Origin of the sequence: Pseudomonas sp. Irchel s3h17, assembly GCF_900187505.1 — a bacterium.
GTDB lineage: Bacteria > Pseudomonadota > Gammaproteobacteria > Pseudomonadales > Pseudomonadaceae > Aquipseudomonas.
Genome location: NZ_FYDL01000017.1, coordinates 16,564 through 73,059, shown reverse-complemented (window position 1 = coordinate 73,059; position 56,496 = coordinate 16,564). Strand labels below are relative to the sequence as shown.

Genomic DNA, 56,496 nt, shown 5'->3' with positions numbered 1-56,496 from the left:
ATGCCGGACACCGCGCCCATGTTTTTCGGGTAGTCGTTGGCGATGTATTTGAAAACCGAGGCCTTGCCGAACGCGAAGGCGATGCCCATGACGAACAGCAGCACGGTGAACAGCGCGGGGTTGAGGCCGATATGGAAATCCAGCGGGCCGTTGAGGGTTTGCACTTGCAACTGGGTCTGCGGATAGGACAGCAGGAACAGGCAGATCCAGCTCACCCACAGCACCCACCAGGTCACGCTCTGTGCGCCCCAGCGATCCGACATCCAGCCACCGACCGCACGCAGTACCCCGCCCGGCAAGGAAAAGCAGGCGGCCAGCAGCGCGGCGCTTTGCAGGCTGAAACCGTATTCCTTCACGTAGTACTGGGTCATCCACAACGCCAGGGCCACGTAGCCACCGAAGACGATCGAGTAGTACTGGCAATAGCGCCACACCGCCGGGTCTTTCAGCGCGCTCAGTTGCTCACGCAAACTGGCGCCCGAGGCACTGCGATGCTGCTTGTTTTCGGCACTGAGAAACCAGAACAGCAGCGCGGTGATGAACAGAATTGCGCTGAAGACCTTTGGCACCAACTGCCAGCTGCCGGCGGCAATCAGCGCCGGGGCGAGAAATTTGGTCACCGCGGCCCCGGCGTTACCCGCACCGAAGATGCCCATGGCAAAGCCCTGGTTGTCCTGGTCGAACCACTTGGCAACGTAGGCGATGCCGACCGAAAACGACCCCCCGGCCAGGCCGACGAACAGGCCCAGGACCAAAAACTGCCAGTAGGCCGTGGCATGGCTGATCAGGTACAACGGCAACACGCAGGACAGCATCAGCAGGAAAAACACGCTGCGCCCGCCAAAGCGGTCGGTCAAAAGCCCAAGCGGCAAGCGTGCCAGCGAACCGGTCAGGACCGGGGTGGCGGCCAGCAGGCCGAACTGGGTTTCGTTGAGCTGGAGCAACTCCTTGATGGGCACACCGAGCACGGCAAACATCATCCACACCATGAAGCACACGGTGAAGGCCAGCGTACTCATGCCCAGCACCAGGCCCTGTCGTACACGCGGTTGGGTCATCTCGCTCTCCAGTCAATTAGCCATGGCGGCAGACTAGAGAGACCAACCCCGCAAAAACTTGATCAGGATCAACGAAGCCCCGGGGCCCTCAGGCCTATGCTTGTGCTGCCTACCTCCAAGGAGGTAGTCCGTAGAAGCCTGTAAACCCTTTGTTTATCAGCATCTTGCCGCTTCGCCTCAAGGCCATTGCTGACATCGAGCGGTCGACAACTCTTTAGAGGTAGTGCGCCAAGGATCGGCGGCAACACCATCGCCCGTCCCCCCCTGGAGCTCTGCATGGCCGGTTTTCCTGTGTTTGCCCAAGGCCCGCGCCCATGATCCGCTGGTTGCGCAGCTCCCTGCCCGCGCGCGCCGGGCTGGCGGTGATCCTGATTGCCGTGCTCGCCCTCGCCAGTTCCCTGAGCGCCGGCCTGATCGCCTGGTTCAGCCAGGGCGACGCGGCGGCCATCAACACCGCAGGCTCGGTGCGCATGGAGACCTATCACCTGAGCTGGAAACTGGCCTCGGGGGCCAATGCCGAAGAACTCACCCGGATTGCCCAGAGCCTGCAACAGCGTCTCAACAGCCAGTCACTCAAGGCGGTGCTGGAAGACGGTGCCAATCCCGACCTGCAACGCAGCTACCAACAGATCCAGCAAGACTGGAACGAGGCACTGCATCCGGCCCTGGTCCGTGGCGACGGGGCGACGTTCCAGGCCGGCGCCCTGCCCTTCGTCGAACAGCTGAACCGGTTCGTCAGCCTGTTGCAGCGCCAGAGCGAGCACAAGCAAACCTGGCAGCAGGTGATCCAGGGCGTCGCCCTGTTCACCACCATGATCATCCTGCTGATTGGCCTGTACGAACTGCAGTACAGCGTGGTCACTCCGCTGGAGGAGTTGGTGGAGGCAACCCAGCGCTTTCGCCGGGGCGACTTCAAGGCCCGGGTCAACTATCGCTCCCCCGATGAGCTGGGACAGTTGGCCATGAGCTTCAACGCCATGGCCGAAACCATCGAAGAGTCGCACCGCACCCTGGAGACCCAGGTCCTGCAAAAGACCCTGAACCTGCAACAGGCCAATGCCGCCCTGGAGCTGCTGTATCAAAGCAGCCGCAGCCTGGCGACACGCCTGGCCAATGCCGAGGGCCTGGATGAGCTGATCCGGCGCTTCCAGAAGCGCCTGCCCGGGTTGCGCCTGTCGCTGTGCCTGCAAGGCCAGTTGCAGGCCCCTGCCCAGCAACTGCTCGCCCTGCATGGCGCGCGCAACCGCGAGGTCTGCGCCAGCAGTAATTGCGCCTCCTGCCAGAAACACCAGCAGCCCCATCCGATCACCCTCAGCATCAGCAACCAGGGCAGCGAACTGGGCGAGCTCAAGGCCCACTTCATCGATGGACACGCACCACAAGCCTGGGAAACCCAGCTGATCCAGGCCCTGGCCAACCTGATCGGCACTTCGCTCTCGCTCAAGCGGCAACGGGAACAGGATCATCGCCTGTTGTTGCTCGAAGAGCGCACCATCATCGCCCGCGAGCTGCACGACTCGCTGGCCCAGGCGCTGTCGTACATGAAGCTGCAAGTCAGCCGCATGCAAACCCTGATGCGCCGGGGCGAACCGGTCGAGACCCTGGAAACCGTCACCGCCGAACTGCGCGAAGGGCTGAACAATGCCTACCGCCAGTTACGCGAACTGCTGACCACCTTTCGCCTGCAGATTCACGACGCCGGCCTGGTCCAGGAACTCAAGGACACGGCCCAGGAGTTTTCCCGCCGGGGAGAGTTCCAGGTGCACCTGCATGTCGACAGCCTGGCCTTCGAGCTGTCGGCCAGCGAACAGATTCACATCCTGCAGATCACCCGCGAGGCGCTCTCCAATTGCCTGCGCCATGCCCACGCGCACAATGCCTGGCTGCAACTGCGCCAGGACGGCGAGCACGTGCGGCTGTCGATCGAGGACGATGGCCGGGGCTTCAGCGGCAGCTGCGACCAGCGCGAGCACCACGGCCTGAACATCATGAACGAACGTGCCCGCAGCTTGCGTGGCCAGTTGCAGATAGTGTCCCGGGAGCCCCAGGGCACCCTCGTCCAGATGGAATTCCGACCGGAATTTCTCGGACAACCCACAGAAGGTAGCGTCACATGAACCCGTCCCCGCAATACCGAATCCTGCTGGTAGACGACCATCCGATGATGCGTCGCGGCATCCGCCAGATGCTCGAACTTGAAGATGATTTCCAGATCGTCGGCGAAGCCGGCCACGGCGAGGAAGCCCTGGCCATGATCGAGCCCCTGCAACCTGACCTGGTGCTGCTCGACAACAACATGCCGCAAATGAATGGCATCGAAACCCTGCGGCGCTTGCGGGCCATGAACTGCAACGCCAAGGTGCTGCTGTTCACGGTGTCCGATGCGGAGGACGACATTCGCGACGCGTTGCGCCTGGATGCCGATGGCTATCTGCTCAAGGACATGGAACCCGAGCTGCTGATTCAGTACATCCGCGATGCCTTGAACGGTGCCCTGGTGATCAGCCCGGGCCTGACCCGGGTCATGGCCCAGGCGCTGCGCTCGCCTCCGCGCCAGGCCGAGGTCGAACTGACGGAGCGCGAGCGCCAGGTACTCAAGACCATTGCCAGCGGCTTCAGCAACAAGGTGATCGGCCACAAGCTGGGCATCACCGAAGGCACGGTCAAGGTCCATGTGAAGAACCTGCTGCACAAACTGGGGCTGCGCTCGCGCGTCGAGGCGGCCGTGTGGGCCATGGAGCATCTGCGCAACGCCGGCTGAGGGCCATGCCCCTTTGGAGGTAGGCCGGCAGAGGCATAGGCCATGACGGCCGCGCGTTCTACCATGGCCGGCAGCGGAGGTACGCCATGCTGACCCACCCATCCACCGTTTCAGTCTTGCGTCGTCATCACCTGTTCAAGCAACTCCCGGACAAGGTCTTCGAGGAGGTCTGTGGCCTGGCCACGCTCAAGCGCCTGAGTTGTCACAGCACGCTCATGCACCAGGGGGACCCGGCCAAGCGTTTTTTCCTGCTGGTCAGCGGTCAGGTCAAGCTGTACCGGATCACCGGCGACGGCCAGGAGAACCTGGTGGAAATCGTCCAGCCCGGGCAGACCTTTGCCGAGGCCCTGCTGTTCAGCCAGACCCGCTATTACCCGGTGAGCGCCACGGCGCTGAAGGACAGCGTGCTGGTGAGCATCGAGGGCAACCATTACCGCAATGCCCTGGAAGACCAGCCGAAAGTCTGCCTGGCGATCCTGGCGAGCATGAGCATTCACCTGCATCAGCGCCTCAAGGACATCGACACCCTGACCCTGAGTAACGCCAGCCGGCGCGTGATCAATTTTCTGTTGCAGGAGCACGACCCGGACAACGGCCAGGTCGTATTGCAGGTGTCCAAACGCCTGGTGGCCTCGAAGCTGGGCATCCAGCCGGAGACCTTCTCGCGGATATTGCATCGTCTGGTGGAGAGCGGCCTGATCGCCATGGAGCGGCGCACCATCCATATCCTCGCGCAAGACCTGCTGGCCACCCACCACCTCTGATGCGCACGGGCGGACTTGACCATCATCAAGGCGCCCGGCGCACAGCCTTGCACACTGGCGGGGTCCATCAGCGGAGAGCCTTCATGCCCCCATCCACCCTGCCTCTGGTTTACGCCTGCTCAGGCTGTTCCAACGTCGCCCAACTGGCCAACACCCTCGCTGTACGCCTGGATCGCCAGGGGCTTGCCGAAATGTCCTGCATCGCCGGAGTCGGCGGGCATGTCAGCGCCCTGGTCAACAAGGCACGTTCCGCACACCGGATCCTGGCGCTGGACGGCTGCCCCCTGCAATGCGTCGAAAACTGCTTGAAACAACATGGCCTGCACGCCGATGTGCACCTGATTCTCAGCCATTACGGGCTGCGCAAGCGCTATGGCGAGGATTGCACGGGGCTGCAGTGTGATGAGTTGTTTGAAGAGATCAAGGGGTTGATTGCCAGTGATGCCCGGCAGTATTGAAACCCACGGATTGGAGCCTGCTGAAGCGGCCTGACGGGCAAAATAAATCCAATGGAGGCAACTGCCTTTATCACACAGCCCGCTCTCGCCAAGGAGCCGGGATGCCAAACACTGGCCCCCGTGGCGAGCGAGCTTGCTCGCGCTGGGGTGCGAAGCAGCCCAAAAACCGGTAACCGAGGTCTTTCTGACAGACTTCAGTCGCCTTTTTAGGGCCGCTGCGCACCCCAGCGGGAGCAAGCTCCCTCGCCACAAGGGCAGCGTTCACGCTGGCGTGGAAGGCGTACTTCGAAGCAGCGCCGTCGGCTGTCATCACAAAACCCGGGAGGCCAAACCCGTGGCGAGCGAGCTTGCTCGCGCTGGGGTGCATAGCAGCCCCAAAACCGGTAACCGAGGTCTTTCTGCCAAACCTCAATCGCCTTTCCGGGGCCGCTGCGCAGCCCAGCGGGAGCAAGCTCCCTCGCCACGAAGGCCGCGTTCACGCTGGAGCGGGTGGCAAGGGGGTGTACCGCGTTTTGTGGAAGTTGCTCAACCTGCCGCCAACCCCTTCCCCGCCCGTTCCAGGTTGCGCCACAACCAGCCTGGCAAGACCTCCGGATCAAGGCTGTCGATCAGGTTCTTCAGGGTCAGCCCCAATTCGGTATCCCCCTCGATGACCAGGCGCCTGCGAAAAAACAGAGTGTCCGGGTCTTCCTGCCGACTGGCCAGCAGCAGAAACTCGCGCCAGTTGCCGCTGATGGTCACATCGGCCTCGGCCCGCTCGGCGATCTGCAGTCCTGCTCGGGATCGGGTCAGGTACCACGCCAGGCCGAGGTCCGGAATCCGCAGGCACAGCCAGCGCCCGCGCAACAGATCGAACTCGCCCTCGCGCAACGGCTCGGCAAGGCAGCGATTGAGGGCCTGCTGCAACGCCAGGCGCTGCACCACGAAAGGCACCCGCCGGACCAGCGGGAGCACGCGATCGGCACCGTGCAACAGCCATTTCTTTCGATTCAACACAGGCCGGCCTCCTCGACGCGCAACATCCCGGCCTGGCCATGCCAATAGCCGTTGCAGCCTTCGACGAACAACGGTGGCGCCTCACCCAGGCGGACCCGCTGCCAGGCCGCAATCACCTCGGCCATGCCCTGGGCCCGTGGGCTCAAGCGCACGATATCGGCGCCGCTGGCCACCAGCCCCGGATAGTCGGCCAGCAGATTGGTCACCTCGGCGGACATCGTCTGAATACCGTTGAGGGTGAACAGAGCCTGCCCGTCCTGACTGCTGAGCGCCAACCCATCGGGGTAGTTGATGCAACAGAACTGGCAATCATCCTTGGGCCGGTTTTCCGCCCGGGCGGTAAAGCAGCGAGCGGAATAGGCCAGGGGCAAATGCCCATAGGCGAAGACTTCCACTTGCGGCACTTCACGACCCAGCTCACGCACCTGCTCAAGCACCGCGCGGATCAAGGCCGCCGAACACTCCACCGGCGGCACCCAGCGGATCATCCCGCTGTCTTGCAGTTGCGCCAGGGCCTGACCGTTGTACAGATTGAGCGCCGGGCCACCCACGAACGGCAACTTGCGTTCGGCCAGCAACTGCACCGCGCCCATGTCATTGGCCTCCACCAGCAACTCGCCGTTGTCGCACAGGCGGCGCAGGCTCGAGAGCTCCGACGCGGCTTCGATCAGGGTCAGGCTGGAGAGCACCAGTTGCGCCTGGCTGCACGCTTGCAATTCGCGCCCCAGGCCCAGCCATTGATCCAGGGACAATACCCGGCGTTTCGAGCACACGGTTTCCCCCAGGTAAATCACATCCAGGGGCAGGCTCGACATCTCGGCGTAAAAACGCCCCACTTGTTCTTTGTCCCAGTAATACAGGACCGGTCCCAGGCTAAGCTTCATGTTCTGCCCCTCATTGCCATGATCGATGGTAGGCGCCCAGCGTGGTCTGGCTGCCTTCGGACAAACCGGCCAGCACCTGACGCCACTGGTCCTTGACCGTGAAGCTTTTAGGCGCGGCGCGATGGGCATCGAGGGCCGCGCGCCAGACCCGGGTGACTTGCTCGACATACGCCGGGCTGCGCTGGCGGCCTTCGATCTTTACCGCCTCCACCCCGATGGCCGCGAGTTCCGGCAGCAGGTCCAGGGTGTCGAGGCTGGTGGGTTCCTCCAGGGCATGAAAGCGTTTGCCGTCGACCAGGAAGCGCCCCTTGCACAAGGTCGGATAGCCGGCGGCTTCGTCAGGGGTATAGCGGTCGATCAGTACGTCGTTGAGCCGTGCGCTCAAGCCTTCGGCATCTTCGCTCCAGCGCACCGCCTTGGCCGGCGAACAGACGCCGCACAGGTTCGGTGACTCGCCGGTAATGTAGGACGACAGGTGGCAACGCCCTTCGGCCATGATGCACAAACTGCCGAAGCCGAAGACTTCGATGGGCACCGGGCTGCTGGCCGCGACCTGGCGCACCTGGGCCAGCGACAACACCCGTGGCAGTACCGCGCGCCGAATGTCGTAGCGCTGCGCATAGAACGCCAGCGCGGCGGCATGGGTCGCGGAGCCCTGGACCGACAGGTGCAAGGTCAGTTGCGGGTGACGCTGGCTGGCATACGCCAGGACCCCGGGGTCGGCGGCGATCAGCGCGTCCACGCCATGATCGGCGGCACGGTCCACGGCGCGCTGCCAGCGCTCCCAGCCCTTGGGTTGCGGGTAGGTGTTGACCGCGACATAGAGTTTGCGTTGATGCTGGCGAATGTGGGCGACCGCTGCATCGAACTGCTTGTCGTCCATGTTCAATCCGGCGAAATGCCGGGCATTGGTGTCATCGCGAAAACCGACATAAACGGCGTCGGCGCCTTGGCGCACCGCCGCTTTGAGCGCAGGCAGGTTGCCTGCCGGGCAGACCAGTTGCATGGGGAATCCTCATCAAGGAGTGCGTGCGGACCTGCGCGTCGTGCCGGGTGCGGACAGGCCCGCGGTGTCGAGTGCGCCGCCAGTCTAGCGAGACCGGCAGCAACGGCCTTGACGGCAATCAATTGCCATCAGTGCATCAACTCGGCGAAGGACAGGAATTGCACGTTGTCGTGCTTGCGCACCTGCTGCTCGCACTCCACGACCGCCAGGCCATCGGCCCAGCAGGCCGCCGACAACATCGCCGAGTTTTGCTGGGGATGCAGCTCCACACGCAACTGTCCGTCGGCATCGGGGACCAGTCTTGCCCGCAAGTACTGCCGGCGCCGGTTGGCTTGCAGCCAGTCGAAGCCCGCTGGCAGCGCCACGGGCCGCGGCATCACCTGACTCACGCCCTGGGCCCTGAGCAGGAATGGACGCACCACCACCAGGGCGGTGACCAGCGCCGCCGACGGATTACCCGGCATGCCGATCCACGGCTTGCCCGCCACTTCGCCGAACGCCAGTGGCTTGCCTGGCTGGATCGCCAGCCGCCAGAAATCCACACTGCCCAACTCATCGATGGCCCGTTTCAGATGGTCCTCTTCGCCGACCGAGACACCGCCCGAGGTCAACAGCAAATCACACTCCGACGACGCCAGGCTCAAGGCATGCCGGCTGGCCGCCAACTCATCGGCCATGACCCCATAGTCATGCACCTCGACGCCCCAGCCGCGCAACAAGGCCGACAGGCAATACCGATTGCTGTTGTAGATCTGCCCCGGCGCCAGGGACTGGCCCGGCTCGCGCAGCTCGTCGCCACTGCTCAACAGGCAGACTCGCAACGGCCGATAGACCTCGACCTCGGCAATCCCGGCACCGGCCAGCAACCCCAGCTCCTGGGCGCGCAAGCGCTTGCCGGCCATGAGCAACAGATGCCCCTGACGGATCTCCTCGCCTTCCTTGCGCACGTGATCGCCCACCGTTGCCGGGGGCAACCAGACACGATCGCCCTCGACCCGGCAGCTCTCCTGCGGTACCACGGTGTCAGCCCCCGGCGGCAACGGCGCACCGGTAAAGATCCGCACCGCCGCCTGCGCCGGCAAAGGCGAGCCTGCCTGCTGCCCCGCGGCGATACGTCCGGCCAATGGCAGGCTGCCCCCGGTGGCGGGCAGGTCGGCGGCCCTGAAGGCAAAACCGTCCATGGCACTGTTGTCCCAGCAAGGCAGGCTCAGCGGCGAATGGATGTCGCTGGCCAGCACCCGGCCCAAGGCCTGATCCAGGGGAATCGTCTGCACCGAGGGCGGCGGCGGTGCCTGGTCGAGCAGATGGCGGATGGCTTCGTCCACGGGCATCAGCTGACCGCTGTCGCAGACCCGGCCGGTCATGAGCGCACCTCGCACGCCTCGAGCACCTGGTGTGGTTGAGGCTTGAGGTGAGGGGCGAAATTGCACGGGCCGGTGCGGCTGTCCAGCTGTTGCAGCAGAATCTGGTTCCAGGCAGTGCGGCAGGCACCCGGCGAGCCGGGTACGCAGCACACCAGCACGCCGTTACTGATCCCGGCCAAGGCACGGGACTGCAGGCTGGACATGCCGATTTCCGCCAGGGACACCTGGCGGAACAACTCGCCGAAGCCTTCCACATGCTTGTCCAGCAACGGCATCACCGCTTGCGGCGTGTTGTCCCGGGCAGTGAAACCGGTGCCGCCGGTCATCAGCACTACCTGTACCTGAGGGTCCGCGATCCAGTGTGAGACCTTGGCGCGAATCTGATAGATATCGTCCGGCACCAGGTCACGATCGATCAGCACATGCCCGGCCTTTTGCAGCAAGTCGGCCAGGGTCTGCCCCGAGGTGTCGGTGGCAAAGGTGCGCGTATCGCTGATGGTCAGCACGGCAATGTTCAACGGTTGAAACGTGCGTTGCGCCAGATGGGCCATATCCAAGCCTTCCCGTAAATGAGGACTGACCCAAGCCTGAACCGAAACACCGGGCGAACCTATTCCTCCAAGGAGGTACCTCCACGAGGCGCCGCCGTTCAGGGAGCCAGGCGGTTGCGTGCCCACACGCCCTCGTGCAGACGGTAGTCCAGCCGGTCATGCAGGCGGTCGGCGCGCCCCTGCCAGAACTCCATGCGTTGCGGCTGCAGGCAGTAACCGCCCCACTGCTCGGGACGTGGCACGGGCTGGCCGTCGAAGCGCCGGGTTGTTTGCGCCAGCCACCCATCCAACTGCGCCCGATTGGCCAGCGGATGGCTTTGCGGTGATGCCCAGGCACCCAACTGACTGGCCCGGGAGCGCGAATCGAAGTACCCATCCGACAGATCCGGGTCGAGGCGCGATACCTGCCCTTCGACCCGCACCTGGCGCTCCAGCGCCGGCCAGAAGAACGTCATGGCGGCATGGGGGTTGGCGGCCAGCTCCTGGCCCTTGGCGCTCTGGTAGTGACCGAAAAAGGTCAAGCCGGCTTCGCTGTAACCCTTGAGCAGCAACACCCGGCAGTGCGGCCGGCCCTCACGGTCGACCGTGGCCAACAGCATGCTGTTGGCCTCGACCGGTGCCTGTTCGGTATCGCGGGCCTGTTGCAGCCACTGGCCGAACAACCGCCATGGATCGTCCGGCGCGCCCTCCTCCTGCAGGCCATCGAGGGTGTAGTTGCGACGCATCTGAGCCAGGGAAAGGGGCATGACGGTGATCTCCGGTGAGGTTGCGCACAGTCTGCGAGGCCGTGCACAGCAACACCTTGATCATCATCAACAGCGGGCGTTGAATGGGTGATGCATCAGCACACAGTCCTCACTGATCAAGAAGCCCTGACGGTCAACGCACCGGCGTTCAACCGTGCCAATAGAACATCGCCTTGGCCAGGATCACGATCAGCAGCATGTGCCCCAGGATGCTGCGGCGAATCCAGCTGGCCCGGGCCTCTGTCAGCCGTGCGTTGTGCAGCCAGTACGCCAACAGCAGGTAGTGCCCGACGATGCTCAGGGCGAGCACGATTTTCAGGCTCAACAGGCTGGCAAAACGGCTGTCCAGCGGATGGCTCAGGACGCCGCGATGCTGCCAGGCAAGGCCAAGACCTGCGCCATACAACACCAGCACCACGCCATGCAGCACCTTGCGCGAGCGCACGGCAATGGCCTGGTCCGCCGTTGCCCGGGCATCCGCCGCCAATTGCCGACGCGCCGAGTGCCAGATCCATACCTCGAAAAACAGGGTGCCGATGAAGCCGATGGCCGCCAGCAAATGAGTGACCAGTAAAAAGGGATAGATCATCGTCCGCCTCCTGCGCCGTGCGCTTATCCCGGATGCCCGTCGACCCGGGCCCGCAGCAGCATCGGCCCGTAGCGCCAGGCGTACAGCGCAAACGCCAGGGCCCAGCACAGTCCCGCCAGCCACAACGCCGCCACCGGTAGCACCAGCACCAGCACCACCCGGCTGAAGCAGGCCAGGTTGAGCAGAATGAACGCCAGGGTCATGCCCGACGGCGGTTCCAGTGCACGCCCGGTGTGCCCCAGGCTGACCCGCGCGATCATCGCCAGAATCAGCCCGGCCATGGCCCCTATCGTCAGGCAATGCACCGCCAGGCTGGGGTTGAGTGCCACACCGAAATGCCACAGCGCCATGCCCAGGCACGCCAGCGCCAACCAGCCATAGGCCAGGTGCAGCGACCACAGCAACGGCACGCGCCACAGCCCGCGGTCATGCCAGCGCACCAGGCGCACCAGGTGCCCGACCGTCAATGCCGCGAACAGCAGGCCGATCCAGCGATTGGCCGACAGCGCCGGCCCGGCGGCATACAGCAACGCCACCAGCGCCGCCCCTGCCAACAACAGACGATCGAGCCAGGCCCACGGGGCAACGGCCTCGGTCCGGCCCAGGCCACGCTGGGTGAAGAACGGAATGACCCGTCCACCGATCAAGCCCATCATCGCCGCCACCAGCCAGATGCCGGTCAGCACGCCCTGGCGCTGCCAGCCTTCATGACCCTGCGCCAGGCCATATACCGACAAGCCGTCCGCCGCCGCCAACAGCAGCAACACCATGACAATCGGGTAGTTGCGTTGCTGCCTCACGCGCCACAGGGAACGCCCCATCAGCCCCGCCACCACCAACGGAAACGCCAGTTCCAGCAGCGCCACCAGCGGCCATGGCAGATTCACCAGCCAGGCCACCCGCGCGGCCAGCCAGAGCAAGGCCAGTGCCGCCAGCGGCTTGCCGCTGAGACCAGGCTGGCCGGTCCAGGTCTGTACCGCGGTCAACAGGAAGCCGGCGATGATCGCCAGGCCAAAACCGAACAACAGCTCATGCCGATGCCAGGCCAGCCAGCCACCGGCGGGCTGCCAGTCACCAACGCCCCCCTTCAAGGCGATCAGCCAGAGCGGTATCGCCAGCAACGCCAGGCAAACGCCGGCGAGGAACAACGGCCGAAAAGCCAGGCGTAACACTGGCACGATGGCCATCGCCGTGCGGCGGTCAAGTACTTGCATCAAGCCACTCCTTTACCTCGCTGCCGACCTGACACGGGTCCGCTCGCGACGAATTGAATTCCGAGGCAATCATCCGGTAATGACGCGTCACTGCCTTTGTCGCAAATCAAGCTTGCCGGACAACAACGGGGGCAAACTGCCCGCCTGCTGTCACATCAGGACTTGCAAGGGCCGTGCCCTGCTCCCGTGGTGAGACTGCGGTGCCGGCACACAAGGGTCCCGGCAGCCCCTCTCATGGCGGGGACCTTCAAGAAAATGGTCTAAATGACAAGATGATGGTCATTTAGACACATAACACCATAGTCATTTTGACCTCATGGTTTTGAGAAGCCCACTAAATGCTAGGGCGGCGCGCCTGGCCCGAGTCTTGCTCAAGCCATGCCACCTTGATCCCCTTTCACTCCGCCGGAGTCGTCATGAATAACGTTATCCAGCCACTGGCGTGGTTTGTCGTCCTCAGCTCGGTCATCGCCCTGGCCAGTGGCATTTCCCTGGGCCTGGTTTGAAGCCAACGCCGCCGCCAAAAGTGAACGCTGCCGGTGGCGAGCGAGCTTGCTCGCGCTGGGCCGCATGGCGGCCCCAGAACTGGCCTGGGAGTTGTTTCTGAAAGACCGCAACAGCTTTATTGAGGGCTGCTGCGCAGCCCAGCGCGAGCAAGCTCGCTCGCCACGGATAGACCCCCTTAACGCTTACTTTTCCATTCTTCAGGATGAATTCTCATGGTGCTTCACCGCGTCCATCACCAGATTCTGCGCAGCCATCACTTGTTCGAGCCCTTGAATGAAGAACAACTGGATGAGCTGATGGGGTCCAGCCATTTGCTGAGCATCGACAAGGGCGAACCGCTGTTTCGCCAGGGCGAGCCCGCCGATTCGTTTTACTTTGTGATTGCCGGTGCGGTGAAGATCTACCGCCTGACCCCGGACGGGCAGGAGAAAGTGTTCGAAGTCATCGGCCCGCGACAAACCTTCGCCGAGGCGATGATGCTGATGGACACGCCCAACTATGTGGCCTCGGCTGAAGCCGTGGGCCCCACGCAGCTCTATCGCCTGAGCAACAGCACCTACATGCGCCTGCTGCAGAGCAACAGCCGCCTGACCTTCGCCCTGCTCGGCAAACTCAGCATGCGCCTGCATCAACGGATCAACGAGATCGAAACCCTGTCGCTGAAGAACGCCACCCACCGGGTCGTGCGGTACCTGCTCACGCAACTGATGCACCTGCAGCCGGTCGAGCGCCAGTTCGAGTTGCCGATGGCCAAGCAGTTGATTGCCGGCCACCTGTCCATCCAGCCGGAAACCTTCTCGAGGATCATCCGCCGCCTGATCGATGAGAAGATCATCACCCAGGACGGCCGCCAGATTGTCATTCTCGACCGTCCGCGCCTGGAGCACTTCGAGTGAATGCCCTGCCCGCCTGCCTGTATTGCCAGCACCCTCACCCGCCTCGGCAAACTACCTGCAGCCACTGCGGCATGCCCCTGTCAGCGCTGGCGAACGGTGCCCGACAACGCACGCTACGACGCTTCAGGTGGTTCTGCATTGGTCTTTCGATCTTCTGCGTGACGATGTTTTTCTGGCTGCCGCGCGGTTAAGCGCGGCGGCTCGCCGCCAACCGCCGCCCCTCAAGGCTGCAATACTGTTCAGTTAAGGACAGGGGGTTCAATACATCCCCCGTGGCGAGCGAGCTTGCTCGCGCTGGGCTGCACAGCAGCCCCAAAAACTATCGCCGAGTTCGTTCTGAAAGACCGCGGTCGCTTTGTTGGGGGCGCTTCACGCCCCAGCGCGAGCAAGCTCGCTCGCCACGGGGGCTTTTACTCGCTTTAAGCACTTCTTGACTGAACAGCATTACCCTCAAGGCTGGGTCAATTGCCGATACAGCTGCGGCAAGCGCAGGGGCAGTTGTTGCGGTTGGTGGATCAGGGTGTAGCCATGGCCGCCGAACATGTACGGCAGGTACGCACCGGCTTCACGATCGATGGTGATGCAAAACGGCGTCAGCCCCTGGCGCCGGGCCTCCAGCACCGCCTGGCGGGTGTCTTCAACGCCGTAGCGCCCCTCGTACAGATCCAGGTCATTGGGCTTGCCGTCCGTGAGCAACAGCAACAGTTTGCGCCGCCGCTTGCAGCCGCCCAGCAGTTGGGTGGCCTGGCGGATGGCGGCCCCCATGCGCGTGTAGTAACCCGGCTTGAGCCCCTGAATGCGCCCCCGGGTAGTGTCGTCATAACGCTGATCGAACGCCTTGAGTTCCTGCATCCGCACCTGCTGGCGACGCAGCGAGGAAAACCCGTACAGGGCAAAATCGTCGCCGAGCACCGACAGGGTTTCGCCAAACAGCAGCAGGCTGTCGCGGATCACATCGATCACCCGATGTTCAGTGTTCAGGTGGGCATCGGTGGACATCGAGAGATCGGCCAGCAACAGGCACGCCAGATCGCGACGAGTCTGGCGTTGCTCCATGAACAGGCCACGCTCGGCGCACTGCCCATGTGCACGCTCGACGTGAAAGTCCAGCCAGGCCTGCATGTCCAGCTCGCTGCCCTGGGGCTGCTGCCGCAACCATTGCCGGTCATTGCGCAGGTGTTCGAACTGTCGCCGCAAGCGCTGCGCCGAGGGTTTGAGCCGCGCAGGCAGCGGCTGCGCCTGGGAATCACGGGGCACGAGCATTTGCAGGTTGACGAAGTCGTCTCGCAAGCGCGCTTGGCGATAGTCCCATTCCGGCAACTTGATGCCCGCCCCCAGGGGGATGTCATCGACGTCCGCCGGTGGCAAATCCAGGTGCAGCTTGAGACCACCGCCCTTGCGCAGGCGGGTGCGCGACAGGGTCAGTTGGTCCAGGTCATCGGCGACCCTTGCGGCGTCGGGGTCTTCGCGATCATCCGACCAGCGATCCAGGTCCACGTGCTCGGTCCAACTGAACAGGTTCTCCAGGCGCACCACCAGCAGCCCACCCTGGCGCGTGCTGTCGTCGATCCGCGTGGCGCGCTTGCGACCGCCTTGCTGTTCGCCCGGAGGTGTCGCCAGGCACTCATCCGACTCCTCGAGATCCGCCGCTTGCGGGCTGGCCAGATGCAGCGGCGGATACAGCCACAGCGGCACCGGCCAGGCCGCCCGCTCACTGCGCACAAACTCGCTGACACTGCCCGGTTCACGCAGGGCCTGGCACACACTGCGCTCCAGCGCGGCTTCGGCGGGGCTCAGCGACGCCGGATCCGGGCGCAGTTGCAGATGGGCCTCGACCAGACGTCGATAGCGGGCGCGCAACGGCGGATAGCGCTGCAACAGGGTCTGGGTCCAGCGTTGGTTGTCCCGGCCCCAGTGCCGCATCGGCCCGGAATGCGCCGCCAGCAGTGCCAGCCAGCGATAGAGTTCCTCATTCAGGCCGGCGTCGGGAAACACCGCAAGGCTCGCCGGCAGGCGCAGATTCTGTGCGTCACACCAGGCCAACGGCACCTGCCGGCAGGTGCCGGCGATCTGCTGCAACAGGGTACGCCGCAGCAGCAGGTCACGCTCGCTGGCGGCCTCCACGCCCCGGTTGCCGACATCGCCCATGGCCCGCTGCAACAGCGCCAGCGAGCGTTGCCGCGGGGCCAGTTCGACCCGGGCCTCTGGGAAGTCCGGGCTCGCGCGGCGGGTGATGAAGCGATGCCAGACGCTACCGACCCATTCTTCCAATTCAAGGGTGAAGGCCATGGAGCCTCCTGGTTTCATGTGCCAAAAAACGGCCCGGCGTCGCCGCCGGACCGACCCTTTCCAGACCTAACGGCGACTCATGATGGAACCACCGCCGCCGGTGCGCGCAACGCGGCACGAGCGCGCTGGCGGAAGCTCGCCAGATAGCAGAGCAGCCCGACGAAGAACCCCAGCCCACTGACCAGGCGCGCCCAGAACAAGCCTTGCAGATGCTCGACCGTGGCCATGAACGGCAAGGCACTGCCGTCCTCTGCCCAACGTTGCAACAACACCTGCACCACTCCGGCGGCGGTCAGCATCAGGGTGATCAGCACCATCGACAGGGTCATCAACCAGAAGCCCCAGATCTCCAGGGTCTGCGAGCGTTCGTCGGCGGCCTCACCGAGCCCGCGCAGGCGTGGCATGGCGTAGCTGATCAAGGTCATCACGATCATCGCGTAAGCACCGTAGAACGCCAGGTGCCCGTGGGCGGCGGTCAGTTGCGAGCCATGGGTGTAGAAGTTGACCGGGGCCAGGGTGTGCAGGAAACCCCAGACTCCGGCACCGAAGAAGGCGGTCACGGTGGTGCCCTTGGCCCACAGCGTAGCGGCGCGGTTCGGATGCTGCCGGCGGCGGTTCTTCACCATGCTGAAGGCAAAGATCACCATGGCCAGGAAGGGCAGCGGCTCCAGCGCCGAGAAGATCGAGCCCACCCACAGCCAGACCTCGGGCGCGCCGATCCAGAAGAAGTGGTGACCGGTGCCGATGATCCCGGTGATCAGCGCCATGGCGATGATCACGTAGAGCCATTTCTCCACCACTTCCCGGTCCACCCCGGTGATCTTGATCAGCACGAAGGCCAGCATCGAGCCCATGATCAGTTCCCACACACCCTCCACCCACAGATGCACCACCCACCACCAGTAGAACTTGTCGCGGGCCAGGTTGCCGGGGTTGTAGAAGGAGAACAGGAAGAACACCGCCAGGCCGATCAACCCGGTCATCATGACCATGCTGACGGTGGTCTTGCGGCCTTTGAGCAGGGTCATGCCGATGTTGTAGAGAAACCCCAGGCACACCACCACGATGCCCATCTTGGTGATGGTCGGCTGCTCCAGGAACTCCCGGCCCATGGTCGGCAACAGCTCATTGTGGGTCAGCTTCGCCAGGCCCGCATAAGGCACCAACAAGTAACCGAGAATGGTCAGTACACCAGCGGCGGCGAACACCCAGAACAGGATCAGCGCCAGCTTCGGGCTGTGCAGCTCACGGTCGGCCTCCTCCGGAATCAGGTAGTAGGCGGCCCCCATGAAACCGAACAGCAGCCAGACAATCAGCAGGTTGGTGTGCACCATCCGCGCGACGTTGAAGGGAATGACCGGGAACAGGAAGTCCCCTATCACGTACTGCAAGCCCATGATCAAACCGAACAACACTTGGCCCAGGAACAGGATCAGGGCAAATACGAAGTAGGGTTTGGCCACGGCTTGCGAGGCGAACTTCAGATGTGGATTGGCAATGCTCATCACTCAGCCCTCCTTGTTTGGCGGCCAGCCATTGGTATTGATTTTCGAGCTCCACTTGAGGAACTCGGCGATGTCGTCGACTTCCTGCTCACTCAGGTTGAATTGCGGCATCGCCCTACGCCCGGGTACGCCCAGGGGCTGCATCTTCATCCAGGCATGCAGGAAGGGTTTGAACGCCTCCTCGCCGCCGCGGCGCTGAAACACATTGCCCAGTTCAGGCGCGAAGTAAGCGCCCTCGCCCAACAACGTGTGGCAACCGATGCAGTTGTTTTGCTCCCAGACCGTCTTGCCGCGAATCACTGACTCGGTCAATTGCGCTGCATTGCTGCGGTCGGGAAAGGTCTGCTCGGTGTGATAGGTCAAGGCCAGGAATATCAGGAAGAAGAACACGCTTCCCCCGAAATAGATGTTCCTGGCCATGCCTTTGGTGAAGGTCTCTGACATGGTCGCTTCCTCTTTGCTTGGCCCGTCCATGATAGGAAGCGAAGGGTTGAAACCTGCTTGATGGCGATCAAGAAACGCCGATGGTTTCACTCGGGTATTGGCGCCAGGAAGCCAGGCACATACCTGTGGCGAGGGAGCTTGCTCCCGCTCGGCTGCGTAGCGGCCGCATTTGCACCTGCTTTCTATCCGAATATCGCGGTGACTGGTTTTAGGGCCGCTGCGCGCCCCAGCGGGAGCAAGCTCCCTCGCCACAGGTGGGTTAGCTGCCTGACACCAGCATCGACCCCACAACGGCTGCCAACACCAGCGCCCAGCTCACCATCAACCCTCGCCACAATCGTGGGGCGCGGCGCAGTTCCATGAAGCCATCGGTGATCAGCCAGGCCTTGCCTACCGCCACCAGTAAAATGGCCACGGACAGCAACCATGTCGCGCCGGACTGTGCCAGCACCACCGTGCACACGCTTAACGTCGCCAGTGCGGCCCAACAGACGAGCAAAAACCTGGAAACTGACATCAGCCCCCCGTCAATTCAGAACGTAGACCAGCGGAAAAAGTACGACCCAGATCAGATCGACCATGTGCCAATACAACACGCCGGATTCAAATCCGCTGCGGTTGCCGGCGTCGTACAGGCCACGACGGCAACGCTCGGCCAGCCATCCGAGAATGACCATGCCAAGCAATACGTGAAGAAAATGAAACCCGGTGAGGATCCAGTAGAGGGTGAAAAAGGTGTTGTGCTCCATGCCCAGCCCCGAGGCCAGCAAGTGCCGGTACTCAGTGAGCTTCAACACCACGTAGACGCTGGCGGCGAGCAGCGCTGCCAGCAGGTAGACAGCGCCGTGGCGAGGCCATGAGCGCCTGACTTGCTCCTGAGCCAGCGCGGCGAACAGCCCGGCGGTGAGCAGGCTCAGGGTCATCGCCAGGCCGGTAGAGGTATTGAGCAACAGACGGCTTTCGACGAACAACTGCGGTTTGATTGCCTGGGTCACGGCGAACGCCAGAATCAGGATGGCGAACACCGTCAGCTCGGCGAGGATGAAAAACCACATCGCCAGGTCCCCCGGCAAGTGGCGACGCGAGCGCCCGGCGGTGTCAGCCGAAGTAGACATCAACCACGTCCATCAGCGCGGCCACCGTCACCCCGTCATCGCTCAGCGGCTCGGCCAGGCAGGCCAGGCAGGCCTCGCGGGGATTCATGCCGGCACCGATCATGCGCGCGGTAAAAATCAGCAAGCGTGTGGACGCCACTTCTTCCAGGTCATGCTGATCCAGGCGACGCAATGCCTGCCCCAACCCGACCACCTGGTTCGCCAGCGCGGCGTCCACCCGGGCCTCGCGAGCGACGATGCGCGCTTCCTCGGCGGGCGCCGGGTAGTCGAAGCGCATCGCCACGAAACGTTGGCGGGTACTGGGCTTCATGCCCTTGAGCAAGTTCTGGTAACCGGGGTTATAGGACACCACCAACATGAAGGATGGCGGTGCCCGCAGCACTTCGCCGGTGCGCTCCAGGAACAACTCACGACGGTCGTCGGCCAATGGATGCAGGACCACCACGGTGTCCTGGCGGGCCTCGACCACTTCGTCGAGGTAACAGATGCCCCCTTCGCGCACCGCGCGGGTCAGCGGCCCGTCCTGCCACCAGGTGCCCTGGGCGCCGATCAGGTGCCGGCCGATCAGGTCGGCGGCGCTCAAGTCATCGTGGCACGCCACGGTGTGCAACGGCAGGTTCAGGCGGTGGGCCATGTGCTGGACGAAGCGAGTCTTGCCACAGCCCGTGGGGCCCTTGATCAGGACCGGCATGCCGTGTCGCCAGGCTTGCTCGAACAGCGCCTGCTCATTATTCAGCGGTTGGTAGAAGGGTTCGATCGTGTGTTCGCAAGACTGGCTGCGGTCCATGGGGCACCTGATTCAACAGCGGAATTGAGGAACACGCTACGGCCCCCTGCGACAACCTGGCAAGTGGCGTGGCCGACAAACTTGATCCCCGTCAAGCAAGCATTGGCCTGCTCGGGCATAGCCTTGCAGCGCACTAAGAACCTGCGTCTTGTGCGGCCGTTCAAGCACATCGCAAAGGTCTTGCCTGAGGAGAAATGGAATGCTGATCAGCAATAGAAAAACGTTTGCTCTGACTGTCGCCACACTGTGTTCGGCACTGGCCCTTGCGGTGACTCATGCGGCCAGAGCCGATGAACCCGCCGCTGCAGCGGCCAACCCGCCCATGGCCAAAACCGCCGGCGCGCCCGACATGAGCCAGGCCGAGTTCGACGCATCCAAGGAAATCTACTTCCAGCGCTGCGCCGGCTGCCATGGCGTTCTGCGCAAAGGCGCCACCGGGAAACCCCTGACGCCGGACATCACCCAGGCCCGCGGGCAACCCTTCCTGGAGGCGTTGATTACCTATGGATCGCCCGCAGGCATGCCGAATTGGGGGACGTCCAATGCGCTGACCAAGGATCAGATCACGGACATGGCCAAGTTCATTCAGCACACGCCGCCGACGCCACCGGAATGGGGCATGGCCGAAACGCTGAAAACCTGGAAAGTGCTGGTCAAACCCGAGGATCGTCCGACCAGGCAACTGAGCAAACTCAACTTGCCCAACCTGTTTTCGGTAACGTTGCGCGATGACGGCAAGATTGCCCTGATCGACGGTGACAGCAAGCAGATCGTCAAGCTGATCGAGACCGGTTACGCGGTGCACATCTCGCGCATCTCCGCCTCGGGCCGGTACTTGCTGGTGATCGGTCGAGACGCGCGAATCGACATGATCGACCTGTGGCCGGTGGAGCCGACCAAGGTCGCCGAAGTCAAAGTGGGCATCGAGGCACGCTCGGTGGAGACCTCCAAGTTCAAGGGCTACGAAGACAAGTACACCATTGCCGGCTCCTATTGGCCGCCGCAGTTCACCATCATGGACGGCGAAACCCTGGAGCCCAGGCAGATCGTCTCGACCCGCGGCATGACCGTCGACAAGCAGGAATATCACCCTGAGCCGCGAGTCGCGGCGATCATCGCTTCCCACGAATGGCCGGAGTTCATCGTCAACGTCAAGGAAACCGGCAAGGTCATGCTGGTCAATTACCAGGACATCAAAAACCTCACCATCACCTACATCGATGCCGCGCCGTTCCTGCATGACGGCGGTTGGGACAGCACGCATCGCTACTTCATGACCGCCGCCAACAACTCCAACAAAGTCGCCGTGATCGACTCCAGGAAGCGCGAGTTGACCGCCCTGGTGGATGTCGGCAAAACCCCGCACCCGGGCCGTGGCGCCAACTTCGACCACCCGACCTACGGGCCGGTCTGGGCCACCAGCCACCTGGGTGATGAGGGCATCTCGCTGATCGGCACCGACCCGGTCAAACACCCGCAGTACGCCTGGAAACAGGTCACCTCGATCAAGGGCCAGGGCGGCGGCTCGCTGTTCATCAAAACCCACCCCAACTCCCGTCACCTGTATGTCGATACCACCCTCAACCCGGACGCAAAACTCAGTCAGTCAGTGGCGGTGTTCAACATCGACAAGCTCGACGCCGGCTACACCGTGCTGCCTATCGCCGAATACGCGGGCATCAAGCAAGGGGCGATGCGCGTCGTGCAACCGGAATACAACAAGGCCGGCGATGAAGTCTGGTTCTCCGTGTGGAGCGGCCAGGCAGACGAATCGGCGCTGGTAGTGATCGACGACAAAACGCTGAAGCTCAAATCGGTTATCAAGGACAAGCGGCTGATCACACCCACCGGCAAATTCAACGTCTACAACACCCAACACGACATCTATTGAGCTCCATCAATACAAGGAAACACCATGAAAAATACTCTGCTTTCACTGTTCGCCCTGACCGCTGCGCTGTGCGTGCAGCCGGCCATGGCCCAAGACGCGCTGGAGCTGTTCAAGAGCAAACCCTGCGCCGCCTGCCATGCCATCGACACCAAGCTCGTCGGCCCGGCGCTCAAGGAGGTGGCGGCCAAGAACGCGGGAGTGGCCGGGGCCGCGGACACCCTGGCCAACCACATCAAGAACGGCACGCAAGGTAACTGGGGCCCGATGCCGATGCCGGCCAACCCGGTGACGGATGAAGAAGCGAAGACCCTTGCGACTTGGGTCCTGAGCCTGAAATAGCCAATGGGAGGGCGTCATGATGGTGTACCGACACGCTGTATTCCTGGCGGCCCTCCTCCTCATTTGCGCAACCGCGGTTGCGGCGCCGGACGCCAGGCGTCAGGCCCAACTCGAACACCTGCTGGCACAGGATTGTGGCGCCTGCCATGGGCTGCACATGACCGGCGGGCTGGGTCCCGAACTGACTCGCGCAGCGCTGGCGGGCAAGTCCAGGGACAGCCTGATTGCCACCGTCACCCAAGGCCGGCCCGGCACCGCGATGCCCGGCTGGGCGCCATTGCTTGGCCCGGACGACATCCGTTGGCTGGTCGACCTTCTTCTCCAGGGATATCCCGCACCATGATCCGTTCAATCCTGCTCTCAGCGGCGACCGGGCTGTTGTTGTCCGCGTGTGTTCAGCCGCCGTTGCGTGGCACCGGCGATCTCGGCGTGGTGGTGGAGCGCGCCACCGGCAGCCTGCAAATCATCGAAAACGACACGCGCACGGCACTGGCCCGACTCGAGGGGCTGGGCGATCTGTCCCATGCCTCGGTGGTGTTCTCCCGCGACCAGCGCTATGCCTATGTGTTCGGCCGCGACGGAGGGCTGAGCAAGATCGACCTGCTGACCCAACGCATCGACCATCGGGTAATACAGGGCGGCAACAGCATCGGCGGCGCCATCAGCCAGGACGGAAAATTGATCGCTGTGTCGAACTACGTCCCTGGCGGCGTCAAGGTTTTCGATGCGCAAACCCTTCAGCAAGTGGCCGATATTCCGGCCACACCACTGGCCGATGGCACCCAGCGCTCCAGGGTGGTTGGCCTGGTCGACGCGCCCGGCCAGCGCTTTGTGTTCAGCCTGTTCGATACCGGCGAAATCTGGACCGCCGACTTCAGCCACGGCATGTCCCCGCGGATCAGCCGCTTTACTGACATTGGCAAGCAACCCTACGACGCGCTGATTACACCGGACGGTCGCTACTACATGGCCGGGCTGTTCGGCGAAGACGGCATGGCCCAACTCGACCTATGGCATCCCGAGCGCGGGGTACAGCGAGTGCTCGGCGATTACGGACGCGGCCAGGCGAAACTGCCCGTCTACAAGATGCCGCACCTGGAGGGCTGGGCCGTTGCCGACCATCAGGCCTTCGTGCCCGCCGTCGGCCGACACCAGGTGCTGGTGATGGATTCGCGCACCTGGCAGCAGACCGCAGTCATCCCCGTTGCCGGTCAACCCGTGTTCGTCACATCGCGGCCGGATGGTCGGCAACTGTGGGTCAATTTCGCCTACCCGGACAACGATCGGGTTCAGGTCATCGATACCGAAACCCACGCCGTGGTCGCCGATCTGCGACCGGGACCCGCAGTGCTGCACATGGAATTCACCGCGCGCGGCGACCAGCTGTGGCTGTCGTTACGCGATGGCAATCAGGTTCAGGTCTGGGACCCGTACAGCCTGAAGCAGCTGAGTACCCTGCCCGCCACCGCGCCGAGCGGCATCTTCTTCAGCAGTCGCGCGCAAAAAATGGGCTATTGAAATGAACCTCGACCTGCTCAGCCAGCAACTGATCGACCGTTTCCAGCACGGCATGCCGCTGTGCGCGGAACCCTTTCGTGAGATGGCCCATATCCTGGGTTGCACTGAGCCGCAGGTGATGGCCTGCCTGCAACGCCTGGAACTGGCCGGAGCCTTGTCACGCGTTGGCCCGGTGTTCGAACACCGGCGCGCCGGGGCCAGCACCCTCGCCGCCCTCGCCGTACCCGTCGAACGCCTGCATCAGGTTGCCGAACGCGTCAGCCAATACCCCGAGGTCAATCACAACTATGCGCGAGAACACCACTACAACCTGTGGTTTGTATTGACCGGCCCCGACCGCCAGCACATCGAGCGCATTCTCGAAGAACTGGAGAGCGACACCGGTCTCACACCGCTGGACCTGCCGATGTTGACCGCCTACCGCATCGACCTTGGTTTTGCCTTGGGAGAAGGCCCTTGAAAGCGCAATTGAACCCCAAGCAGGCGCTGGCCCTGCGTCGACACCTGGAAGGCGGTTTGCCGCTGGTGGCGCGCCCCTATCAGGCCCTCGCCGAACGGATAAACGCCGACGAAAACCAGGTACTCGCGCAAATGCGCCAGTGGCAGGAGCAAGGGTTGTTCCGTCGGGTCGGCCTGGTACTCAACCATCGCGCGCTGGGTTTTACCGCCAATGCCATGCTGGTGCTGGATGTTCCGGACGCGCTGATCGATGAAGTCGGCCAGCGCCTGGGCCGGGCATCCGGCATCACCCTCTGCTATCAACGGCCGCGACGCTTGCCGCAATGGCGCTACAACCTGTTCTGCATGGTTCACGGGCGTCAACGTGATCGGGTCGAGGCGCAAATCCAGGCGCTGCTGGAAGAACACCTGCTGAGCGACCTGCCCCACCAGCTGCTGTTCAGCACCCACGCCTTCAAACAATGCGGCGGGCGTTTTGCACCCTTGCCAACAGGAGCACCTCCCCGTGGATGACCTCGACCGTCGGCTGATCAATCGCTTGCAACGGGGCCTGCCGCTGGTACGCGATCCCTGGCAGGTAGTGGCCGCCGAACTGGAAAGCAGCAGCGCCGAATTGCTCGATCGCCTCCACCAACTGCTGGAGGACGGTGTGCTCACGCGCTTCGGCCCGATGTTCAACATCGAACGACTGGGAGGGGCCTTCACGCTCGCGGCGCTGGCGGTGCCGGAAGAACGTTTCGAAAACGTCGCCGCGCAACTGCATGAGCTGCCTGAAGTGGCGCACAACTATCGACGCGAACACCGCTGGAACATGTGGTTCGTGCTCGGCTGCGCCAGTGAACAAGACCTGGCCGATGCCCTGCATCGCATCGAATCCCTGACCGGCCTGCCGTTGCTTAACCTGCCTAAAGAGGAGACCTACCATGTCGGTCTGTATTTCCCGGTCTGAAGACACTCTGGCCCACCGCCTGATCGAGCTGACCCAGGCCGGCCTGCCGTTGCTGGACGACCCTTGGGCCTGGCTCGCCGATCAGCTGGGGCTGAGCATTGAATCGACCCTGGACTTGCTCAAGCGATTGCAGGCCGAGGGTGCCATCCGGCGCATCGCCGCCGTCCCCAACCACTACCGCCTGGGCTATTGCTACAACGGCATGACGGTCTGGGATGTGCTCGACACGGACATGCCGCGCCTCGGCGCACTGATCGGTGCGCAACCCTTCGTCAGCCATTGCTATCGACGTCCGCGCCGGGCCGAGTGGCGCTACAACCTGTTTGCCATGGTGCATGGCCGCAGTCGCGAGGAAATCGACAGCTACCGCGAGCACCTGCGCTATTTGCTGGGCGATGCCTGTGCCGCCGACGAGATGCTGATAAGCAGCCGCATCCTGAAAAAAACCGGTTTGCGCCTGCCACCCACTTCGCGCTGAACACGCGCCGACTCAAGGAGAGTTGCATGTTGAGGATCAGCCAATACCTGCGAGCGCTGGCCGGCCAGGCGCCCGCCCCCAGAACCAGCCCACCGGGCAACCACCGGGCGCCAGTGGTGATCTGGAACCTGCTCAGGCGCTGCAACCTGACCTGCAAACACTGTTACGCCACCTCCGCCGACAGTGTCTTTCGAGATGAACTGGATACGCCGACTGCACTCACCGTGATCGACGACCTGCACGACGCAGGCGTAAAGGTCCTGATTCTGTCCGGCGGTGAACCCTTATTGCGCGACGATCTGTTTGTGCTCAGCGCTTACGCCCGCGCCAAGGGTTTCTTTGTGGCCTTGTCCACCAACGGCACGCTGATCAATGAGCAAAACATCCCGCAGATCCGCGCGGCGAATTTCGATTATGTCGGGATCAGCATCGATGGCCTGGAAGCCACCCATGACGCCTTCCGCCAATTGAAGGGCAGTTTTGCCAGTTCCATGCAGGCGATCCGGCTCTGTCGCGAACAGGACATTCGTGTCGGCCTGCGCACCACCCTCACCCAGGAAAACCATGGGCAGCTTCCCCAATTACTGGGGCTGATGCGCGAGTACGACGTGCAGAAGTTTTACCTGTCGCACCTCAACTACAGCGGTCGCGGCAAACGCAGCCGCAAGCTCGACGCCCGGCAACAGATGAGCCGTGATGCGATGACGCTGATTTTTGAACGGGCCTGGGAAGATGTCGTGCAGGGCCGCGACAGCGATTTTGTCAGTGGCAATAACGATGCCGACGCGATTCTCTTGCTGCAATGGGCAGGCCTGCATCTACCCGAACATTACCCGCGCCTGGAACACATGCTCCGCGCCTGGGGAGGCAACGCTTCGGGCAGCGGCATCGCCAACATCGACAACACCGGCGAAGTACACCCCGACACCTATTGGTGGCAGCACTCGGTGGGTAACGTGCGGCACACGCCATTTCGCACACTCTGGCTGGACCGGCCGGACGCCTTGCTGCAGCAGCTGCGTGCGCATCCGCGCGCAGTCGGTGGCCGCTGTGGTCAATGCCGCTGGTTGGACATCTGCAATGGCAACACCCGAACCCGCGCCTGGGCCGAAGGCGACCTCTGGGGCCAGGACCCCGGCTGCCACCTCAGCGATGAAGAAATCGGCGTGCCACCGATAACGACCATTCCTTGCATCACACACTGAATTGCCCGTCCGGCCAACCACCTGAAAAAGGCTGGGGCCGGTCAACCTGATGAAGCACCAAGGACGTCCCATGCCTCCATCAATTGCTATACCGACAACACTTGAGTCCCTGTTCAGACCGGGCGAAGTCGCCCTGGTCGGCGCTGGTCCCGGCGATCCACGCCTGCTGACCCTGCGCGCCTGGAGCCTGTTGATGCAGGCCGACGCGGTGGTTTACGATCGCCTGATCAGCCCCGAGCTCCTGACGTTGATCCCCCTCACCTGCTCCCGGCATTACGTCGGCAAGGCGAGCGGCTGCCACAGCCTGCCCCAGGAGCAGATCAACCAACTGCTCGCCGACCTCGCCGATCAAGGACAGCGTGTGGTCCGGCTCAAGGGTGGCGATCCGTTGATTTTTGGTCGCGGCGCCGAGGAGCTGGAGTATCTGCTGCAACGCAATATTGATTGCCAGGTGGTCCCCGGCATTACGGCCGCCTCCGGGTGCAGCGCTTACGCCGGGATCCCGCTGACCCACCGGGACCTGGTCAACTCCTGTCGATTCATTACCGGCCACTTGCAACACGACGGCGAGTTGAAACTGCCCTGGCACGACCTGGCCGACAGCAGCCAGACCCTGGTGTTCTACATGGGCTTGTCGAACCTCGGGATTATCGCTCGGCACTTGATAGACGCCGGCCTGTCTGCCGACACACCGGCGGCGCTGATCAGCAACGGTACGCGGCCCGACCAGCATATCGTCCGTGGCTTGCTGCACCAACTGCCGACCCTGGCGCTGGATTGCCCGCCCGGGATTCCGACGTTGACGGTAATTGGCAAAGTGGTCGACCTGTTCGCCGCACAGAAAATGGAATACCCGGCGCGCTTTTATCCTGCCCAGGCGCAGCAACGCCACGGCAAGGTGGCGATATGAAACGCAGGGTGCTTGTCTCGTTGTTATGGGTCGGTGCGGCCCATGCCGGCGCAGCGACTCCGCCCGCCGACGCAGCGCGTGAACAGGCCGTCAGCCACTACCAACAGCATTGCCAGGGTTGCCATGGCGCCAACCGTTTCGGCGGAACGGGGCCGGCATTGCTGCCGGAGAGCCTGAGCCGGATCAAACCCGACGAAATCCGCAACGTGATCCAGAACGGTCGCCCGGCGAGCCAGATGGCCGGGTTTGCCAGCGTGTTCAACCCGGCGCAGATCGACGCGCTGGCGAACTACCTTCAGCAACCGCCCGCCACCCCGCCGACCTGGAGTAACGACGACATTCTCGGCAGCCACACGATACTCGCCGATATCAGCAAACTGCCCGACACACCCCAGCATGGCGCCGATCCGTTGAACCTGTTCGTGGTGGTGGAAGCCGGCGATCACCACATCAACATCCTCGACGGCGATCGTTTTGAAGTGCTGGCGCGATTTACTTCGCACTTTGCGGTGCATGGCGGGCCGAAGTTCTCGCCGGATGGGCGCTTCGTCTACGTCGCCTCGCGCGATGGCTGGGTCAGCCTGTACGACCTGCATAACCTGAAGCTGATCGCCGAGGTCCGCGCCGGGCTCAATACCCGCAACCTGGCGGTGAGCAAGGATGGTCGCTGGGTGCTGGTGGGGAACTACCTGCCGGGCAACCTGGTGGTGCTCGATGCCCGCGATCTGTCGCTGGTCAAAACCATCCCCGCGATCGGCCGGGACGGCACCGTATCACGGGTCAGCGCGGTCTACACCGCCCCGCCACGGGACAGTTTCATCGTCGCGCTCAAAGACGTGAAGGAAGCCTGGGAACTGTCGAGCGCCGGCACACCGGACTTCGAACCGCGACGGATCCAGGCCGAGGATGTGCTGGACGACTTTTCCTTTTCCCCGGACTACAAGCAACTGCTGGCCACGTCGCGCAAGGCCAAAGGCGGTCAAGTGATCGACCTCGACAGCGGCAAAGTGGTCACCGACATACCGCTGCCGGGCATGCCCCACCTGGGGTCCGGGACCTATTGGAAACACAACGGCCAATGGGTGTTCGCCACGCCGAACATCAGCCAGGGGCTGATCTCGGTCATCGACCTCAAGACCTGGAAACTGATCAAGGAAATCCCCACCCTGGGGCCGGGTTTCTTCATGCGTAGCCACGTCAACTCGCGGTATGCCTGGACCGACGTGTTCTTCGGGCCGGACAACGATGCGATTCACCTGATCGACAAACAGACCCTGGAAATCGCCCACACCTTGCGCCCGATGCCCGGCAAGACGGCCGCCCACGTCGAGTTCACACGCGATGGGCGCTACCTGCTGCTGAGCATCTGGGCCACCGATGGCGCGCTGATTGTTTACGACAGCAACACCCTCAAGGAGATCAAGCGCCTGCCGATGAACAAGCCGTCGGGCAAATATAACGTGGGGAACAAGATCGAGTTTGTGGAGGGGACTTCGCATTAGGGGTTGGGTGTATATCCGTTTTTGCGGTAACGGCTGCTATGGGTTCCGCTCTTACAGCGGGTTACTTGGAAAAGCGCCAAGTAACCAAGCGCTTTTGCCCCTTTCGTTCGGTGGCTCGCTTAGGCTCGCCATGCCCTCGCTCCGGTCCTGCTCCGTGGGCCCGCCGCTATCGGCCATCCATGGCCGGGGGCGGCTAACCCGGCATCCATGCCGGGTTGCCCACTGCGCAGAACCTCCACTCGGCCTCTCGAGGGGGCGCATACCGCAAAAGCCGCGCGAGGCGGCCTGCCAGCCGGCCTGTTTCTTCAAGCATACGTGTTCCCCCTGTAGGAGCGAGCTTGCTCGCGAAGGACGTCAACGATAACGCGTGCTGTCTGAATGAACGTGTTCTCCATACGTTTTTCGCGAGCAAGCTCGCTCCTACAGGTACAGCGCCGCTCTGGCTCTGGCCGTTGATCTTGCTTTTGCGTTTGCGTTTGCTTTGGCTTTGATCTTGACCTGCCCCGTCGGAAGGCCGAGCGCAGGTTCTGCGCAGTGGGCAACCCGGCATGGATGCCGGGTTAGCCGCCCCCGGCCATGGATGGCCGATGGCGGCGGGCCCACGGAGCAGGACCGGAGTGAGGGTATGGCGAGCCTGGGCGAGCCACCGTACGTCAGGGGCGAAAGCGTTTGGTTACTTTGCGCCGGGCCGCGCAGGCTTTTCCAAGTAACCCGCTGTAAGAGCGGAACCATTAGTGGCCGTTACCGCAGGAATCGATATGTACTCGGTCAACAAACCACGGACCGCCTTCGCAGCCCAAATGTGTGTTCACCCTTCAGCCCAAGGTATAACCATTATCGACCTTCCAATCCTGCCCGTAGACACCCCGAGCGCCTTGGGACAGCTGAAAGACAATCACGTTGGCCACCGCGGATGCGTCGAGGAAATGACCAGGCAGCAGACGTTTGCCGAGGGTGTCGGCGACTTCGTTGAGTTCATCGTCGCTCAAGCCCAGGTTGTCCCACATCGGGGTGGCGGTCGGCCCCGGGGAGACCAGATTGATGCGCACATCAAAACGGGCAAACTCCACCGCCAACGTGCGCGCCTGTGCTGCCAGCGCGGCCTTGCTGGCTATGCAGGCAGCCAGGCCGGGAAAGGTCGAACCGGTCAGGAAGCTGCCGACAAACACCACCGAAGCCGGGCTCGCCAGCTCCCCGCGCAACGCCGCCAGAGTGTTCAACGCCCCGGCACCGTTGACCGCCCATTGGCGTTGAAAGGCCGGCATGTCCAGGCTGTCGGCCATTTCCGCGATCCCCGCGCCAGGCACCAGATAATCCACCGGGCCCAGCGCCGCCGCCCGCCGGGCCAGCCCTTGCAGGTCCTCCTCGCAGGTGACGTCCCCGGCACACCATTGCAACCGTTCGCCGTAGACCTGCTGCAAGGTCGGCAACTCACCGACGGTACGTGACATCGCCAGCACCTTGACGCCACGCGGCAACAGCGCAGCGCACAGGGCCAGACCAATCCCGGAACTGGCGCCGGTGATCACGGCCAAACGGTCCTGAAACTCGGTTTGCATCATGTTCTCCTGGGCATCGTCGATGCCAAGCACTAGGGACATTACGGGTCCCTATCTTTGAACAGGTGCAAAAATACCGACTTGACGGCGATCAGATTTTTTCAAAGGTTGCGCAGAGAACCGACCGGTCAGTGAGTCGAGTGCGACATGGCCGGTTGTTGAAGCACCGCCTGATCGATTTCACTGAACCGCAGCACGCGACCGCCCTGCTCGGCGACCAGTTTTTCAGCGGCCTGCTGAGTGGAAAAAGACGCCAGCACCACGCCCATGGCCCCCTTGAGCCGGGTGCCAACCACGTAGAAGGCATCCCTGGCATCGATCAGGTGGGAGTCATCCGGTGCATTCCACGGACTGCGGCCCATGTCGTGGACATACAACCGGGCATCGCCATGATGATTTTCCGGCTGCAACCACCAACCGATCATTTCCGCCGTGGAACAGAATTTCTTGACGCCGCTGCGCTCGACCACTTCGCCCTTGGGCCCGGGGAAGCCGTCGATGATCATGCCGCAGACATGGCATTCATCACTGGGATGAAACGCGGTGGGCGCGTCGCTGTAGCTGGCTTGCTCCGGTTTGTCACAGGCCGCCAGCAGCAGGCAGACCATCAGACCTGCCACCGCGCGTACCGTCGTTAGATAAAGAGTGCTCATCGTCAACTGCTCCAGAAATATCAAGGTGGGAATTCATGTCGCCCGTCGACGGAACAGCAGCCAGGCCGAGCCCAATGGCGCCGCTACCCACAGCAACAGGCACAGCCAGAGCATCGCGCCCGGCATCGGCAGATCACTGCCCAGCGTCAGCACGCCAGCGGCATTGGCGCCCGGTTCAAAACCGGAGAGATTGATCAGGCGATAGATGTCGGCAGGATTGAGCAGCAGCAACCAGGGCAGCACTTTCGGATTGAACTGCCCTTCGCTGAGTACCAGCAATGCCAGCAGCGCCAGGTCGAACACCAGCACAAAAAAGAACCACACCCCCAGCGCCAACCCGGCGGCGGTGGATTTCTCGGCGGACACACTGCTCAGCACATAGGCCAGCCCAAGAAAGCCCCAGCCGAGTAACGTCGACGACAGCATGAATCGTCCAAACGCCCAGAGCAGCAGGCTCAGTTCGACGTCCTCCACCAGTACGGCGATCGCCAGCATCGCGCAGCCGAAACCGATCAGCGTGGCCAGCGCCAGGATCAACCCGTGGCCAATGAACTTGCCGAGCAGGATGTGCCCACGCCCAAGCGGATAGGTCAGCAACAGCAGCAAGGTGCCGCTTTCGTCCTCGCCGACGATGGCGTCATAGGCCAGCAGCAAGGCGATCAGCGGCATCAGGAACGTCGCCAGACTGGCCAGGCTGGCAATAGTGGCGGGCACCGAGGTAAACCCCAATTGACCGGAAGCCGCGGCGCCCAACCAGGCAATGCCGGTTGCCAGCACCGCGAACAACAGGCTGATCGCCAACAGCCAGCGGTTGCGCAAACCGTCATTGAATTCCTTGCGGGCCATGTTCCAGATCGGGTTCATGCGATCTCTCCATTGGGGGTCGCACCGGCCCGCCCCATGTAATAGCGGTAGATGTCTTCCAGGGACGGTGGGTCGATTTCCACGTCGGCCGGTTCGTCTTCATTGAGCAATTGCCGCAACAGACCAAGCTTGCTGCCGTTGTGTGCGGCCACTTCCAGGCCTTCCACGCCCCAGCGCTGGGTGACATGCCCGGCGTTGTTCCAGGATGCCTGCAGGGGCCCGGCGTGCTTGAGTCCGTTGGCGCGAATCAGCGTCGGCAACCCGGCCTCCTCTCGCAGTCTGCGCAGGCTACCAAGCGCCAGCAGGCGCCCCTGAGTCAGAATCGCCGCACGGTTGATGTGCGCCTCGACCCCCGGCAATACGTGGGAGCAGAGAATGATGCTGGTGCCCTGGCTGCGCAGCCGGTCAAGCAACCGATACAGGTCTTGGGTGGCAATCGGATCGAGGCCGACGGTCGGCTCGTCGAGCAGCAACAAGCGCGGCTCGCCGAGCAAGGCTTGCGCCAGTCCCAGGCGCTGGCGCATGCCCTTGGAGTAGGTCTTGACCCGTCGATGCGCGGCGCCCGCCAGGCCGACTTCCTCCAGTAACACGTCCACCTGGGCGGGCGCTGCGCCTTTGAGTCGTGCGAAATGACGCAAGGTCTCCAGGCCGCTCATCTGCGGGTAAAAGGTCACGTTCTCCGGCAAATAGCCCAGCAGACGCCGAACGTGTGGATCACTGGGCAATCGGCCGAACACCCGGACCTGCCCTTCGCTGGCCTGGAGCAGGCCGAGCACCAGTTTCATGCTGGTGGTCTTGCCGGCACCGTTGTGCCCGAACAAGCCCAGCACTTCACCTTCGGCGAGGCTCAGGCTCAACTGATGCAACACGGTAGTGTGCCCATAGCGCTGGCTGACGCCTTCCATGTCGATGACATTCATGCGATAGGCTCCTGGGTCAGGGTTTGAGTGGTGGGCTTCATGAGCGGATGGCTGTCCAGTACGCCAGGCGATTTCATCACCGGAAACGCCCGTTGCACCCAGCGCAGCAATTCGATCCCGGGACTGTTCATCAACAGCCGCACCTGCGGGTACAGCCATAGCAGGCGGTCAACGTTGTCGTTGGGTTCGTAGGCGATATCGCCCTGGCCATCGTTGTTGCGGTCCCAGCCCAGGTAATCGCTCCAGTAATTGCCCCGGCCATCCACCGACCATTCCTGCAAGCGGGTGGCGACGTATTTGACCTGCCGCTGGTTGCCGACAAACGCGTTGTCGGCGATGCGGTTGTCTTCCGAGCCGGCGGTGAGGTGAATGCCCACGGCGCTGTGCTCGAAGTGGTTGTGTTCAATACTGTTGAACAGCGAGTTGTAGATGAACAGTGCCTTGCCCTCGGCGCCGCTGATCATGCTGTCGCCGGTCGAGCCGTCACGCACGTCCGTGACGAAGTTGTCACGCAAGGTTGAATAGGTGATGTAGTTCATCAGGATCCCGTAGTTCTGATCCTGTTCGGAGCGGTTGCCGATCACCGTGAGCTTGCGGCTTTGCATCAAGGCATAGCCGGTGCGGGTACGGCGGGTAGTGTTGCCGATCAGCCGGTTGTCGTTGGCGAACATGTAATGCACGCCGTAGCGCAGGTCTTCCAGGGTATTGCCTTGCAGCAGGTTGCCGTTGGAGGTGTCGATATAGATGCCATCGCGGGTGTCGCGCACCTGGTTGCCGATGACCCTGGCGCCATGCACCGCATACAGGTGAATGCCGTTGCCGCGATCCTGGGAGCGCATCGCTGGATCACCCTGAATGCGGTTGTCGATCAGGCTCGCATCCTGAGTGCCGTCGACCCAGATACCAAAACCCTGGCCTTGCAGGCGATTGCCTTTGATCACCGCGCCACGGGCCTCGGGCTGGAGGAACACCGCCGCATTCATGGCCGTGAGATCGTGCCCCCAGTCCAGGAAGGTGCAACCCTCGATCCCGACATCGGGTGCGCTGACGATCACCCCGTTGCCCTGCCCTTGCGCCTGGAATACGGCACCGGGCTCGCAAACGATCTGCATCGGCTGATCGACGCTGAACGAGCCACGGTACTCGCCCGCCGGCAGGTGCCAGCGTTGTTCGGCGTCAAGCCGCAATGGCAACGTCGTGATCGGTTGCACCGACGCCAGCGCGCTACCGGAAATCAGCAGGAGCGCAAGCGCGATCACCTTGATTGGGTTTCCCTTGATATCGGTCATCGGCCCGCTCCTGTCGATGGGTAACCGTCAGGCCCGCTCGACCTTCATGCGGCCGACCATTTCCATGTGCAGCGCATGGCAGAACCAGCTGCAGTAGTACCAATGCAGGCCGGCCTTGTCGGCGGTAAAGGTGATGGACGAGGTTTGCTGCGGGCTGATCTCCATGCTGGCGCCATGGTTGGTCATGACGAAGCCATGGGACACATCCTCGATCTGGTCGATGTTGGTGATGATCACGGTCACTTCGTTGCCCTGCTTGACGGTGAACTCGGTCAGACCATAGGCCGGGGCCATGGAGGTCATGTAGACCCGCACATGATTGCCGTCGCGGATGACCTTGTTGTCGGTCTCCAGGTTGATCCCGTCTTTCTTGGCCATCTCCACGGTGGGGGCGAAGAACGGATCGTTGCGGCTCCAGATCTTTTGGGTCTTGATCTGGTCCCGGCGCGCGAGGATGCAATCGTGGGGTTCGGCAAATGCAGGACCGTCGTGCACCAGTTTCATTTCTTCGCCGGAAATATCGATCAACTGGTCGTTTTCCGGGTGCAGCGGCCCGGTCGGCAGGAAGCGGTCCTTGGAGAATTTGCACAACACCACCAGCCACTTGCCATCCGCTTCACTGGTTTCGGTCAGCGAGGCATGGTTATGGCCTGGCTGGTAATGCACGTCGAGCTTCTGCTTGATGTAATTGACCTTTTCGCCCTTGTAGGCGCGTATCGCTTCCTCCATGTTCCACTTCACCACCTGACTGTCGATGAACAGTGTGGTGTAGGCATTGCCGCGACCGTCGAAGGTGGTGTGCAACGGGCCCAGGCCCAGTTCCGGCTCGGCGACGATGACCTCGCGGGGGTCCTTGAATTTGTCGGCGAACAGGTCGTCCAGGCGGTCGATGGCAATCATCGATACCGTTGGCGACAGCTTGCCGTTGGCAATGAAGTATTTGCCATCGGAGGACGTATTGAGGCCGTGGGGGTTCTTCGGGACCGGGATATAGCGGGTGAATTCGGAGTCTTTGCCATCGGTTTTACGACCGTCGACCACCGGCACTTTCGAGTCTTCCAGGGTGATGAACTTGCCGGCCTTGATGGCAGCCTCGATGCGCGGGATGTTGAACACTACGACCCAGTCACGCTCGTTGCGCATCATGCCGCCAAGGTCGTAGGCCTTCTCCGAGTTGTAGCAGGTGGAAGCAGCGTACTTGCCGGTGTAATCGGCGTCGGCGTTGTCCAGGTTGCCGTCGACGATCACCTGGAAGGCCATTTCCATTTTCTCGGCATCAATGGCGTTGAACATAGTGAAGCTGTTCTTGTCTTGCAGATCGAACGTGTGGCCGTCATTGGGGTGCGGGATCACGAACTCGGCATTGGCGAACACATACTTGGTGTAGGGGACTTTTTGCAGGCGCAGGCCGTGAATGGCTTGCACGTTCGGCACCGTGAGAATCTTGTCGCACTTCATGATGTCCAGGCGGATGCGCGCGACGCGGGAGTTGGCCTTGTCGTTGATGAACAGGTACTTGCCGTCGTACTTGCCGTCCGTCATGGAGATGTGCGGGTGATGGCAGTCGCCGTTCTGGAACTTCGCGCTGTCGCCCAGGATCCGCTTGCTTTCATTGGTCAGGCCCCAACCGGTGGCAGAGTCGACATTGAACACGGGAATACGCATCAATTCGCGCATCGACGGCACACCCAGCACCCGCACTTCGCCCTGATGACCACCGCTCCAGAAGCCGTAGTATTCGTCCAGCTCGCCTGGCCCGACATGGACTTTCGCCTGCGCATCCTTGACCGCCGAGGCCCAGGATTCGCGGCTGAACACCGCACCACCGAGTGTGGTGGCACCCGCCAGCACGGCGCCGGTCACGGCGCTGCTGCCCAGAAAACCGCGACGACTGAGTCCGGTCTGCTCTTCGTCCTGCACGGGCTTTGTGGATTCTTTGTCAGTCATGCTGCGTACTCCTTGAAGGGATAAAACGGTCACTGCGGACGTGCGCTCGCGAGCTTCATTCAGGAGACGTCACTTCCACGACAGGTATCAGTTGCACAGCCACGGGTGCCGGCTTGCCGCGCTTCTTGCGCTTGTTGATCAGCGGCGGGCATTTGTCGTCGTTGTGGTAGGTCATCTGGCAATCGAGGCAGTAGTGGCACTCGTTGGCATTAATCCGGCCATCCGGGTGAATCGCCTGGATCTCGCATTCCTTGGCGCACAACTGGCAGGGATTGCCGCATTCCTTGCGGCGCTTGAGCCAGTCGAACAGGCGTAATTGGGTCGGGATCGCCAGCGCCGCGCCCAACGGGCAGATGTAGCGGCAATAGACCTTGCGCGTGAAGATGTTGATCACCAGCAGCGCCACCGCGTACAGCACGAACCACCACTGGCGGTCGAACCTGAGGGTGATGGCGGTCTTGAAGGGTTCCACCTCGGCGAACAGTTCGGCGGTGGACATCGACTCCAGGGAGATGCCGAAGAGCAGCAGCAAAATGATGTACTTGATCGCCCACAGCCGCTCATGGACCGCGAAGGGCAATTCGTATTGGGGAATCTTCAGTTTGCGCGCGGCTTCGTTGATCAACTCTTGCAAGGCGCCAAACGGGCACAACCAGCCGCAGAACACGCCACGGCCCCACAGCAGAATGCTCGCGGCGGTGAAGACCCACAGCATGAAGATCAGCGGATCGGTGAGAAACAGCTCCCAGCGAAAGTGCTCGAACAGCGCATGGACAAAGGTCAGGACATTGACCACCGACAGCTGCCCCAGGGCATACCAGCCCAGGAAAACCACGGTGAAGAGCAGGTAACCACGACGCAGCCAGTGCAGAAAACGGGGCCGGCGAGCGAGCTTGTCCTGCAGGAACAAGATCGCCGTCAGCAGCAACAACGCGCTCGCGAGTACGGCAATCTGGAAGTATTTCTGGTACCAGATGGTCAGCCACATCGGCCGGTTGGCTTCCTCGATGGCCGCCAGCTCTTCGGCACTGGGTGCGGGTCGCTCAAGGTATGGCTCGGGCAGTTGATAAGCCAGTTCGAAGCTGCTGAAGGTGCCGCTGACCGGACCGGTCTGACGCCGCACCAGCAACTCCAGGGACCAGGCCGATCCCGGATCGAATCCCGCCGCTTTGCGGACAATGAACACCGACATTTCATTGAATTCGGGCATGCCCTTGGCAAACACGTCGGAGAGCCGCTGATGGTCCATGTCACGGAAACTGATGACATTGCCGAACTGGCGCAATTGCACCCGATCGAAAATCCCGCCACGCACATAGCCCGAACCTTTATAGGAATACTGCCCACGACCCAGTACCGCGATGGCCTGCTCGCCGGGTTTGAGTTCCTGCATGAGGACGCGATATTGATGGTCGCCCAGCAGCGCGCGGCCGATGGTCGGGGGGTTCAGGTCGGCGGTGTACAGCTCGATGAAGGTGTCATTGATTTGATCCGGGCCGGCGTCGTCGACACCTTCGGCTTCAGTGCCCTTGAAGGCGGCATCGACCTGTCCACGGGTCAGGTTCAACCGGCGAATGGCGCCGTTGCCAGTCAGTTGCTCCCACGTGGCGGATTCGAAAAAATCCTGGCGTACGGTGGCGGGTTTGTTCACCACCCCACCCTTGTCCTCGATCAGCTTGAGCGATACGGCCACCTCATGGGCGGCACGCATGATGACCTCATTGACCACCATGGCGGTGACAGTGGCGCCAGCGATCGCATCGACAGTGACCGCGCTCGGGTCGCTGGAATGCCCGACCACCACTCGCTGATTGACCTTGATCCCTTTGTATCGAGCACTGAAGCCGTGAAGTTTTTCTTCGGGGATGCCGATCAGCAGAATCGGTTCGTGGTGTTCCAGCACATAGGCGTCCTGAATCACGCCGGTGGTGTCGAGGATCACCTGGGTATTGATCGGCTTGCCCGAGTAGGCGGGAATATCCACCACATCCAGGCTCTGGAACACATACCCGATGACCTTGTCCGCCGCGGACAGCGTGCGCACCTTGAATGGGCCTTCGGGTGCGGAAACCGAATCGGTTTGAGGGAAGACCTTCTCGATACGCTGCTGCTCGATGTCACCGTAGGACTTGGCCTGCACTGCCGCGAACGTCGCGATCAGCAGCAAGACCATCACTCCCAGCCCGACGCGCCAGGCGCTCCGGCTGCCATGTATCGAAGGCTGAGGGATTGTCATGAATTCGCTGATTTCAAAGGGGCTTGCGGCCATATTAGTGCGTGCTGCACGCCCTGCCCTTGATTGAGATCAACTCAATGAGATCCCTTGCGCCAGAGCGTCCCGGAGCCTCAAACGGTGCGGGAAAACTGACCCTTTTGTTCACCCCCCAGGTAAGCGTCAAACGCCATCGCGGCACTGCGCATCATCAAATAGCCTTGCGGTAACAGCACCAATTCGTCGCGATGAATCTGCAGGAGTCCATCCCCCACATGCTCGTCCAGTTGCGCCAGCGCCTCGGCAAAATACTCGGTGAAACAGATACCGTGGCTCGCTTCGAACCTGGCGAAATCGATCCGGCCATGGCACATCAGGTCGCTGATCACCTCCCGGCGCAACAGGTCGTCGGCACTCAGGCGGTAGCCGCGATGCACCGGCAACAGGCCTTGATCGATCCGCGCGTAGTACTGCGAAAGTTCCTTGACGCTCTGGCTGTAGCTGTCGCCGACCTTGCCGATCGACGACACGCCCAGGCCGATCAAGTCACAGTCGGCATGGGTCGAATACCCCTGGAAGTTGCGTTGCAAGGTGCCATTGGCCCGGGCCCGTGTCAGCTCGTCCTCGGGCAAGGCGAAGTGATCCATGCCGATGTAGACGTAACCGGCCTCGGTCAGACGGCGGATGGTCAGCTCCAGCAACTCCAGCTTGCGCTCCGGCGGCGGCATGTCGGCCGGGCGAATCAGCCGTTGCGCGCGTACCAGTTCCGGCATGTGGGCGTAACTGTAGGCGGCGATCCGGTCGGGACGCAGTGCGATGATCTTGTCCAGGGTGACACCGAAGCTGTCCACCGTTTGCAACGGCAGGCCATAGATCAGGTCGACGCTGACCGACTTGAAGTGTGCCTGGCGCGCGGCGGCGACCAGCGCATAGATCTGCTCTTCGCTTTGCTGGCGATTGACCGCCGCCTGTACCGCCGGGTCGAAATCCTGCACACCGAAGCTCAGGCGATTGAAGCCCAGCCCACGCAGCGTGTGCACCTGCCCGGTGCTGATGGTGCGCGGGTCGACCTCAATGGAGAACTCGTGGTCATCGCTGTCATCCAGGTTGAAGGCCTGATGCAGGCACGCCATCAGCTCGGCCAATTGTTCGTCGCTCAAGTAAGTCGGTGTACCGCCCCCCAGGTGCAACTGCGTGAGTGTTCGAGTGCGGTCGAACAAGGCCGCCTGCATGGCGATCTCGCGCTTGAGGTAGCCCAGGTACTCCACGGCGCGCTGCGGCTTGCGAGTGATGATCTTGTTGCAGGCGCAGTAGTAACAAAGGCTCTGGCAGAACGGAATGTGGATGTAGGCGGACAGCGGCTTGGGCACGGCCAACTGGTTGCTGGCCTGCACCGCTTGCCGATAGTCGTCGACTGCAAAGGCCTGATGGAACTGCGGCGCCGTGGGATAGGAGGTGTAGCGCGGCCCCGGACGGTCATATTTGCTGACCAGGGCACGATTGAAATCAAAGACAGGCATCATGATCGATCAACTCTTGAGGGGATGAGTGCCCCGGGTGGTTCACGTCCTGTTCGAACACCTGGCAGATAGCGTCCACCTCCAGCCGTCCGGCCGGAAGAATGCTGATAAAGCGCTCCGAGAGCTCGACCAGGCCGTCCTCGCTCATCTGCCGGAGGCACTGCCAGGCGGCGGCGAAGTACTGCTGGAAAATCAGCCCGTAACGGCTTTCGATGGCCCGGATATCCAGCTCCAGGTCACAGGCCAGGCGCTCCATCACCAACTGCCTGACCTGATCGCCCGCCTCGCAGCGCCAGCCACGGCAGATTGCCAACTGACCACTGTGCAGCTGCTGCAGATAGTGTTCAGGATCCTCGGTATTTTGCGCATACAACTCGTCGAACTGGCTGATGGCGCCCGGTCCAAAGCCGACATGATCGCAGTACCCGTGCCGGGTGAAGCCGTGGCAGGTACGACGCAAGCGGCCGCGTTCCTGAGCGATCGCCAGGTCATCGTCGGGGCGGACAAACTGCCCCAGGCCAATGACTTGATACCCGGCGGCCAGCAGCTGTTCAAAACAGGTCCGGCGCATCGCGCCCTTGGCGTCCTCGCTGCAGGCATCGGTGGCGTGGTGCCCGTGCCGGTAGCGCGGTGGCGGCTGGGCGTAGTCGAACACCTGCACGCGATCCGGTTCCAGCTCGATGATAGCCGCCAGTTTCAGGGCGAAGCTGTGCGGGGTCTGCCAGGCATGGCCGTACCCCAGGTCGACGTTGACGGAGCGAAAACCGAAGGTGCGGGCGGCGTCGATCAGCGAGTGAATCGGTGCGGGGTTCTGGTAGCTGGTCGCTGACCGCTCGCCGTCGGTGCCGATGTCCGGGACACCGATGCTCACATGATTGAACCCCTGCTCACGCAGCACGCCCATCATCGCCCAATCGGTGTGATGCAGATCGACGTCGACACTGTAGTCGCCGCACTCGTGTCCGAGAATGTTGAACCGGTTGCGCAGATGCGCCATCAGCCGCTGCACAGGCTGCGCCTGCGGGGTTCCTCCGCCCAGGTGGAATTGCTCGACACGTTGCCCCGCCCCCAAGTGACACCCCAGCAGGTCGATCTCGCGCAGCAGACACTGAAAATGAGGCTCAGACCTGAAACCCGCGGGAATCTGCACGTTCAACGACAGCGGACGACACTTCTGGCGACTGACGCGCAATGCCCGCAGCACATCCAGAGATCCGATCCCTCCATGAAACTTGCGGGTGTCGGCATGACAATTGGGGTCGAGCACGCCTTGGTCGTGGCGAACGAAGGGCTCGCGGCGGGCGTGGAATAAATCGGCCATGACAGAGCTCCGAGACTGGCTGCAGGTCGCCAGTGTCCAGCGTTATCGCTCAAGGCTCCTTGATTTGCATCAAGCACCGGTGGCGCGCCGCACCACCGTCTGTCCCGTTCACCAGGTCAGATAGAACATGCCTTTGGCCAACAGGACGATGGCCACCATGTGCCCGAACAGGCTGTGGTGAATCACTTTCAGGTAACGGGCCTTCATGCGCCCGCGCCTGAACAGAAACATCGCGGTGAAGAAATGCATGAGCACGCTGGTGGCCAACAGGATTTTCAACAGCAGCAAGGTGCCGAACGACGATGCCAACGGCGCGGCCAGGACCGGCAGGTAGCGCAACCAGACCATGCCCAGCCCGGCACCGAACAACGCCAGCAAGACCCAGGGCATCAGGGTCCTGGCGCGCCGGCCGATGCCCTGCTCGAGCAACAGCATGACCCTGGCCGGTAGCTGCTTGCGGATACTTTCCAGGAACAGGACTTCGAAGAACACCGTGCCGATAAACACCAGCGCAGCAAACAGGTGCACCGTCAACAGCAGCGGATAGCTCATGTGACCCCCGGAACAGCTTCGGCCCAGCGTTGTGCCGCCTGGTGATCGCTGTCGCGCCCCTCGACCCACCGCGCCTCCTGTGCCCCTTGCTCCTTCTTCCAGAACGGCGCACGGGTTTTCAGGTAGTCCATGACAAAGGCACAGGCCTCGAAAGCCGCCTGGCGGTGGCTGCTGGTGACCCCGACAAAGACGATCGGGTCCCCTGGCTGCAAGGCGCCGACCCGATGGATGAGTTTCAGGCCCAGCAGCGGCCAGCGCTGGTGGGCCTCGTCGACGATCTTGCCCAGGGCCTTTTCGGTCATGCCCGGGTAGTGCTCAAGGAACATCCCGCACACGTCCTGGCCTGCGTTGAAATCCCGCACATAACCGACAAAGCTCACCACCGCGCCCACCCCTGCGCTGCCGGCCTGCAGGGCGTTGAGTTCGGCGCCGGGGTCAAAGCAGGCGGCCTGCACTCGAATCATCATCTCAGCCCCCTGTCACCGTGGGGAAGAACGCCACTTCATCGCCGTCCTTCAGGGGTTCATCGAGCCCGCACATGTCCTGGTTGCGAGCACACATGAGGTGCTGCTCGGCCAGCACCTGCCAGGCGCCGGAGCGGCCTACCAGGTGCTGGCGCAATTGATCGAGCGAGGCAAACTCCCCCTCGACGACTTCGGCGTCGCGCCCCAGGGTTTCGCGGTAGCGGGAGAAATAATGCACAGTGAGTTTCATGGGGTTGGCGCCTCATAGATACCGCTCTTGCCGCCGCTCTTGTGCAGCAGGCGCACCGACTCGATGCTCATGCCACGGTCCACCGCCTTGCACATGTCATACAGCGTCAAGGCGGCGACGCTGGCGGCGGTCAACGCTTCCATCTCGACCCCGGTCTGCCCGGCCAGCTTACAGCCTGCGACAACACGCACCCGATTGTCGCTCTCCAGGCTCAACGTCACGCTGACACTGCTCAGCAGCAACGGATGACACAGCGGAATCAACTCGCTGGTACGCTTGGCCGCCTGGATCCCGGCAATCCGCGCCACCGCGAACACGTCTCCCTTGGGATGGCCACCGCTGACAATCAACTGCGCGGTTTCGGCACGCATCCGCACCCAGGCTTCGGCGATGGCTTCGCGGCAGGTCACGCTTTTTTCGGTGACATCGACCATCCGCGCGTGGCCATCGGAATCGAGGTGAGTCAGCACAACTTCGCTCATGGGCAACAGGCCTTGTGGTTTCGACGACAGCAACGGGTTGTCCTGCAGGCTACAGCGTCGGCCGGCCCAGGCGATTGACGGTGATCAAGAAACCCCCTCGACCGGGAAAACCCGAAAGGTAGAGACAGGTACTTTTCGATTGGGCAATCGCCAGTAAACTATGCGCTTGCGACCTGACGCATGCTGCGCATGAGAACCGATATGAACACCCAGTTTGAGACAAGTGATGCCCCTGAGCACAGGATCCCGCGTGATGAACACCGTCACCACGCCCTCCATCAGCCAACGGTGGTAACCCCATGATCGAGGTCACCGAGGTTTCCATTGCCCAGCTGCGCGCGGCGCTCGAATCCGGCCAGGCCACGGCGGTTGAGCTGGTCCAGGCCTATCTCGCCAGGATCGAGGCCTACGACGGCCCCGACACGCCCACCGCCCTCAACGCGGTGGTGGTGCGCAACCCCGACGCACTCAAGGAGGCGCAGGCCTCCGATGCCCGGCGGGCCAAGGGCCAGGCACTGGGTCCGCTCGATGGCATCCCCTATACCGCCAAGGACAGTTACCTGGTCAAGGGGCTCACCGCGGCCTCTGGCAGCCCGGCCTTCGCCAACCTGATCGCCCATCGCGATGCGTTCACCATCGAACGGCTGCGCGCCGCGGGCGCGATCTGCCTGGGCAAGACCAACATGCCGCCCATGGCCAACGGCGGCATGCAGCGCGGGGTCTACGGCCGGGCGGAGAGTCCGTACAACGCGGACTACCTGACCGCCCCCTTCGCCTCCGGCTCGTCCAACGGCGCGGGCACCGCCACCGCGGCCAGTTTCGCCGCGTTCGGCCTGGCCGAAGAAACCTGGTCGAGCGGACGGGGCCCGGCCTCGAACAATGGCTTGTGTGCCTATACGCCGTCGCGTGGGGTGATCTCGGTACGTGGCAACTGGCCGCTGACGCCCACCATGGACGTTGTCGTGCCGTTTGCCAGAACCATGGCGGACCTGCTCGAAGTGCTCGACGTGGTCGTCGCGGAGGACCCCGACACCCGGGGCGATCTGTGGCGCATGCAACCCTGGGTGCCCCTGCCGAGCGTCGCCTCGGTGCGTCCGGCCTCCTACCAGGCACTCGCCGCGAATGCCTCGGCACTGGCGGGCAAGCGCCTGGGCGTGCCGCGCATGTACATCAATGCCGACCCCGAAGCGGGCACGGCGGATGCGCCCGGTATCGGTGGCCCGACAGGCCAGCGCATCCACACCCGACCCTCGGTGATCGGGCTCTGGGAAGCGGCTCGCCAGGCACTTGAAGCCGCTGGCGCCGACGTGATCGAGGTCGACTTCCCGCTGGTCTCCAATTGCGAGGGTGATCGTCCCGGTGCGCCGACCGTATACAACCGCGGCCTGGTGTCCAAGGAGTTCCTGCACCATGAGTTGTGGGACCTGACGGCCTGGGCGTTCGATGACTTTCTCCAGGCCAATGGCGACCCCAGGTTGAACCGCCTGGTCGACGTGGACGGACCGCTGATTTTCCCCCACGACCCGGGAACCCTCCCCAACCGGGAAGGCGACCTTGCCGCGGGCATGGACGAGTACGTGCGGATGGCCGAGCGCGGCATCACCCCCTGGGACCAGATAAGCACCGTGCCTGATGGATTGCGGGGCCTGGAGCAGACCCGGCGCATCGATCTCGAGGACTGGATGGACCGGTTGGGGCTCGATGCGGTGCTGTTTCCGACAGTGGCCGACGTGGCGCCGGCGAATGCCGATGTCGATCCGCAGGCGGCGGACATTGCCTGGAGCAACGGCGTCTGGGTCGCCAACGGCAACCTTGCCATCCGCCACTTGGGCGTGCCCACGGTCACCGTGCCGATGGGCGTCATGCCGGACATCGGCATGCCCGTCGGACTGACGTTTGCCGGTCGGGCCTATGACGATTCGACGCTGCTGCGCTTGGCCTCGGCATTCGAGTCGACCGGGACCCAGCGCTTGATCCCGCCTCGAACCCCACCGCTGCTGGCGGACAAGCCATAGCCGTTGGCGGGATTGGAGCCGTGCGCGCTCCAATCCCGCCCGGGGTCCGGCAACCACTGCGCTTACAAATACGGCGTGATATTGCCCATCCCGCGCGCCACGTACGCTGCCTTTTCCCCCACCGGGGCCACGTAGTGCAATGCGCTTTCGGCCGCGTCGACACCTTCCAGGCGAGCAATGATCCAGGCCGCGAGATAGGGCGAGGCCAGGCATCCGCCGGCGGTGGCGACGTTGCCTTTGGCGAAGAACGCCTGGTTCAGCACATCAACGCCGGCCGCCTGGACCCAGGGCTTGGTGGTCAGGTCGGTACACGCCGGCACGCCATCGAGCAGACCCAGTTTTGCCAGCACCAGGGTGCCCGAACATTGCGCCCCTAGCAGTTGCCGTGACGGATCAAGCTGCAATTGCCCCATCAGGGCGCTGTCCGCGACGACTTCGCGTGTCAGCGAGCCACTGCCGATGATGACCGCCTCGGCTTCACTGGCCTCGCGCAGCGTGGCGGTGGACTCGATCACCACCCCGTTCATCGAACGGACGCGGGCACTCGGGCTGGCAATCGATACGCGCCATCCCGGTTTCTTGACGCGGTTGAGAACGCCGAGCGCGATGAGGGAGTCGAGCTCGTTGTAACCTTCGAACGTGAGAATCGCGATATGCATGAGGGGGGCCTTCGCACAGAAGTGGCTGGCAGCCGCCGCAGGTCGGCGGTTGTACAGGCGCAGGCTATGGCGAATAATCAGTACAATCAAATTATTGTACTGGATACAACGCCATGGCCCGCTCCCGCTACAAGTCCCTGGTGGACGCGTTCGCCGCCGACATTCGCGCGGGACGCCTGACACCGGGTACGCGCCTGTCCACCCACCGCGAGTTGGCGACCCGCGAAGGCCTGGCACTGGCCACCGCGACCCGTGTCTATGGGGAGTTGGAGGCCATGGGGTTGGTCAGTGGCGAAGCCGGGCGCGGCACCTTTGTCCGGGAGACCTCGTTGCCGCCAGGGCTGGGCATCGACCAGCACGCAGTTGCTTCGGGCGTGCTGGACCTGAACTTCAACTACCCCGCCCTGCCCGGCCAGGCCGAGTTGCTGCGGGGCGCCTTGCGCCAACTGGCGACGTCGGGCGACCTGGAGGCATTGCTGCGCTATCAGCCCCACGGCGGCCGTCCCCATGAGCGCGCCGCCGTGGCCCGGCATCTGCGCTGCCGGGGCCTGGACGTCGGTGAAGAGCAGGTGCTGATGGTCAGTGGCGCCCAGCACGGCCTGGCGACGACCGTCATGGGGCTGCTGCGCCCGGGCGATGTGGTGGCGGTGGATGCCTTGACCTACCCCGGTTTCAAAGTCCTCGCCGACACCCAGCGCCTGGAGCTGGCGCCCATTCCCTCCGCCGGCTGCGAACCGGACCTAGATGCCCTGGCGCACCTGTGCACACGCAGAAAGGTACGGGCGGTATACACCATGCCAACCCTGCACAACCCGTTGGGCTGGGTCGCCAGCGAGGACTGGCGGCAACGCCTGGTGCGCATCGCCCGCGAACATGATCTGATCATCATCGAAGACGCCGCCTATGCCTTCCTCGCCGAAGATCCGCCTGCGCCCCTGGCGGCACGGGCGCCGGAAAGAACGGTGTACGTGTCCGGCCTGTCGAAAAGCGTCGCCACCGGACTGCGCGTCGGCTTTGTCGCGGCGCCTGTCGGCTGGGTCCCGGCCCTGGAAAGAACCATCCGCGCCACGGTGTGGAACACCCCGGGCGTGATGACCTCGATTGCCTGCCAGTGGCTCGACGACGGCACGGTCACGCGACTGGAGGGAGAAAAACGCCAGGACGCCACCCACCGGCAAGCCATGGCCAGGGCCGCGTTGTCCGGCTTGACCTGCATCAGCCATCCCAATTCCTACTTCCTCTGGCTGCCGCTGGGCGAAGAGGTTCGGGCTGACCGGATTGCGACGGCGCTGATGGAGCAGCAGGTTTCAGTGTCCACCGCCGAACCCTTCGCAACCTCCGCTCATCCGCCTCACGCGATCAGGCTCGCGTTGGGTTCGCTGGCGCTGGATGCGCTTGAGCAAGCGCTCGCCAGGGTCAAGCAGGTGGTAGAGGCTCATACTTTCTGAGGGCCGCCGGGAGAGCCGGCAGGCGATAGTATTTTTCCAGCTTGCCGCCCTTGCCCTTGAACGCAATCGGTCTAACAAGCCCGGCTTGCGCCGTACAAGCTTTGCTATCCTGAAGGTGTAGGTGAAGACGCAGACTGATGCGCAAGAGGATAGCAAGGAAACGTGGGGCGCGTTCCGAAGGGTACACGGTTAGAAAGATCTCCGCGCTGGGATCCAGCCCTTATGCCGTGTGAAGCAGAAAAGCCCAATTTGAATAATCTTTTCTGTGAGAGGCCTGATAAACCTTGTAAGCCGGAGACCAGCACCGGCCACCTACTCGATTTCCAAAGCCCGCCTTGTGCGGGCTTTTTCGTATTTGAGACCAAGCGCGGGCTCCCTCGAAAATCCGATACCGGATGTCTGGTATCGGATTTTTTACATCCTTTTCAACTGCATTTACTCGGTCCCGGTGATTTCTCCATAGCCCCCACGCCAGACTGTAATCTACTTTTTTGACTCGTAAACAACCATGGTTTACAGTGATAAAAATCAGTTTACACGATGACTTGAAATGACCAGGTTACGAGACGACATCAAGGTTTACATCGAATCGACACTGGGTGTGGAGGCGCACCTGAACCCGACCTCTGAGCTGAGGGTTCCCTTTCATATCAAGGATGCCTACACCCTCCTCCACCTGAACATTCTGATCAGCAGCAAATCGACACTCTCGATGCTTCTGCTACTGCCTGTGGAAGATGAATATCCCGGCGCCGTGGCACTCGGAAAACACATCACGCTAGTACGAAAAGCAACGGACGAGGTGGTGGTGTACGTGTGCAAATCCCTGTCGGCGCCTGAGCGCCGCAGCCTGATCGCACATCACATCAATTTCATCCAGCCCGGCTACCAGATGTTCATTCCCGAGCTTGCCATGGATCTGCGCGAGAGCGTTCGCACCCGTAGAAATGAAGAAGAGGTAACGGTCTTGCTACCCGCAGCACAGGCCATGTTACTGGGCTGCCTGACTCAAAACTGGGGAAGCGATACGCTCTATACGTCTAATGCCATCATGGGCGGGTTCAACTACAGCCGCGTTACCCTCTCCAAAGTGATTAACCAGCTTCTGAAACTACGCATTCTGGAAGCCGCACCAAGCCAGGGGTTCATGAATGTGTATTCGTTCGGATCTTCTCGTACTCGGGTTTTCAGCCATGCACGCCGGTACATGCGCTCACCCGTCAAGCGAAAGGTCGCCATCGACAGAAAGCTACCCCTGGTGAACGGCATTTTTCTCGCCGGCGAGACCGCACTCGCGAAATACACAATGCTTGCCGAGCCCGTACAGCCGGTCTATGGCATGACCAAGAAACAGTTCGATGCCATGGTCGAACAGAACGCGCTCAAGGTGGCGGACTCAGTGGATGAAACCAGGGCATGGGTCGAAATCTGGGCCTACAGAAGCCTCAAGACTGAAAACCATATAGCAGATGAAGCATCGTTACTGCTGAGTCTGGAGGACAACCCGGATGAACGTATCCAGATAGCGCTGGATGAAATCAAGGAGAAGGTCGAATGGCTGAAATCAGAGGACTAGATGTTTTCGCAAAGCACTTCAACGCCTATCGCGATCAGTACGTACTGATTGGTGGTGTTGCCTCCTGGCTGACGATGGATGAGGCCGGGGAATCGTTCCGGACCACCAAGGATCTGGACATCGTTCTGGTCATTGAGGCACTGAATACTGAGTTTGTTGTCCACTTCTGGGACTTCATCAAGGCAGGTGGATATCAGATCAAGCAAGTTGGTGGCGAGAGACCCATTTTCTACCGTTTTCAGAATCCGGAAAATGATACTTTCCCCGTACAGATTGAACTGTTTTCTCGTGCTCCCGAAGGACTTGAGCACCCGAGAATGCCACCCTGACACCCATTCCCACAGACGAATCGGTATCCAGTCTGTCCGCAATTCTGCTCGACGATACCTACTATGCATTTCTCATAGATGGCCTGCAGAACACTGCAGCAGTGACCTACATCAAGGCCGACCGGCTGATTCCATTCAAAGCGCTTGCCTGGCTCGACTTGTCAGCCCGTAAACAGGCCGGGGAGCAAGTAGACAGTAAGAACATTCGCAAGCATCGAAATGATGTATTGCAGCTGAGCGGTCAATTGACAGATGACCCCATTCAATTGCCAGACAGCATCCGGAATGACATGAGAGCGTTTCTGGATCGCCTGGCGAAAGAAGAAATTGATCTGAAGGCCATTTGCCTGAAGGGAACGCTGGACAGGATCATTGAGCGCCTGACGGCGAGTTTCGGATTGCAGTAACAAGACACCTGACGTTTCGTATTGGGCGCCAGGCCAGCCCCCTCGGACCGAGGAACGCCCACCCGCCTGGGTGAGCGTTCTCGGGTTCTACCCACTCAAGCCTTGCGGCCTGCCTCGGGCAACGCGGCCATGGCGGACGAGCGGGCCAGCAGGTAATACAGCATGCCCGGCACCACCAGCCCGACGATCCAGGAAATATCCACGCCACCCAACTGCGCGACCATCGGTCCCGAGTAGAAATGGGTGTCGACAAACGGCAACTGGATCAACACGCCGACGACGTACGTCCCGATCCCCAGCAGGTTCCAGCGGCCATACCGCCCCGCCGGGTCGGACAATGCCGGGATGTCATAGCGCTCTTTGTTGATGAAGTAGTAATCCACCAGGTTGATCGCGCTCCAGGGAGTGAAGAAGGTCAGCAGGAACAGGATGAAATACTTGAACGAGGTGAGAAACGAGTACTGCCCCAGCAGCGCCAGCGTGGTGGATGCCGCGACAATCAGCAGCACGAATACCATGCGTTGCCCGGCGGTAATCTCCAGGCGACGGCGGAAGCCGCTGATGATGGTGGCCACGCACATGAAGCTGCCGTAGGCATTGAGGGTGGACACCGTGACCTTGCCGAAGACCACGCTCAGGTACAGCAAGGAGGCCATCACCCCGGTGCTGCCCAGGCCGACGATGGTCGCGACTTCATGCCCGCGAAAATTGGCACCGGCCAACGCCGCGGCAAACACCCCCAGCACCATCGACGCCTGGGCGCCCAGCACTGTGCCCAGGCCGACGGCGGCGAAGGTTTTCCACGACGACGTCTTGCTCGGCAGGTAGCGCGAGTAGTCGGCCACGTAGGGACCAAAGGCGATCTGCCAGGATGCCGACAGGGACACCGCCAGCAGGAAGGTGCTCCAGCTGAAGTGGCGATTGTCCAGCAACAGGCCGATGTCGTTGAGGGTCATCAGGCGGGTAAACAGGTAAGCAAAGGCAATGATGCCCAGCACACTGGCCACCCGGCCCACCAGGTGAATGACCCGATAGCCGAAGATCGTCAGGAAGGCGATGCAGGCGGCAAAAATCAGGATGCCGGCGCTGTCGCTGACACTGATCAACTGGGCGATGGCCTGCCCTGACAGCACCGCGCCAGTGGCGCTGAACCCGAGGTACATCAGGCACACCAGCACAATCGGGATGGCCGCGCCATAGACGCCGAACTGCACGCGGCTGGAGATCATCTGCGGCAGCCCGAGCTTGGGCCCCTGCGCTGCGTGCAGCGCCACCACCGCGCCGCCCAGCAGTTGGCCGATCAGCAAGCCGATCAGCGACCAGAACACATCGCCACCCAGCACCACGGCCAGGGCCCCGGTGACGATGGCGGTGATCTGCAGGTTGGCGCCGAGCCACAAGGTGAACTGGCTGTAGAGACTGCCGTGACGCTCGGCCTCGGGGATGAAATCGATCGAGCGTGTCTCGATCAGTGAACTGCGTTTGGGACTATCGATGACCTGGGTCATGGGGGTGTTTCCTTGGCGGAACCGAAAGCGGCTGTTGTTTTTGTTGTACGGGCAGGAACTTAGAACGTTTTGCTGGCGCTGGCTACCACCGTGGCCCCGCACAGGTCGTCATAGCCGTACCAGCTGGCGCATTCGTTTTTTGACAGGTCGGTGTCGACATAGCTCAGCCCCCAGGTCACGCCCACGAAGTCACGGGTCAGCTTGGCTTCCCACTCGTAGTAGGACTCGCGGTTATCACCGCTGGCCGTCCAGAACGCCGGATCCTTCACGTCGTTGTGCCCCACGCGCAGGTCCAGGCCGAACTCGGCCGGCAAGGCGAGTGTGTAGCCCACGTAGGCGTACAGGGTGTCCTGGTCTTCACCAAAGTAGTTCGGGGTGTCGTTGGAGTAGTAGGCGCCGAGCTTGACCCCATACAGGTCAAGGACGGCGTAGACCTCGCTCAGGTTAAATTGGCTGTCCTTGGGGTAGTCGTACTTGATGTAGCCAAGGTCGAGGCTGATGGCCTCGGTCGCCTGCCAGTAGTAGCCGGCGTAGTACTCGCGTTCCTGACGCGTATTGTAGCCACCGCCATAGTCCACGTTCGAGGTCCAGGCGCCGATGTACAGGCCACTGCTGTGCAGCAACGTGGCGCCACCCTGGATCGCCGGGTCGCCCAGGGTCTGCGAAATGCCACGGGTGCGATAGTCGCTGACGGCACCCAGGGTGACTTCGAGGCCGAAGTCGTCATTGAGGGTCAGGGCTTGTGCGGTCAGGGGGGCCAGTACCAGGCCGGCCAGGGCGAAGATTGAGCGAGCGTTCATGTAAAACCCTTATTGTTGTTTTTGAGTGTGCGGGTAAATTCGGGCAAGGCGCTGCCAGGCCCCTTGATGCGGGAGGAGCCAGGCAGTTGTTGCGGGCGACGGGTGAAGCGCTGGTCAGGATGCCGGGCCGTACACCTGTTTGCCGGCAAAGAAGGTGTTCAGGACCTTGGTTTCGAACAGGTCCTCGTTGCTGACCTTGAACACATCGCGGTCGAGGATGATCAGGTCAGCCTGCTTGCCGGGCGCCAGCGAGCCGATCTGCTTGTCCAGGCGCAGGGTCTTGGCGGCGTTGAGGGTGTAGGCCTGGAACATGGTCTGGCGGTCGACGCTTTCCTTGGCGTTCAACACTCCCAGCGGCCCCTTGCGCGTGATGGCCTGGGCAATCGCGTTCCATGGGTTGGGGTTGGACACCGGCCAGTCACTGGCACCGGCGATCGTCGCACCCGCGTGTTGCAGGGACCTGGCCGGGTACTGGTAACCGTAGGCAAAGGCGCTGATGTATGGCTTGACCAGTTCGACCGTGTAGCTCTCACTGGTGGCCCAGAGCAATTGCATGGAGGCGATCACCCCCAGTTGCTTGAAGCGCGGGAACTCCTTGGGGTTGACCAGTTGCAGGTGGCTGATGCTGTGGGGCATTGGCTTCGGATTGAGCTTGCGCGCGTATTCAAAGCCATTGAGCGACTCGCGTACGGCCCGGTCGCCGACCGCATGCATGTGCACGATCCAGTCACGCTTCTCCGCCGCCACCACCAGTTCACCGAAGTGCGCCGGGTCGATCAGCAGTTGCCCGTTCTTGTGGCTGTTCTTGAACGGCACGATGACCGCGGCGGTTTGCCCCGGGTACTCCAGGACACCGTCGGCAAACACCTTGATGCCGGGGAACGTCAGGTTGGGCACACCCTCGAACTTCTTCATCACCGTGGCCAGGACTTCCAGGTCTGCGGGCGTGCTCTTCGGGTTGGTTACCAGCAGCGCCGCGACGTGGGCCGTCAGCTCGCCCTTCTGCGCCAGCTCACGGTACAGCGGCAGTACGCCGACACTGTCCGGGGTGGCCTTGAAGTCGAACAGCGAATCTTCGCTGCCGCCGTTCGAGGCCGCGTCCATCCAGGCGGTGACACCAAATTCATTGTTGATCTTCACCGCCTCGCGGGCGGCCTTGACCATGGTCTGCTCATCCGGCGCGGGAATGCCGTTGCGCACCTTGTCCCAAAGCGACTCGGCAAAGTAGCCGTTAGGGGTGAAGTCCGCCTCGTGGCCCACATAGCCGCGCTCTTTTTCCGGCAGCCCCTTGACCATGGCCGCGTCGATCTGCAGACGCTTGAGCATGGCGTTGTTGGCCCAGCCGGTATGCCCGTCGATCCCGCTGAAAACGATCGGCTGGTCAGCCCAGCGGCCCTGGTTGAATACCTTCCCCAGCTCGCGGCTTTTTTCCCAGTAGGCCGAACTCGCCCCGGCAATACTGATCACGTCACCGGCACGGGCGCGGCCGGCCTTATCCTCCTCGATCAACCACTGCTCGAGCTCCGGCAGCGGCTTGACTTCGTCCAGCAGGTTGGCACGCAGGCTGTCGAACGCGCCCACCACCGGGTGGCTATGGGTATCGATCATCCCGGGCATCAGCACCTTGCCCGCCAGATCGATGCGCTGGGTGCTGGCATCGGCCAGGGCGTTGATTTCGGCATCGCTGCCAACCTTGAGAATCTTGCCATCCTGCACCGCTACCGCCTGGACCAGCCCTTGTCCGGGTTCGGCGGTGTATACCTTGCCGTTGAACAGTACGAGATCGGCGGCGGCCATCGCCTGCACCGAGGATAAGGCCAATGCGGCGGCCAACAGGTTTGGAATAAATCTTTGCATCGGAACGCTCTCTAGTTTTCTATTGGGCGGATCGGGAAATCGAAGCCTGGGTCGACGCCGCCGGCGCAAGACCGGTGAACGGTGCCTTGGCCCACACCACCTTGCCGCCGACCAGGGTCAGCAGCACGCTATTGCGAGCCAGTTCTTCTTCAGGTGCCTGCATGAAGTTCTTGTCCAGCACGATCAGGTCAGCGAACTTGCCGACCTCGAGCGAGCCGACGACGGCCTCCAGGCGCAGTTGCTCGGCGGCATTCAAGGTGATGGACCGCAGCACTTCAGCCCGCGTCAAAGCAGGGTCGCCATTGAGCCGGCCGGCGTATTTGGGGCCATAGCTGTGGGGGTTCAACGGATCGCCCGAGCGGGTTACGCCGATCTTCAGCGCGAGGAATTCATCCAGCGGATCAACCGGCCAGTCGCTGCCATAGGCCACCCGGCCACCCGCGCGGCTGATGCTGCCCGAGGGTTCCATGCGGGCAAAACGCTCGGCGCCCAGGTGCTCGTTGGTGCCGTCGACCGTGGACGGCGCCTGCTGGGCCCACTGGAATGACATATTGGCGGTCACGTCCAGCGCCTTGAAGCGCCCGTAATCGGCGGGGTCCACCGTCTCGGCATGGGTGATCGCCGGACGGAAGCCATTGCCGGGCAATTGGCGGCGCACGTATTCAATGCTATTGAGCGCATCGCGCACCGCTCGCTCCCCGGTGGCGTGCAAGTGCGGATCGAGGCCGGCCTGGACTGCCTGCAGCAGCAACGGATTGAGCACTTGCGCCGGGAAGTACAGCTCGCCGAGGTTTTTCCCGGGGGTCCACTGGGGCGCCTTGTCGGTTCCGGCGTTGTGCAGGTAGGGGGTCAACAGGGCTCCGGTGTCGGCCGGGGCGTTGATGATGCCGTCCATGAACAGTTTGACGTGACGCATGTTCACCCCCGGCGCCACCTTGGCCTCGCCCTGGTCGAAGGTGCTGGCCAGCGTCTTGGCCTCGGCGATGGTCTTGGCCGGGTCCGCCGCCGCAGCGGCCGGGTCCAGCTTGATCGCCAGCAAGGCCCGGGCCGTCAACTCGCCCGACTGTTGCAGGGCGCTGAAGGCCTTGGCGTTTTCCGGACCCGACAGGGCATCGAAGAAGCTGGTAATGCCTTGCTGGCGCAGGGCATCCAGCGCGGCACGGGCCTGGTTCAGCTTCTCGGCGTCAGTGGCTGGCGGCACCACCGCGGCCATGGCCTCGGCCGCACCGTCCTCGCAGATACCGGTCGGGTTGCCAGCACTGTCGCGGGCGTACTTGCCGTCGCCCGGGTTCACGGTGTCCTTGTTGATGCCGGCGAGCGCCAGGCCACGGGAGTTGGTCAATACGGTATGGAAGTCGGTGGAGCGGACCTGAATCGGGCGGTCCGTCTTCAATGCGTCCAGGGTCGACTTGTCGGCGTCGCCGTCGAGCCCGGTCATGCCCATGCGGTCCCAACTGCCCACCTCAAGCCAGACATCGGAGCCCTTGTCCTTGTCGGCATCCAGGCACGCCTGAATGCTCGCCTGGAAAGCCGCCCGGGTCATCGTCTGGTACTTCAGGTCGCACAAGGTCATGGCGCGCCCGCCGTCACCCGGGTGCATGTGGGCGTCGATGAAACCCGGCATCAACATGCGCCCCGCCAGATCCACCTGTTGTGTCTGTGCACCGATGTACGGGCCGAGCCCGGCATCGCCGCCCACGTAGACGATCTTGCCGCCGGCAATGGCAATCGCCTGCTGCACCGAGTCGCGACCATCGACGGTGTAGACGTAACCGTTGCGCATGACCATGTCTGCTGGCGCTGCGGCCTGCACCTGCCCCGCCAGGGCCATGCAGGAAAACACCGTTGTCGTGGAGATGGCGATAAACAACCTGGACAATCTCAAATGCCTCACCCCTGTTCTTATAATTGTGGAAGTGGCCCTGACACGCTGCCGTGCAACCTGTGAGGTATGCAGGGCACACCCTATAGAACGCGGGAGCGGAAAGGACCTCCACAAATGAGGAGGGGCAAGAGCAGGCTTGCGCCCACAAAGACAGGCCAGCGCCCGCCAATCAAGCCGCAGGGCCTGTGTGAGCGACAGCCTTGATCACATGGCTGCCACGGGGCATGTGTACGCCGCCTCTGTTCTTGCCTGAGCGCGGTCTCCGTGGCGAGGGAGCTTGCTCCCGCTGGGGTGTGAAACGCCCCCAACAAGACGGTTGCGATCTTTCAGGTAAACCCCGGTGACAGGCCTTGGGCCTGCTGCGCAGCCCAGCGCGAGCAAGCTCGCTCGCCACGGGCATGTGTACGACGCCACTCTTCTTGACTGACCGCTGTCATTGTGGCGAGGGAGCTTGCTCCCGCTGGGGCGCGAAGCGGCCCCAACAAGACGGTTGCGATCTTTCAGGTAAACCCCGGTGACAGGCCTTGGGCCTGCTGCGCAGCCCAGCGCGAGCAAGCCACGGGGCATGTGTACGACGCCCCTCTCCTTGCCTGAACGCGGCCTTCGTGGCGAGGGAGCTTGCTCCCGCTGGGGCGTGAAACGCCCCCAACAAGAAGGTTGCGGTCCTTCAGGTAAACCCCGGTGACAGGCCTTGGGCCTGCTGCGCAGCCCAGCGCGAGCAAGCTCGCTCGCCACGGGCATGTGTACGACGCCACTCTTCTTGACTGACCGCTGTCATTGTGGCGAGGGAGCTT

55 protein-coding genes (1 of these 55 only partly in view) are annotated in these 56,496 nt (G+C 62.6%); 22 read left to right on the top strand and 33 right to left on the bottom strand.

Features of this window, described 5'->3' with window-relative positions; genetic code table 11:
- Positions 1–1,058 carry the 5' portion of a nitrate/nitrite transporter gene (locus tag CKW25_RS21950; RefSeq protein WP_095082489.1) on the bottom strand. It extends 247 nt beyond the left edge of the window, so the window shows 1,058 of its 1,305 coding nt (coding positions 1–1,058); its start codon is at positions 1,056–1,058; its stop codon lies off the left edge, out of view.
- Between the two features lie 314 nt (positions 1,059–1,372).
- On the opposite strand from CKW25_RS21950, the gene CKW25_RS21945 reads away from it, so the two are divergent.
- The 4 genes from CKW25_RS21945 (at position 1,373) to CKW25_RS21930 (ending at position 5,041) form a co-directional block, all read left to right on the top strand.
- Positions 1,373–3,175 carry a HAMP domain-containing protein gene (locus tag CKW25_RS21945; protein WP_095082488.1) on the top strand — a complete coding sequence of 601 codons (1,803 nt, stop codon included), beginning with the start codon at positions 1,373–1,375 and terminating at the stop codon, positions 3,173–3,175.
- On the top strand, positions 3,172–3,819 hold the full coding sequence (narL, locus tag CKW25_RS21940) for a two-component system response regulator NarL (RefSeq protein WP_095082486.1): 648 nt from the start codon (positions 3,172–3,174) through the stop codon (positions 3,817–3,819). The genes CKW25_RS21945 and narL overlap by 4 nt, the downstream gene beginning before the upstream one ends.
- 86 nt (positions 3,820–3,905) lie before the next feature.
- Complete coding sequence (locus CKW25_RS21935) at positions 3,906–4,583, top strand: Crp/Fnr family transcriptional regulator (protein ID WP_095082484.1); 678 nt, start codon at positions 3,906–3,908, stop codon at positions 4,581–4,583.
- Between the two features lie 83 nt (positions 4,584–4,666).
- Positions 4,667–5,041 carry a putative zinc-binding protein gene (locus CKW25_RS21930; RefSeq protein WP_095082482.1) on the top strand — a complete coding sequence of 125 codons (375 nt, stop codon included), beginning with the start codon at positions 4,667–4,669 and terminating at the stop codon, positions 5,039–5,041.
- Between the two features lie 525 nt (positions 5,042–5,566).
- Here CKW25_RS21930 and CKW25_RS21920 read toward each other — a convergent pair.
- The 8 genes from CKW25_RS21920 to CKW25_RS21885 form a co-directional block, all read right to left on the bottom strand.
- Positions 5,567–6,037, bottom strand: coding sequence for an SCP2 domain-containing protein (locus tag CKW25_RS21920; RefSeq protein ID WP_095082478.1), 471 nt, complete (start codon positions 6,035–6,037; stop codon positions 5,567–5,569).
- Positions 6,031–6,921 (bottom strand): U32 family peptidase, encoded by an 891-nt coding sequence (locus CKW25_RS21915; protein WP_095082477.1) that lies wholly within the window; start codon positions 6,919–6,921, stop codon positions 6,031–6,033. The genes CKW25_RS21920 and CKW25_RS21915 overlap by 7 nt, the downstream gene beginning before the upstream one ends.
- Before the next feature lie 10 nt (positions 6,922–6,931).
- A complete protein-coding gene (locus CKW25_RS21910; RefSeq protein ID WP_095082476.1) occupies positions 6,932–7,927 on the bottom strand; it encodes a peptidase U32 family protein in 996 nt (331 codons plus the stop codon).
- A gap of 128 nt (positions 7,928–8,055) precedes the next feature.
- Complete coding sequence (glp, locus tag CKW25_RS21905) at positions 8,056–9,291, bottom strand: gephyrin-like molybdotransferase Glp (protein ID WP_095082474.1); 1,236 nt, start codon at positions 9,289–9,291, stop codon at positions 8,056–8,058.
- Positions 9,288–9,842: a molybdenum cofactor biosynthesis protein B gene (gene moaB / locus CKW25_RS21900; RefSeq protein WP_095082473.1), complete on the bottom strand. Its 555-nt coding sequence runs from the start codon at positions 9,840–9,842 to the stop codon at positions 9,288–9,290. Before moaB ends, glp begins: the two co-directional genes overlap by 4 nt.
- Before the next feature lie 98 nt (positions 9,843–9,940).
- Positions 9,941–10,588, bottom strand: a complete 648-nt coding sequence (gene pdxH, locus CKW25_RS21895; protein ID WP_095082471.1) for a pyridoxamine 5'-phosphate oxidase — start codon at positions 10,586–10,588, stop codon at positions 9,941–9,943.
- Between the two features lie 148 nt (positions 10,589–10,736).
- Positions 10,737–11,177, bottom strand: a complete 441-nt coding sequence (locus CKW25_RS21890; protein WP_095082469.1) for a CopD family copper resistance protein — start codon at positions 11,175–11,177, stop codon at positions 10,737–10,739.
- Between the two features lie 23 nt (positions 11,178–11,200).
- The gene (locus CKW25_RS21885) at positions 11,201–12,391 is read right to left on the bottom strand and encodes an NnrS family protein (RefSeq protein WP_095082467.1); all 1,191 of its coding nucleotides are present in this window, start codon (positions 12,389–12,391) and stop codon (positions 11,201–11,203) included.
- Between the two features lie 719 nt (positions 12,392–13,110).
- Here CKW25_RS21885 and CKW25_RS21880 point away from each other — a divergent pair.
- Both CKW25_RS21880 and CKW25_RS27140 read left to right on the top strand, forming a co-directional pair.
- Positions 13,111–13,794 (top strand): Crp/Fnr family transcriptional regulator, encoded by a 684-nt coding sequence (locus CKW25_RS21880; RefSeq protein ID WP_095082465.1) that lies wholly within the window; start codon positions 13,111–13,113, stop codon positions 13,792–13,794.
- The gene (locus tag CKW25_RS27140; protein ID WP_095082463.1) at positions 13,791–13,985 is read left to right on the top strand and encodes a protein DnrP; all 195 of its coding nucleotides are present in this window, start codon (positions 13,791–13,793) and stop codon (positions 13,983–13,985) included. The genes CKW25_RS21880 and CKW25_RS27140 overlap by 4 nt, the downstream gene beginning before the upstream one ends.
- Before the next feature lie 259 nt (positions 13,986–14,244).
- Here the strand turns inward: CKW25_RS27140 and CKW25_RS21870 are convergent, their stop codons facing one another.
- The 6 genes from CKW25_RS21870 to CKW25_RS21845 all read right to left on the bottom strand — a co-directional run bounded on the left by CKW25_RS21870 (position 14,245) and on the right by CKW25_RS21845 (position 19,934).
- Positions 14,245–16,083 carry a nitric oxide reductase activation protein NorD gene (locus CKW25_RS21870; RefSeq protein ID WP_095082461.1) on the bottom strand — a complete coding sequence of 613 codons (1,839 nt, stop codon included), beginning with the start codon at positions 16,081–16,083 and terminating at the stop codon, positions 14,245–14,247.
- A 77-nt stretch (positions 16,084–16,160) separates the two neighbouring features.
- Positions 16,161–17,588 (bottom strand): cbb3-type cytochrome c oxidase subunit I, encoded by a 1,428-nt coding sequence (locus CKW25_RS21865; protein WP_095082458.1) that lies wholly within the window; start codon positions 17,586–17,588, stop codon positions 16,161–16,163.
- 3 nt (positions 17,589–17,591) lie between these two features.
- Positions 17,592–18,032, bottom strand: a complete 441-nt coding sequence (locus tag CKW25_RS21860) for a cytochrome c (protein WP_095082456.1) — start codon at positions 18,030–18,032, stop codon at positions 17,592–17,594.
- A 259-nt stretch (positions 18,033–18,291) separates the two neighbouring features.
- A complete protein-coding gene (locus tag CKW25_RS21855; protein ID WP_095082453.1) occupies positions 18,292–18,549 on the bottom strand; it encodes a cytochrome C oxidase subunit IV family protein in 258 nt (85 codons plus the stop codon).
- A 10-nt stretch (positions 18,550–18,559) separates the two neighbouring features.
- A complete protein-coding gene (locus tag CKW25_RS21850) occupies positions 18,560–19,147 on the bottom strand; it encodes a cytochrome c oxidase subunit 3 (protein ID WP_095082451.1) in 588 nt (195 codons plus the stop codon).
- The gene (locus CKW25_RS21845) at positions 19,131–19,934 is read right to left on the bottom strand and encodes a CbbQ/NirQ/NorQ/GpvN family protein (RefSeq protein WP_095082449.1); all 804 of its coding nucleotides are present in this window, start codon (positions 19,932–19,934) and stop codon (positions 19,131–19,133) included. The genes CKW25_RS21850 and CKW25_RS21845 overlap by 17 nt, the downstream gene beginning before the upstream one ends.
- Before the next feature lie 199 nt (positions 19,935–20,133).
- On the opposite strand from CKW25_RS21845, the gene CKW25_RS21840 reads away from it, so the two are divergent.
- The 11 genes from CKW25_RS21840 (at position 20,134) to CKW25_RS21790 (ending at position 29,185) form a co-directional block, all read left to right on the top strand.
- Positions 20,134–21,825 (top strand): cytochrome D1 domain-containing protein, encoded by a 1,692-nt coding sequence (locus tag CKW25_RS21840; RefSeq protein WP_095082447.1) that lies wholly within the window; start codon positions 20,134–20,136, stop codon positions 21,823–21,825.
- 24 nt (positions 21,826–21,849) lie between these two features.
- The gene (locus CKW25_RS21835; protein ID WP_095082443.1) at positions 21,850–22,164 is read left to right on the top strand and encodes a c-type cytochrome; all 315 of its coding nucleotides are present in this window, start codon (positions 21,850–21,852) and stop codon (positions 22,162–22,164) included.
- Between the two features lie 16 nt (positions 22,165–22,180).
- Positions 22,181–22,507 (top strand): cytochrome c, encoded by a 327-nt coding sequence (locus tag CKW25_RS21830; RefSeq protein WP_095082441.1) that lies wholly within the window; start codon positions 22,181–22,183, stop codon positions 22,505–22,507.
- Positions 22,504–23,682, top strand: a complete 1,179-nt coding sequence (locus CKW25_RS21825) for a cytochrome D1 domain-containing protein (protein ID WP_095082438.1) — start codon at positions 22,504–22,506, stop codon at positions 23,680–23,682. The genes CKW25_RS21830 and CKW25_RS21825 overlap by 4 nt, the downstream gene beginning before the upstream one ends.
- Position 23,683: 1 nt before the next feature.
- Complete coding sequence (locus tag CKW25_RS21820; RefSeq protein ID WP_095082436.1) at positions 23,684–24,142, top strand: Lrp/AsnC family transcriptional regulator; 459 nt, start codon at positions 23,684–23,686, stop codon at positions 24,140–24,142.
- Positions 24,139–24,654, top strand: coding sequence for an Lrp/AsnC family transcriptional regulator (locus CKW25_RS21815; RefSeq protein ID WP_095082434.1), 516 nt, complete (start codon positions 24,139–24,141; stop codon positions 24,652–24,654). The genes CKW25_RS21820 and CKW25_RS21815 overlap by 4 nt, the downstream gene beginning before the upstream one ends.
- Positions 24,647–25,090, top strand: coding sequence for an Lrp/AsnC family transcriptional regulator (locus tag CKW25_RS21810; RefSeq protein WP_095082432.1), 444 nt, complete (start codon positions 24,647–24,649; stop codon positions 25,088–25,090). Before CKW25_RS21815 ends, CKW25_RS21810 begins: the two co-directional genes overlap by 8 nt.
- Positions 25,065–25,568, top strand: a complete 504-nt coding sequence (locus tag CKW25_RS21805; protein ID WP_095082430.1) for an Lrp/AsnC family transcriptional regulator — start codon at positions 25,065–25,067, stop codon at positions 25,566–25,568. The genes CKW25_RS21810 and CKW25_RS21805 overlap by 26 nt, the downstream gene beginning before the upstream one ends.
- 26 nt (positions 25,569–25,594) lie before the next feature.
- Complete coding sequence (nirJ, locus tag CKW25_RS21800; RefSeq protein WP_095082428.1) at positions 25,595–26,773, top strand: heme d1 biosynthesis radical SAM protein NirJ; 1,179 nt, start codon at positions 25,595–25,597, stop codon at positions 26,771–26,773.
- 70 nt (positions 26,774–26,843) lie between these two features.
- A complete protein-coding gene (gene cobA / locus CKW25_RS21795) occupies positions 26,844–27,683 on the top strand; it encodes a uroporphyrinogen-III C-methyltransferase (protein ID WP_095082426.1) in 840 nt (279 codons plus the stop codon).
- Complete coding sequence (locus CKW25_RS21790; RefSeq protein ID WP_095082424.1) at positions 27,680–29,185, top strand: cytochrome D1 domain-containing protein; 1,506 nt, start codon at positions 27,680–27,682, stop codon at positions 29,183–29,185. The genes cobA and CKW25_RS21790 overlap by 4 nt, the downstream gene beginning before the upstream one ends.
- Before the next feature lie 815 nt (positions 29,186–30,000).
- Here the strand turns inward: CKW25_RS21790 and CKW25_RS21785 are convergent.
- From CKW25_RS21785 to moaC, 13 genes are all read right to left on the bottom strand, one after another.
- Positions 30,001–30,744: an SDR family NAD(P)-dependent oxidoreductase gene (locus tag CKW25_RS21785; protein ID WP_095082568.1), complete on the bottom strand. Its 744-nt coding sequence runs from the start codon at positions 30,742–30,744 to the stop codon at positions 30,001–30,003.
- 128 nt (positions 30,745–30,872) lie between these two features.
- Positions 30,873–31,397, bottom strand: coding sequence for a nitrous oxide reductase accessory protein NosL (locus tag CKW25_RS21780; protein WP_095082422.1), 525 nt, complete (start codon positions 31,395–31,397; stop codon positions 30,873–30,875).
- A gap of 33 nt (positions 31,398–31,430) precedes the next feature.
- Positions 31,431–32,261 carry an ABC transporter permease gene (locus tag CKW25_RS21775; protein ID WP_095082420.1) on the bottom strand — a complete coding sequence of 277 codons (831 nt, stop codon included), beginning with the start codon at positions 32,259–32,261 and terminating at the stop codon, positions 31,431–31,433.
- Positions 32,258–33,181 carry an ABC transporter ATP-binding protein gene (locus CKW25_RS21770; protein WP_095082418.1) on the bottom strand — a complete coding sequence of 308 codons (924 nt, stop codon included), beginning with the start codon at positions 33,179–33,181 and terminating at the stop codon, positions 32,258–32,260. The genes CKW25_RS21775 and CKW25_RS21770 overlap by 4 nt, the downstream gene beginning before the upstream one ends.
- Positions 33,178–34,470, bottom strand: a complete 1,293-nt coding sequence (locus tag CKW25_RS21765; protein WP_095082416.1) for a nitrous oxide reductase family maturation protein NosD — start codon at positions 34,468–34,470, stop codon at positions 33,178–33,180. Before CKW25_RS21765 ends, CKW25_RS21770 begins: the two co-directional genes overlap by 4 nt.
- A 27-nt stretch (positions 34,471–34,497) precedes the next feature.
- A complete protein-coding gene (gene nosZ / locus CKW25_RS21760; protein WP_095082414.1) occupies positions 34,498–36,417 on the bottom strand; it encodes a TAT-dependent nitrous-oxide reductase in 1,920 nt (639 codons plus the stop codon).
- 55 nt (positions 36,418–36,472) lie between these two features.
- The gene (gene nosR / locus CKW25_RS21755) at positions 36,473–38,653 is read right to left on the bottom strand and encodes a transcriptional regulator NosR (RefSeq protein WP_256578005.1); all 2,181 of its coding nucleotides are present in this window, start codon (positions 38,651–38,653) and stop codon (positions 36,473–36,475) included.
- 110 nt (positions 38,654–38,763) lie between these two features.
- The gene (hemN, locus tag CKW25_RS21750; protein ID WP_095082410.1) at positions 38,764–40,152 is read right to left on the bottom strand and encodes an oxygen-independent coproporphyrinogen III oxidase; all 1,389 of its coding nucleotides are present in this window, start codon (positions 40,150–40,152) and stop codon (positions 38,764–38,766) included.
- Complete coding sequence (locus CKW25_RS21745; RefSeq protein ID WP_095082408.1) at positions 40,136–41,470, bottom strand: coproporphyrinogen III oxidase; 1,335 nt, start codon at positions 41,468–41,470, stop codon at positions 40,136–40,138. Before CKW25_RS21745 ends, hemN begins: the two co-directional genes overlap by 17 nt.
- Positions 41,471–41,578: 108 nt before the next feature.
- Entirely contained in the window at positions 41,579–42,022 is a 444-nt protein-coding gene (locus CKW25_RS21740; RefSeq protein WP_095082406.1) for a CopD family copper resistance protein, read from the bottom strand.
- Entirely contained in the window at positions 42,019–42,489 is a 471-nt protein-coding gene (gene moaE, locus CKW25_RS21735; protein ID WP_095082404.1) for a molybdopterin synthase catalytic subunit MoaE, read from the bottom strand. The genes CKW25_RS21740 and moaE overlap by 4 nt, the downstream gene beginning before the upstream one ends.
- Before the next feature lies 1 nt (position 42,490).
- The gene (locus CKW25_RS21730; RefSeq protein WP_095082402.1) at positions 42,491–42,736 is read right to left on the bottom strand and encodes a MoaD/ThiS family protein; all 246 of its coding nucleotides are present in this window, start codon (positions 42,734–42,736) and stop codon (positions 42,491–42,493) included.
- The gene (gene moaC, locus CKW25_RS21725) at positions 42,733–43,206 is read right to left on the bottom strand and encodes a cyclic pyranopterin monophosphate synthase MoaC (protein ID WP_095082566.1); all 474 of its coding nucleotides are present in this window, start codon (positions 43,204–43,206) and stop codon (positions 42,733–42,735) included. Before moaC ends, CKW25_RS21730 begins: the two co-directional genes overlap by 4 nt.
- A gap of 311 nt (positions 43,207–43,517) precedes the next feature.
- Here moaC and CKW25_RS21720 point away from each other — a divergent pair, with 311 nt between their 5' ends.
- Entirely contained in the window at positions 43,518–45,233 is a 1,716-nt protein-coding gene (locus CKW25_RS21720) for an amidase (protein WP_095082400.1), read from the top strand.
- Between the two features lie 62 nt (positions 45,234–45,295).
- Here CKW25_RS21720 and CKW25_RS21715 read toward each other — a convergent pair whose 3' ends face one another.
- On the bottom strand, positions 45,296–45,892 hold the full coding sequence (locus tag CKW25_RS21715; protein WP_095082564.1) for a DJ-1/PfpI family protein: 597 nt from the start codon (positions 45,890–45,892) through the stop codon (positions 45,296–45,298).
- A 113-nt stretch (positions 45,893–46,005) separates the two neighbouring features.
- Here CKW25_RS21715 and CKW25_RS21710 point away from each other — a divergent pair, with 113 nt between their 5' ends.
- The 4 genes from CKW25_RS21710 (at position 46,006) to CKW25_RS27130 (ending at position 49,652) form a co-directional block, all read left to right on the top strand.
- On the top strand, positions 46,006–47,340 hold the full coding sequence (locus CKW25_RS21710; RefSeq protein WP_095082398.1) for a PLP-dependent aminotransferase family protein: 1,335 nt from the start codon (positions 46,006–46,008) through the stop codon (positions 47,338–47,340).
- 550 nt (positions 47,341–47,890) lie between these two features.
- Positions 47,891–48,916, top strand: coding sequence for a hypothetical protein (locus CKW25_RS21705; protein ID WP_095082396.1), 1,026 nt, complete (start codon positions 47,891–47,893; stop codon positions 48,914–48,916).
- The gene (locus CKW25_RS27135; protein ID WP_256578004.1) at positions 48,895–49,245 is read left to right on the top strand and encodes a hypothetical protein; all 351 of its coding nucleotides are present in this window, start codon (positions 48,895–48,897) and stop codon (positions 49,243–49,245) included. Before CKW25_RS21705 ends, CKW25_RS27135 begins: the two co-directional genes overlap by 22 nt.
- 101 nt (positions 49,246–49,346) lie before the next feature.
- Positions 49,347–49,652, top strand: coding sequence for a hypothetical protein (locus tag CKW25_RS27130; RefSeq protein ID WP_256578003.1), 306 nt, complete (start codon positions 49,347–49,349; stop codon positions 49,650–49,652).
- Between the two features lie 95 nt (positions 49,653–49,747).
- Here CKW25_RS27130 and CKW25_RS21695 read toward each other — a convergent pair whose 3' ends face one another.
- From CKW25_RS21695 to CKW25_RS21680, 4 genes are all read right to left on the bottom strand, one after another.
- The gene (locus CKW25_RS21695) at positions 49,748–51,160 is read right to left on the bottom strand and encodes a cytosine permease (RefSeq protein ID WP_095082394.1); all 1,413 of its coding nucleotides are present in this window, start codon (positions 51,158–51,160) and stop codon (positions 49,748–49,750) included.
- Between the two features lie 59 nt (positions 51,161–51,219).
- Positions 51,220–51,960 carry a TorF family putative porin gene (locus CKW25_RS21690; RefSeq protein WP_095082392.1) on the bottom strand — a complete coding sequence of 247 codons (741 nt, stop codon included), beginning with the start codon at positions 51,958–51,960 and terminating at the stop codon, positions 51,220–51,222.
- Between the two features lie 114 nt (positions 51,961–52,074).
- Positions 52,075–53,817 (bottom strand): amidohydrolase, encoded by a 1,743-nt coding sequence (locus tag CKW25_RS21685; protein ID WP_095082390.1) that lies wholly within the window; start codon positions 53,815–53,817, stop codon positions 52,075–52,077.
- Between the two features lie 19 nt (positions 53,818–53,836).
- Positions 53,837–55,702, bottom strand: a complete 1,866-nt coding sequence (locus CKW25_RS21680) for an amidohydrolase (protein ID WP_095082388.1) — start codon at positions 55,700–55,702, stop codon at positions 53,837–53,839.
- Positions 55,703–56,496: the final 794 nt, after the last annotated feature.

Bases quoted from the DNA above. Each gene is read 5' to 3' on its own strand.
- CKW25_RS21690 (WP_095082392.1), bottom strand. From the start codon at position 51,960: ATGAACGCTCGCTCAATCTTCGCCCTGGCCGGCCTGGTACTGGCCCCC.
- nosR (WP_256578005.1), bottom strand. From the start codon at position 38,653: ATGACAATCCCTCAGCCTTCGATACATGGCAGCCGGAGCGCCTGGCGC.
- glp (WP_095082474.1), bottom strand. From the start codon at position 9,291: ATGACCGGCCGGGTCTGCGACAGCGGTCAGCTGATGCCCGTGGACGAA.
- CKW25_RS21835 (WP_095082443.1), top strand. From the start codon at position 21,850: ATGAAAAATACTCTGCTTTCACTGTTCGCCCTGACCGCTGCGCTGTGC.
- CKW25_RS21910 (WP_095082476.1), bottom strand. From the start codon at position 7,927: ATGCAACTGGTCTGCCCGGCAGGCAACCTGCCTGCGCTCAAAGCGGCG.
- CKW25_RS21885 (WP_095082467.1), bottom strand. From the start codon at position 12,391: ATGCAAGTACTTGACCGCCGCACGGCGATGGCCATCGTGCCAGTGTTA.
- CKW25_RS21715 (WP_095082564.1), bottom strand. From the start codon at position 45,892: ATGCATATCGCGATTCTCACGTTCGAAGGTTACAACGAGCTCGACTCC.
- CKW25_RS21710 (WP_095082398.1), top strand. From the start codon at position 46,006: ATGGCCCGCTCCCGCTACAAGTCCCTGGTGGACGCGTTCGCCGCCGAC.
- CKW25_RS21695 (WP_095082394.1), bottom strand. From the start codon at position 51,160: ATGACCCAGGTCATCGATAGTCCCAAACGCAGTTCACTGATCGAGACA.
- CKW25_RS21930 (WP_095082482.1), top strand. From the start codon at position 4,667: ATGCCCCCATCCACCCTGCCTCTGGTTTACGCCTGCTCAGGCTGTTCC.
- CKW25_RS21720 (WP_095082400.1), top strand. From the start codon at position 43,518: ATGATCGAGGTCACCGAGGTTTCCATTGCCCAGCTGCGCGCGGCGCTC.
- CKW25_RS21790 (WP_095082424.1), top strand. From the start codon at position 27,680: ATGAAACGCAGGGTGCTTGTCTCGTTGTTATGGGTCGGTGCGGCCCAT.
- CKW25_RS21945 (WP_095082488.1), top strand. From the start codon at position 1,373: ATGATCCGCTGGTTGCGCAGCTCCCTGCCCGCGCGCGCCGGGCTGGCG.
- CKW25_RS27135 (WP_256578004.1), top strand. From the start codon at position 48,895: ATGGCTGAAATCAGAGGACTAGATGTTTTCGCAAAGCACTTCAACGCC.
- CKW25_RS21705 (WP_095082396.1), top strand. From the start codon at position 47,891: ATGACCAGGTTACGAGACGACATCAAGGTTTACATCGAATCGACACTG.
- CKW25_RS21915 (WP_095082477.1), bottom strand. From the start codon at position 6,921: ATGAAGCTTAGCCTGGGACCGGTCCTGTATTACTGGGACAAAGAACAA.
- cobA (WP_095082426.1), top strand. From the start codon at position 26,844: ATGCCTCCATCAATTGCTATACCGACAACACTTGAGTCCCTGTTCAGA.
- moaE (WP_095082404.1), bottom strand. From the start codon at position 42,489: ATGATGATTCGAGTGCAGGCCGCCTGCTTTGACCCCGGCGCCGAACTC.
- moaB (WP_095082473.1), bottom strand. From the start codon at position 9,842: ATGGCCCATCTGGCGCAACGCACGTTTCAACCGTTGAACATTGCCGTG.
- CKW25_RS21870 (WP_095082461.1), bottom strand. From the start codon at position 16,083: ATGGCCTTCACCCTTGAATTGGAAGAATGGGTCGGTAGCGTCTGGCAT.
- CKW25_RS21685 (WP_095082390.1), bottom strand. From the start codon at position 53,817: ATGCAAAGATTTATTCCAAACCTGTTGGCCGCCGCATTGGCCTTATCC.
- CKW25_RS21860 (WP_095082456.1), bottom strand. From the start codon at position 18,032: ATGTCAGAGACCTTCACCAAAGGCATGGCCAGGAACATCTATTTCGGG.
- CKW25_RS21740 (WP_095082406.1), bottom strand. From the start codon at position 42,022: ATGAGCTATCCGCTGCTGTTGACGGTGCACCTGTTTGCTGCGCTGGTG.
- CKW25_RS21745 (WP_095082408.1), bottom strand. From the start codon at position 41,470: ATGGCCGATTTATTCCACGCCCGCCGCGAGCCCTTCGTTCGCCACGAC.
- CKW25_RS21845 (WP_095082449.1), bottom strand. From the start codon at position 19,934: ATGGACCGCAGCCAGTCTTGCGAACACACGATCGAACCCTTCTACCAA.
- CKW25_RS21820 (WP_095082436.1), top strand. From the start codon at position 23,684: ATGAACCTCGACCTGCTCAGCCAGCAACTGATCGACCGTTTCCAGCAC.
- hemN (WP_095082410.1), bottom strand. From the start codon at position 40,152: ATGATGCCTGTCTTTGATTTCAATCGTGCCCTGGTCAGCAAATATGAC.
- pdxH (WP_095082471.1), bottom strand. From the start codon at position 10,588: ATGCCCCTTTCCCTGGCTCAGATGCGTCGCAACTACACCCTCGATGGC.
- CKW25_RS21855 (WP_095082453.1), bottom strand. From the start codon at position 18,549: ATGTCAGTTTCCAGGTTTTTGCTCGTCTGTTGGGCCGCACTGGCGACG.
- CKW25_RS21830 (WP_095082441.1), top strand. From the start codon at position 22,181: ATGATGGTGTACCGACACGCTGTATTCCTGGCGGCCCTCCTCCTCATT.
- CKW25_RS21890 (WP_095082469.1), bottom strand. From the start codon at position 11,177: ATGATCTATCCCTTTTTACTGGTCACTCATTTGCTGGCGGCCATCGGC.
- CKW25_RS21825 (WP_095082438.1), top strand. From the start codon at position 22,504: ATGATCCGTTCAATCCTGCTCTCAGCGGCGACCGGGCTGTTGTTGTCC.
- CKW25_RS21850 (WP_095082451.1), bottom strand. From the start codon at position 19,147: ATGTCTACTTCGGCTGACACCGCCGGGCGCTCGCGTCGCCACTTGCCG.
- CKW25_RS21935 (WP_095082484.1), top strand. From the start codon at position 3,906: ATGCTGACCCACCCATCCACCGTTTCAGTCTTGCGTCGTCATCACCTG.
- CKW25_RS21770 (WP_095082418.1), bottom strand. From the start codon at position 33,181: ATGAATGTCATCGACATGGAAGGCGTCAGCCAGCGCTATGGGCACACT.
- CKW25_RS21730 (WP_095082402.1), bottom strand. From the start codon at position 42,736: ATGAAACTCACTGTGCATTATTTCTCCCGCTACCGCGAAACCCTGGGG.
- CKW25_RS21865 (WP_095082458.1), bottom strand. From the start codon at position 17,588: ATGAGCATTGCCAATCCACATCTGAAGTTCGCCTCGCAAGCCGTGGCC.
- CKW25_RS21775 (WP_095082420.1), bottom strand. From the start codon at position 32,261: ATGAACCCGATCTGGAACATGGCCCGCAAGGAATTCAATGACGGTTTG.
- CKW25_RS21780 (WP_095082422.1), bottom strand. From the start codon at position 31,397: ATGAGCACTCTTTATCTAACGACGGTACGCGCGGTGGCAGGTCTGATG.
- nosZ (WP_095082414.1), bottom strand. From the start codon at position 36,417: ATGACTGACAAAGAATCCACAAAGCCCGTGCAGGACGAAGAGCAGACC.
- CKW25_RS21880 (WP_095082465.1), top strand. From the start codon at position 13,111: ATGGTGCTTCACCGCGTCCATCACCAGATTCTGCGCAGCCATCACTTG.
- CKW25_RS21840 (WP_095082447.1), top strand. From the start codon at position 20,134: ATGCTGATCAGCAATAGAAAAACGTTTGCTCTGACTGTCGCCACACTG.
- nirJ (WP_095082428.1), top strand. From the start codon at position 25,595: ATGTTGAGGATCAGCCAATACCTGCGAGCGCTGGCCGGCCAGGCGCCC.
- CKW25_RS21785 (WP_095082568.1), bottom strand. From the start codon at position 30,744: ATGCAAACCGAGTTTCAGGACCGTTTGGCCGTGATCACCGGCGCCAGT.
- CKW25_RS21765 (WP_095082416.1), bottom strand. From the start codon at position 34,470: ATGACCGATATCAAGGGAAACCCAATCAAGGTGATCGCGCTTGCGCTC.
- CKW25_RS21805 (WP_095082430.1), top strand. From the start codon at position 25,065: ATGTCGGTCTGTATTTCCCGGTCTGAAGACACTCTGGCCCACCGCCTG.
- narL (WP_095082486.1), top strand. From the start codon at position 3,172: ATGAACCCGTCCCCGCAATACCGAATCCTGCTGGTAGACGACCATCCG.